At 58.2% G+C, this 57,671-nt stretch carries 49 protein-coding genes (2 of these 49 running past the window's edge); 42 read left to right on the forward strand and 7 right to left on the reverse strand.

Translation table 11 applies throughout. The annotated features are described in order from the left end of the window. Positions 1-201 carry the beginning of a helix-turn-helix transcriptional regulator gene (locus HOP44_RS09415; RefSeq protein WP_172252689.1) on the reverse strand. Its footprint begins 744 nt before the window's first position, so only the first 201 of its 945 coding nucleotides appear in the window; the start codon lies at positions 199-201; the stop codon falls past the left edge of the window. A gap of 250 nt (positions 202-451) precedes the next feature. Between HOP44_RS09415 and yicI the strand changes: the two genes are divergently transcribed. The 3 genes from yicI to HOP44_RS09430 all read left to right on the forward strand — a co-directional run bounded on the left by yicI (position 452) and on the right by HOP44_RS09430 (position 7,001). Further along, a complete protein-coding gene (yicI, locus tag HOP44_RS09420) occupies positions 452-2,767 on the forward strand; it encodes an alpha-xylosidase (protein WP_172252691.1) in 2,316 nt (771 codons plus the stop codon). A gap of 106 nt (positions 2,768-2,873) precedes the next feature. Continuing rightward, entirely contained in the window at positions 2,874-6,095 is a 3,222-nt protein-coding gene (locus tag HOP44_RS09425) for a glycoside hydrolase family 3 C-terminal domain-containing protein (RefSeq protein WP_172252693.1), read from the forward strand. Between the two features lie 177 nt (positions 6,096-6,272). Beyond that, complete coding sequence (locus HOP44_RS09430; protein WP_172252695.1) at positions 6,273-7,001, forward strand: MBL fold metallo-hydrolase; 729 nt, start codon at positions 6,273-6,275, stop codon at positions 6,999-7,001. Between the two features lie 77 nt (positions 7,002-7,078). On the opposite strand, the gene HOP44_RS09435 is transcribed toward HOP44_RS09430, so the two are convergent. From HOP44_RS09435 to HOP44_RS09445, 3 genes are all read right to left on the reverse strand, one after another. Next, complete coding sequence (locus HOP44_RS09435) at positions 7,079-7,552, reverse strand: MarR family winged helix-turn-helix transcriptional regulator (protein ID WP_172252697.1); 474 nt, start codon at positions 7,550-7,552, stop codon at positions 7,079-7,081. Between the two features lie 189 nt (positions 7,553-7,741). After that, positions 7,742-9,556: a sensor histidine kinase gene (locus tag HOP44_RS09440; protein ID WP_172252699.1), complete on the reverse strand. Its 1,815-nt coding sequence runs from the start codon at positions 9,554-9,556 to the stop codon at positions 7,742-7,744. Further along, positions 9,553-10,269: a response regulator transcription factor gene (locus HOP44_RS09445; RefSeq protein WP_172252701.1), complete on the reverse strand. Its 717-nt coding sequence runs from the start codon at positions 10,267-10,269 to the stop codon at positions 9,553-9,555. The genes HOP44_RS09440 and HOP44_RS09445 overlap by 4 nt, the downstream gene beginning before the upstream one ends. A gap of 160 nt (positions 10,270-10,429) precedes the next feature. On the opposite strand from HOP44_RS09445, the gene HOP44_RS09450 reads away from it, so the two are divergent. The 16 genes from HOP44_RS09450 (at position 10,430) to HOP44_RS09525 (ending at position 28,665) form a co-directional block, all read left to right on the forward strand. Then, a complete protein-coding gene (locus HOP44_RS09450; protein WP_343059826.1) occupies positions 10,430-11,659 on the forward strand; it encodes a DUF418 domain-containing protein in 1,230 nt (409 codons plus the stop codon). A gap of 246 nt (positions 11,660-11,905) precedes the next feature. Next, entirely contained in the window at positions 11,906-12,742 is an 837-nt protein-coding gene (locus HOP44_RS09455) for a DsbA family protein (RefSeq protein ID WP_172252705.1), read from the forward strand. 187 nt (positions 12,743-12,929) lie between these two features. Beyond that, positions 12,930-13,493, forward strand: coding sequence for an O-acetyl-ADP-ribose deacetylase (locus tag HOP44_RS09460; protein ID WP_172252707.1), 564 nt, complete (start codon positions 12,930-12,932; stop codon positions 13,491-13,493). 28 nt (positions 13,494-13,521) lie between these two features. Beyond that, positions 13,522-14,493, forward strand: a complete 972-nt coding sequence (locus HOP44_RS09465; RefSeq protein WP_172252709.1) for an acetylxylan esterase — start codon at positions 13,522-13,524, stop codon at positions 14,491-14,493. 209 nt (positions 14,494-14,702) lie between these two features. Then, entirely contained in the window at positions 14,703-15,557 is an 855-nt protein-coding gene (locus HOP44_RS09470; RefSeq protein ID WP_172252711.1) for a VOC family protein, read from the forward strand. A 635-nt stretch (positions 15,558-16,192) separates the two neighbouring features. Beyond that, complete coding sequence (locus HOP44_RS09475) at positions 16,193-16,906, forward strand: uracil-DNA glycosylase (RefSeq protein ID WP_172253037.1); 714 nt, start codon at positions 16,193-16,195, stop codon at positions 16,904-16,906. After that, positions 16,903-17,604 carry a YjjG family noncanonical pyrimidine nucleotidase gene (locus HOP44_RS09480; RefSeq protein ID WP_172252713.1) on the forward strand — a complete coding sequence of 234 codons (702 nt, stop codon included), beginning with the start codon at positions 16,903-16,905 and terminating at the stop codon, positions 17,602-17,604. The genes HOP44_RS09475 and HOP44_RS09480 overlap by 4 nt, the downstream gene beginning before the upstream one ends. Positions 17,605-17,786: 182 nt before the next feature. Further along, positions 17,787-19,166, forward strand: a complete 1,380-nt coding sequence (gene fumC / locus HOP44_RS09485; protein ID WP_172252715.1) for a class II fumarate hydratase — start codon at positions 17,787-17,789, stop codon at positions 19,164-19,166. Positions 19,167-19,180: 14 nt separating this feature from the next. After that, positions 19,181-19,741: a YfiT family bacillithiol transferase gene (locus HOP44_RS09490; protein ID WP_172252717.1), complete on the forward strand. Its 561-nt coding sequence runs from the start codon at positions 19,181-19,183 to the stop codon at positions 19,739-19,741. A gap of 260 nt (positions 19,742-20,001) precedes the next feature. Then, positions 20,002-20,691: a ribose-5-phosphate isomerase RpiA gene (gene rpiA / locus HOP44_RS09495; RefSeq protein ID WP_172253039.1), complete on the forward strand. Its 690-nt coding sequence runs from the start codon at positions 20,002-20,004 to the stop codon at positions 20,689-20,691. 64 nt (positions 20,692-20,755) lie between these two features. Next, on the forward strand, positions 20,756-21,397 hold the full coding sequence (locus HOP44_RS09500) for a GNAT family N-acetyltransferase (protein WP_172252719.1): 642 nt from the start codon (positions 20,756-20,758) through the stop codon (positions 21,395-21,397). Positions 21,398-21,553: 156 nt separating this feature from the next. Continuing rightward, positions 21,554-22,684 (forward strand): cobalamin-dependent protein, encoded by a 1,131-nt coding sequence (locus HOP44_RS09505; protein ID WP_172252721.1) that lies wholly within the window; start codon positions 21,554-21,556, stop codon positions 22,682-22,684. Further along, complete coding sequence (locus tag HOP44_RS09510; RefSeq protein WP_172252723.1) at positions 22,674-24,350, forward strand: ATP-binding protein; 1,677 nt, start codon at positions 22,674-22,676, stop codon at positions 24,348-24,350. The genes HOP44_RS09505 and HOP44_RS09510 overlap by 11 nt, the downstream gene beginning before the upstream one ends. A 73-nt stretch (positions 24,351-24,423) precedes the next feature. Next, positions 24,424-24,852 carry a GNAT family N-acetyltransferase gene (locus tag HOP44_RS09515; RefSeq protein ID WP_172252725.1) on the forward strand — a complete coding sequence of 143 codons (429 nt, stop codon included), beginning with the start codon at positions 24,424-24,426 and terminating at the stop codon, positions 24,850-24,852. 187 nt (positions 24,853-25,039) lie between these two features. Then, positions 25,040-25,528 (forward strand): MarR family winged helix-turn-helix transcriptional regulator, encoded by a 489-nt coding sequence (locus HOP44_RS09520; protein WP_172252727.1) that lies wholly within the window; start codon positions 25,040-25,042, stop codon positions 25,526-25,528. Continuing rightward, positions 25,525-28,665 carry an MMPL family transporter gene (locus tag HOP44_RS09525; protein ID WP_172252729.1) on the forward strand — a complete coding sequence of 1,047 codons (3,141 nt, stop codon included), beginning with the start codon at positions 25,525-25,527 and terminating at the stop codon, positions 28,663-28,665. Before HOP44_RS09520 ends, HOP44_RS09525 begins: the two co-directional genes overlap by 4 nt. A gap of 280 nt (positions 28,666-28,945) precedes the next feature. On the opposite strand, the gene HOP44_RS09530 is transcribed toward HOP44_RS09525, so the two are convergent. Beyond that, positions 28,946-30,955: a GTP-binding protein gene (locus tag HOP44_RS09530; RefSeq protein WP_343059837.1), complete on the reverse strand. Its 2,010-nt coding sequence runs from the start codon at positions 30,953-30,955 to the stop codon at positions 28,946-28,948. Positions 30,956-31,253: 298 nt separating this feature from the next. On the opposite strand from HOP44_RS09530, the gene HOP44_RS09535 reads away from it, so the two are divergent. Both HOP44_RS09535 and HOP44_RS09540 read left to right on the forward strand, forming a co-directional pair. Then, positions 31,254-32,924 carry a glycoside hydrolase family 13 protein gene (locus HOP44_RS09535; RefSeq protein ID WP_172252731.1) on the forward strand — a complete coding sequence of 557 codons (1,671 nt, stop codon included), beginning with the start codon at positions 31,254-31,256 and terminating at the stop codon, positions 32,922-32,924. Between the two features lie 184 nt (positions 32,925-33,108). Then, a complete protein-coding gene (locus tag HOP44_RS09540) occupies positions 33,109-33,444 on the forward strand; it encodes a hypothetical protein (protein WP_172252733.1) in 336 nt (111 codons plus the stop codon). A gap of 74 nt (positions 33,445-33,518) precedes the next feature. On the opposite strand, the gene HOP44_RS09545 is transcribed toward HOP44_RS09540, so the two are convergent. Continuing rightward, positions 33,519-35,546 carry a beta-galactosidase gene (locus tag HOP44_RS09545; protein ID WP_172252735.1) on the reverse strand — a complete coding sequence of 676 codons (2,028 nt, stop codon included), beginning with the start codon at positions 35,544-35,546 and terminating at the stop codon, positions 33,519-33,521. A gap of 123 nt (positions 35,547-35,669) precedes the next feature. On the opposite strand from HOP44_RS09545, the gene HOP44_RS09550 reads away from it, so the two are divergent. The 6 genes from HOP44_RS09550 (at position 35,670) to HOP44_RS09575 (ending at position 40,891) form a co-directional block, all read left to right on the forward strand. Further along, a complete protein-coding gene (locus tag HOP44_RS09550; protein ID WP_172252737.1) occupies positions 35,670-36,515 on the forward strand; it encodes an AraC family transcriptional regulator in 846 nt (281 codons plus the stop codon). Positions 36,516-36,713: 198 nt separating this feature from the next. Then, positions 36,714-37,367, forward strand: a complete 654-nt coding sequence (locus HOP44_RS09555) for an SGNH/GDSL hydrolase family protein (protein ID WP_172252739.1) — start codon at positions 36,714-36,716, stop codon at positions 37,365-37,367. A 131-nt stretch (positions 37,368-37,498) separates the two neighbouring features. Continuing rightward, positions 37,499-38,401: an SMP-30/gluconolactonase/LRE family protein gene (locus HOP44_RS09560; RefSeq protein WP_172252741.1), complete on the forward strand. Its 903-nt coding sequence runs from the start codon at positions 37,499-37,501 to the stop codon at positions 38,399-38,401. Between the two features lie 178 nt (positions 38,402-38,579). Beyond that, positions 38,580-39,182: a 16S rRNA (guanine(966)-N(2))-methyltransferase RsmD gene (rsmD, locus tag HOP44_RS09565; RefSeq protein ID WP_172252743.1), complete on the forward strand. Its 603-nt coding sequence runs from the start codon at positions 38,580-38,582 to the stop codon at positions 39,180-39,182. Then, positions 39,179-39,694 carry a pantetheine-phosphate adenylyltransferase gene (coaD, locus tag HOP44_RS09570; RefSeq protein ID WP_216667512.1) on the forward strand — a complete coding sequence of 172 codons (516 nt, stop codon included), beginning with the start codon at positions 39,179-39,181 and terminating at the stop codon, positions 39,692-39,694. The genes rsmD and coaD overlap by 4 nt, the downstream gene beginning before the upstream one ends. Positions 39,695-39,775: 81 nt before the next feature. Then, positions 39,776-40,891 carry a YlbL family protein gene (locus HOP44_RS09575; protein ID WP_343059827.1) on the forward strand — a complete coding sequence of 372 codons (1,116 nt, stop codon included), beginning with the start codon at positions 39,776-39,778 and terminating at the stop codon, positions 40,889-40,891. Here HOP44_RS09575 and HOP44_RS09580 read toward each other — a convergent pair. Further along, the gene (locus tag HOP44_RS09580) at positions 40,878-42,119 is read right to left on the reverse strand and encodes a tRNA(Met) cytidine acetate ligase (protein ID WP_172252745.1); all 1,242 of its coding nucleotides are present in this window, start codon (positions 42,117-42,119) and stop codon (positions 40,878-40,880) included. The two genes, HOP44_RS09575 and HOP44_RS09580, sit on opposite strands and share 14 nt — an antisense overlap. Positions 42,120-42,424: 305 nt before the next feature. On the opposite strand from HOP44_RS09580, the gene HOP44_RS09585 reads away from it, so the two are divergent. The 15 genes from HOP44_RS09585 to ffh all read left to right on the forward strand — a co-directional run. Continuing rightward, the gene (locus tag HOP44_RS09585) at positions 42,425-42,934 is read left to right on the forward strand and encodes a YceD family protein (RefSeq protein ID WP_172252747.1); all 510 of its coding nucleotides are present in this window, start codon (positions 42,425-42,427) and stop codon (positions 42,932-42,934) included. Positions 42,935-43,002: 68 nt separating this feature from the next. Next, positions 43,003-43,176 (forward strand): 50S ribosomal protein L32, encoded by a 174-nt coding sequence (gene rpmF, locus HOP44_RS09590; protein ID WP_018975076.1) that lies wholly within the window; start codon positions 43,003-43,005, stop codon positions 43,174-43,176. Between the two features lie 362 nt (positions 43,177-43,538). Continuing rightward, positions 43,539-44,111 carry a transcription factor FapR gene (gene fapR, locus HOP44_RS09595; protein WP_172253045.1) on the forward strand — a complete coding sequence of 191 codons (573 nt, stop codon included), beginning with the start codon at positions 43,539-43,541 and terminating at the stop codon, positions 44,109-44,111. 126 nt (positions 44,112-44,237) lie between these two features. Continuing rightward, a complete protein-coding gene (plsX, locus tag HOP44_RS09600; protein WP_172252749.1) occupies positions 44,238-45,263 on the forward strand; it encodes a phosphate acyltransferase PlsX in 1,026 nt (341 codons plus the stop codon). Next, entirely contained in the window at positions 45,263-46,252 is a 990-nt protein-coding gene (locus HOP44_RS09605) for a beta-ketoacyl-ACP synthase III (protein ID WP_172252751.1), read from the forward strand. Before plsX ends, HOP44_RS09605 begins: the two co-directional genes overlap by 1 nt. A 16-nt stretch (positions 46,253-46,268) precedes the next feature. Further along, on the forward strand, positions 46,269-47,204 hold the full coding sequence (gene fabD, locus HOP44_RS09610) for an ACP S-malonyltransferase (protein WP_172252753.1): 936 nt from the start codon (positions 46,269-46,271) through the stop codon (positions 47,202-47,204). A 21-nt stretch (positions 47,205-47,225) separates the two neighbouring features. Continuing rightward, a complete protein-coding gene (fabG, locus tag HOP44_RS09615) occupies positions 47,226-47,975 on the forward strand; it encodes a 3-oxoacyl-[acyl-carrier-protein] reductase (protein WP_172252755.1) in 750 nt (249 codons plus the stop codon). 109 nt (positions 47,976-48,084) lie between these two features. Then, positions 48,085-48,318 carry an acyl carrier protein gene (gene acpP / locus HOP44_RS09620; RefSeq protein WP_037282458.1) on the forward strand — a complete coding sequence of 78 codons (234 nt, stop codon included), beginning with the start codon at positions 48,085-48,087 and terminating at the stop codon, positions 48,316-48,318. A gap of 121 nt (positions 48,319-48,439) precedes the next feature. Then, positions 48,440-49,684 carry a beta-ketoacyl-ACP synthase II gene (gene fabF / locus HOP44_RS09625; protein ID WP_172252757.1) on the forward strand — a complete coding sequence of 415 codons (1,245 nt, stop codon included), beginning with the start codon at positions 48,440-48,442 and terminating at the stop codon, positions 49,682-49,684. 12 nt (positions 49,685-49,696) lie between these two features. Further along, a complete protein-coding gene (gene rnc, locus HOP44_RS09630; RefSeq protein WP_172252759.1) occupies positions 49,697-50,386 on the forward strand; it encodes a ribonuclease III in 690 nt (229 codons plus the stop codon). Positions 50,387-50,545: 159 nt separating this feature from the next. Beyond that, complete coding sequence (gene smc / locus HOP44_RS09635) at positions 50,546-54,115, forward strand: chromosome segregation protein SMC (RefSeq protein WP_172252761.1); 3,570 nt, start codon at positions 50,546-50,548, stop codon at positions 54,113-54,115. Positions 54,116-54,175: 60 nt separating this feature from the next. Further along, entirely contained in the window at positions 54,176-55,189 is a 1,014-nt protein-coding gene (gene ftsY / locus HOP44_RS09640; protein WP_172252763.1) for a signal recognition particle-docking protein FtsY, read from the forward strand. A gap of 189 nt (positions 55,190-55,378) precedes the next feature. Beyond that, complete coding sequence (trhA, locus tag HOP44_RS09645) at positions 55,379-56,020, forward strand: PAQR family membrane homeostasis protein TrhA (RefSeq protein WP_172252765.1); 642 nt, start codon at positions 55,379-55,381, stop codon at positions 56,018-56,020. Between the two features lie 161 nt (positions 56,021-56,181). Next, positions 56,182-56,538 carry a YlxM family DNA-binding protein gene (gene ylxM / locus HOP44_RS09650; RefSeq protein WP_172252767.1) on the forward strand — a complete coding sequence of 119 codons (357 nt, stop codon included), beginning with the start codon at positions 56,182-56,184 and terminating at the stop codon, positions 56,536-56,538. 86 nt (positions 56,539-56,624) lie between these two features. After that, positions 56,625-57,671: the 5' portion of a signal recognition particle protein gene (ffh, locus tag HOP44_RS09655; protein ID WP_172252769.1), read on the forward strand. Its footprint extends 333 nt past the window's final position; only the first 1,047 of its 1,380 coding nucleotides appear in the window; the start codon lies at positions 56,625-56,627; its stop codon lies beyond the right edge, outside the window.

A 57,671-nucleotide genomic window follows, 5' to 3' on the forward strand; every position in this document is an offset into this window, starting at 1 on the left:
CGCTTCGCCCCGCGACACTTCGTAATATTCCGTGCCGATCTGGAACCGGATCGTTCCGCGGGTAACGATCGTAAATTCCATTTCTTCGTGCCAGTGGGAATCCATGATCGTCGTGTAATCCAAATCTTCCATAACGTAAACGCTGACGGGGTACATGGGATTGCCGTGTATGCGTTCTTCTTTTAACAAAGCGCGTTCCATAGAGAAGTCCTCCTTCGATCGAACGGTGCGACGCGCAGCGGAAAACGTATCGAACACCGTCAAATATGAAATCGTTTCCAAATTGTGGTCATTAAGAGAGGGGCGGGATAGAAAATATCAAAATAACGATACTTTAGATCAAAATAACGGAAGAAAATTCACTTAAAGATCAATATCATTATATATGTAGTCACGGCGATCATACAACGGCGCCGAGGGCATTCGACAATTTCAAGGGGGCTTTATACGCATGAAATTTACCGATGGATATTGGATGGTCCGCGACGGATACAACCTGCAGAATCCGGTCGACATCCGCGACGTGGTACAGAAGGACGATTCCTTCACGGTCTATGCGGCAACAAAAAAAGTGGAAAAACGGGGCGACACGCTGAATGCGACGCTGCTCAAAGCGACCTACAGCTCGCCGATGCCGAACGTCATCCGCGTTCGCTTGAACCGTCACGCCGGCGGCGTGAAACAGACTCCCGAATTCGAACTGTACGGATCCGAGACGAACGTGCAGATTACCAATAACGAAGAGCTGCTGGCGCTGCAAAGCGGCGAGCTCAAAGTCAGCATCAACCGCAATACGGGCTTCGCCAGCGAGTTCCATTACGGCAGCCGCCGCCTGACCGGCAGCGCGTTCCGCCGTGCGGCGCATATCGAGAACAAAGCCCAAGGCAAAACCTACTTCCGCGAGCAGCTCGATCTGGGCATGGGCGAATACGTATACGGTCTGGGCGAGCGCTTCACCCCGTTCGTGAAAAACGGCCAAACGGTCGATATCTGGAATGAAGACGGCGGCACGAGCAGCGAGCAGTCCTACAAAAACATTCCGTTCTATATCTCGAACAAAGGCTACGGCGTATTCGTCAACCATCCGGAAAAAGTCTCGTTCGAAGTGGCTTCGGAAAACGTGTCGAAAGTGCAGTTCAGCGTAGAAGGCGAAACGTTGGAATATTTCATCATCGGCGGCGAAAATCCGAAAGACGTCCTCGATAACTTCACGAAGCTGACCGGCAAACCGGCGCTCCCGCCGGCCTGGACGTTCGGTTTGTGGCTGACGACTTCGTTTACCACGAACTACGACGAAGAAACGGTCAACCATTTCGTCGACGGCATGAGCGAGCGCGACCTGCCGCTGTCCGTGTTCCACTTCGACTGCTTCTGGATGAAAGAATACCAGTGGACGGATTTCGAATGGGACAAAGACGTGTTCCCCGACCCTGCGGGACTGCTCAAGCGCCTCAAGGACAAAGGACTGAAAATCTGCGTCTGGATCAACCCGTACATCGCGGAGAAATCCGTCCTGTTCGAAGAAGGCATGGAAAACGGCTACCTGCTCAAACGCAAAGACGGCAGCGTCTGGCAGTGGGACATGTGGCAGGCGGGCATGGGCATCGTGGACTTCACGAACCCGGCCGCGGTGAAATGGTATCAGGGTAAGCTCGAAGAACTGGTCGATCAGGGCGTAGACTGCTTCAAGACCGACTTCGGCGAAAGAATCCCGGTGGAAGACGTCGTATACTTCGACGGTTCCGATCCGGTCAAAATGCACAATTATTACACGTTCCAATACAATAAAGCGGTCTTCGAAGTGTTGGAGAACAAACTCGGCAAAAACGAAGCGGCGCTGTTCGCCCGTTCGGCTACGGTCGGCGGCCAGCAGTTTCCGGTTCACTGGGGCGGCGACTGCTCGTCGACGTACGAGTCGATGGCGGAAAGCCTGCGCGGCGGCTTGTCGCTCGGCGTATCCGGCTTCAGCTTCTGGTCGCACGATATCTCCGGCTTCGAGCAGACGGCTCCGGCCGACGTATACAAACGCTGGGTGCAGTTCGGCCTGCTGTCTTCGCACAGCCGCCTGCACGGCAGCGACTCGTACCGCGTGCCTTGGCTGTTCGACGACGAAGCGGTCGACGTGCTGCGCAAGTTCACGAAGCTCAAAAATTCGCTCATGCCGTACCTGTTCAACCAGGCTGCGGAATCGGCGGAACGCGGCATTCCGATGATGCGTCCGATGTTCCTGGAGTTCCCGGAAGATCCGACCTGCGGACCGCTGGATCTCCAGTACATGTTCGGCGATTCGATTCTCGTGGCTCCGATCTTCAACGAGCAGGGCGACGTGACCTATTATCTGCCTGCGGGCAAATGGACAGGCCTGTTGGACGGCCAGACGAAGCAGGGCGGACGCTGGTACAGCGAAAACTACGACTTCATGAGCCTGCCGGTCTTCGTCAGAGAAGGTACGCTGCTGGCTGTCGGCAGCCAGGACGGCAAACCGGACTACGACTACGCCGACGGCGTGACGCTGCATCTGTTCGATCTGGAAGACGGCAAGACCGCTTCCGTGAACATCATCGGTCTCGACGCGAAGGCGGTCGTCGAAGCCTCGGCCGTACGCAGCGGCAATGAGATCAAGATCAGCGTTTCGGGCGGCAAAAACGTCAAGCTCGTCCTGCGCGGCATTTCCGAAGTGTCCGGCGTGGACGGCGCTTCGCATGAAGCCGGCGAGCAGGGTCTTCTGCTGACGCCTGCCGGCGGCAGCGTAACGGTTAAGCTGTAAGTACCAAGTCAAGTATAGGGGTAAAGCTTCTTTCCGAACCGGGGAGAAGCTTTACCCCGTTTGGCTTATCCAATCCTGAGAACGCTTTATTTGGAGGAGGTAAAAAATGACGCCTTTATATTTGGATCATCGGCAGTCCGTGGAAGAACGGGTGCGCGACCTGGTTGCCCGGTTCACGCTTGAAGAAAAGCTGACGCTCCTGCCGACGCGGCAGGCTGCGGTAGAACGGCTCGGCGTTCGGGCTTACAGCATCGGAGGGGAAGCGGCGCACGGCGTGGCCTGGAAAGGCGCGGCGACGGTATTCCCGCAGCCGATCGGATTGTCTTCGACCTGGAACAAGGAACTGCTGCAAGAGATCGGCTCGGTTATCGGCAACGAAGCTCGCGCTTATCACCGAAGCGACCCGGAAACGCACGGCTTGACGCTGTGGGCGCCGACGGTTGATATGGAGCGGAATCCGCTCTGGGGACGAACGGAAGAAGCTTACGGCGAAGATCCGCATCTCACGGGCAAACTGACGGCATCGCTTGCGCGCGGGATGCAGGGCGATCACCCGTTTTATCTTAAAATGGTCGCGACGCTCAAGCATTTCTTCGCCAACAACAACGAAGTCGGCCGACTGGACGGCTCATCCAGCGTCACGCCGCGCAATATGCGCGAATATTATCTCGAAGCGTTCCGGATTCCGTTCGAGGAAGGCGGTGCGCTGTCGATGATGACCGCCTACAATTCGATCAACGGAACGCCGGCGATCGAAAGTCCTTATGTCCGGCGGTTCGTCAAAGAGGAATGGAAGATGGACGGTTTTGTGGTATGCGACGGAGGGGACCTGTCGCAGACGGTGAATTTCCACAAGTATCATGATTCGCATGCCGAGTCCGCGGCGGGCGCGCTTCTGGCCGGCGTCGACAGTCTGACCGACGAACCGGCGCTTGTGATCGCGGCTGTTCGCGAAGCGCTTGCGCGACGCCTGATCGGCGAAGAAGACCTCGACCGCGCGCTGGTCAATGTCTTCCGGATCCGGTTCCGGCTCGGGCAGTTCGATCCGGAAGACGCCAATCCCTATGCGCGGATTCCGGAATCGATACTGTGCGCACCGGAACACGCCGAGCTCGCGCAGCGTGCGGCGGAGCAGTCCGTCGTGCTGCTGAAGAACGACGGGATTCTGCCGCTGCGGCGCGCGGAGGTATCCGGCGCAGCCGTCGTTGGACCGACGGCCGATGCGGTCTGGACGGATTGGTACAGCGGCACGCTGCCGTACCGCGTGTCGATCCTCGACGGCATCCGGGCGAAGCTGGATGCGGAGATCCCGGCGGAGAGCGAAGCGGAAGCGGATCCGGCGGGTACCGCCGCGGGAGAGGAGCGGTCCGAAAGCGGCCGCACGGCCGGATCCGTCAGGGAGCGTGCGCAGCGTACCGACGCGGCGCGGACGGTTCGGGAAGCGAACGAAGCGCTGAGCGCTTTTGACGAAGCGGAGCGCTGGCTGGGCGTTCGGGCCGCGTCCGGCCAAGTCGGGTCCGGCAGTGTTCAGGCGGCAGAGCGCGGCGAAGCGGGCCGCGTGCGCTATGTCGAAGGCAGCGATACGGTGCGGCTGGTGGATGCGGCAGACGGCAGCGTGCTCGCCGTTCAGCCTGGCGAAGACGGCGTGCTTGCGCTGCGCAGCGGCGAACACGGCGCACAGGCCCAGGCGGGCATCGCTCCCGGCGGCAAGCAGGCCGATCCTGCGGAAGATCGGCAGCCGGGCGGCCGCGACGCTTCGCTGTTTGAATTGACCCGCTGGGGCTGGGGGCAGCATACGCTTCAAGCCCATGCCAACGGCAGATTCGTTCATGCAGAGGAAGACAAGCCAGTGTCGGCTTCGGCGGAGAAGGTCGGAGGATGGTTCGTCAAAGAATTGTTCGATCTGCAGGAAGAACCGGACGGAGGAGCGAAGCTGCGCCAATGGAACGGCCAACCGCTCGGCTGGTCTGAGAAGGATCCGGTCGGCGATACGCCGAGGCATGAAGGAGCGTCTGCGGCATCCGCAGGACGGCGCACGCTGCGCGCTCTTGCCGCGCGGCGCGAAGACGATGCCGCCGTACTGCTTGTGCAGACGGTGCGCAGCGGGACCGAGCAGGCCGCCGAAGCGGCCAGGCAGAGCGATGTCGCGATCGTGTGTGTCGGCAGCAGCCCTTATATCAACGGCAAGGAAGAGATCGACCGTCCGTCGCTCAAGCTCCCGCCGAGCCAGGAACAGCTGATCCGTGCCGTACACGAAGCCAATCCGCGCACGGTCGTCGTGATCGTCGGCAGCTACCCGTTCGCGCTGGGCGAACTTGCCGAGCTTGTGCCGGCGATTCTCTATACGGCGCACGGCGGCCAGGAGATGGGCACGGCAGTCGCCAATATCCTGTTTGGCGAAGCGGCTCCGGCGGGCCGGCTCAGTATGACGTGGTACCGCTCGGAAGACGATCTGGCGCCTATGCTGGATTACGACATTATCAAAAGCGAACAGACCTATCAATACTTCGGCGGCGAAGTGCTCTATCCGTTCGGTTACGGGCTGACTTATACGTCTTTCCGCTATGGGAAACCGAAGCTGAACGGAGGCACTTTCGGACCCGACGATGTCATCAAGCTTGAGATCGATATGGTCAACGAGGGAGCGGCTGACAGCGAAGAAGTGCCGCAGCTGTACGTTCGCGCCCAAGCGTCGAAAGTCAAACGTCCGCTCAAACAGCTCAAAGGCTTCGAACGGGTCCCTGTTCCCGCAGGCAGTTCGGTGAGCGTCTTGTTCGAACTGCCGGTCCGCGAGCTTGCGTTCTGGGACGTGACGCGAAGCAAATTCTGCGTGGAATCCGGCGTGTATACGCTGATGATCGGCGCTTCTTCCGCGGATATCCGGGCGCAGATCAATGTCGTGATCGAAGGCGAGACCGTGCCTGCGCGCAATCTGTACGAAGCGACGCGGGCGGAGAACTTCGACGATTACGACAATGTGCTGCTGGACGAAGGCGAATCGGGCCTGACCGCGGTCCGCAGCGCCGATCCGACTTCTCCGGGCGTACTGCTGTTTCGCGATGTCGATATGTCCCGGGGCGCTGCGGGCTGGAAGCTGCGGGTACGAAACGGCGGAACGGCGGGCCGGATCGAGCTGCACCTTGGAGAATCGGACGGCCCTCGACTCGGCGTAGCCGATATCGCCGGAGCGACCGAAGGGGAGTGGAGCACCCTTACGGGGCAGGTGCGCGCAGATCGTTCTTTTCCGGAGACGCCGGTCGATCTGCGTCTCCTTCTGCACGGATCGATCCGCCTGGGCGAACTGACGCTTCTTCCTGCCGAGGAATAGACGATCGGCATAGGCGAAGAAATAGGTCGGGTACGGTCCGGAAAAAGAGGCTTCGCCGCAGGTAAGCTATTGCCGCCGCTTGACAGCCGGAAAGCCGCCTCTTATGTTCAAGAGGCGGCTTTTGGCTGCGGGAAACGAATCAACCCGGCCTTAAAGGCAGAATGGAGCAATCTCGATATGGGAGTCAAAGCGGTTTCGGAACATATACGAAGCGTAGGCGTCTGGGTAGGCCTGCCGATCCATGTCTGGATCGTGGCGGAACAGGACGGAGTCACACTGGTCGATACGGGCTTGAAATGGATGGCGGGGTCCATCCTGAAAGAGATCGAACGCACGGGGGCGGGCCCGTTGAAACGGATCGTGCTGACGCACGGCCATTCCGATCATGTGGGTTCGCTCCAGACGATCCTGGCGCGGTATCCGGTTCCGGTCTATATGCATGAACGGGAGATTGCCTACGCGGAAGGGGATCTCGCTTATCCGGGCAAGAGCAGGCCGTTCGCCCATGTCCAAAAAGGCCTGCTGCAGCCGCTGGCCGCAGCAGGAAAAAACGGTCTGGCCCCGATCGGCAGCCTTCAGCCGTTCTTCACGCCCGGCCATTCGCCCGGGCATGTCGTGTACTTCCATGCGCAGGATCAGGTACTGCTGGGCGGGGACTTGTTCCATGCGAAGCGCGGCAGGCTGCTGCCGGCCCGGTTCAGCCCGGACCCGGCTCTTGCGCTGCGCAGCGGAAATGTGCTCCGCGCACTCGATCCCGAGCGCCTCGAGGTCTGCCACGGAGGCACGGTGTACCGTCCCGCGGGGCAGTTGGGAGATCTGGAGCAGGAAGCCGAGCGGGCCGAAACGGCGGTAAAAGCCCGGCAGACGCAGATCGAAACGAAAAAATCAAAAAGAAGCCGGCAGTAAATGCCGGCTGGATTCCTGTTCGCGCTCGTTATGTATGTCGGTTTGGGCCCGGGAAAGGAACCCGCTCGAAACCGTTTTTAGGACGGATCCGGCTCGTTGTCCGTTTCAAGCGGCGAGGTGTCGTCGTAGCTTTCCGCATTGCGTTCGATCCTGCGGAACGCTTCGGCCAATGCTTCCAGCTGTTTCGGCGTGAAATCTTCGATCATGGCCGCATTGTGATGACGTTCGATGACCGCGGTCTCTTCCGTCACCCGGCGGCCTTTTTCGGTCGGATAGATCAGGTACGCCCGGCGGTCGGTCCGGTCGCTGCTGCGCATGATCAGGTTTTTGCGGTGCAGCACATTCAGAATACGGGTCACGGTCGGCTGGTCTTTGACCGTACGTTCGGCGATCTCTTTCTGGTTCATGCCTTCCTTGAAGCAGATACAGCACATGACCGACCATTGTTCGGGAGTCAGGTCATAATCTTTAAGCCGGGCGGCCAGACGGTTGCTGACTTTGCGATAGATCACACCCAGTTGAAAACCGATAGAATCCTGCGGCTGGTACAAGGTTAATCCTCCTCACGCGCGGCCGGTCTCCGCCCCCCGCGGGTCCGGCCTGCTTGTTCTCATTGCTGTGTGCTCACGCAAGTATACGAAGTTCGGAAAGCGGTGTCAAATGCCTTTCGTTCGATAAAAATAGAGACAATCAGACGTATTTGCGCGGACTTTTCTTCTTCGATCAATACGTGCCGGGCTTTATCTTCCGCCTTGTCCGGCAGACGCAGGAGAATCCGGGTTTTCGGGCAGCGGCCGGGATACCGGGAAACTCAGGGTAATCGTCGTGCCCCGGCCAAGCTCCGATTCGACCCGGATCGTTCCTTGGTGCGCCGCTGCAATCGCATGGGCGATACTCATGCCGAGGCCCGCGCCGTCCGCTCCTTCATCGGTGTTGGTGCCGCGATAATAACGGTCGAACAGTCGGGCTTGGGTCTCTTTATCCATGCCGGCCCCGTTGTCTTGTACCGTGACGACCGCTTCGCTGCCTTCTTGGCGCAGGCCCAGTACGATTTCGGTTCCCGCAGGGTTATGTTTGATGGCATTGGAGATCAGATTGTCGAGCAGCCGCTGAAACCATTTGGCATTGGCCTGGATTTCGACGGGTCCTGCGCTTTCTTCGAAGCCGAGCGACAAGCCGGGCAGCGTAGCGTCGTTGACATATCGCAGAGCGGCCCTGCGGACGAATTCGTTCAGCTCGAGCGGTTCCAGCTGTTCGCCCGGAATCTGGTTTTTAAGTTCGAAGGTCAGCGAGAAATCCTGCAGAAGCTCCAGCATATAGGCGCTTTTTTCGCGGATCGTTCCGCCCATGTCCCGCAGCTCCCGCCCGCTCCAGCTGAACTGGCCGCTCTCGAGCAGATGGCCGTAGCCCTGCACCGAAGTCAGAGGAGTCCGAAGATCGTGCGAAATTCCCGTCATCCATTCTTCGCGTGATTGCTCCAGCCGAATTCTTTCGTCGCGGGCGCCGGCGAGCTTGCCGGCCATATCGGAGAATCCCGCGATGACTTCGCGGTACAGCTTGTAACGGGCGCGGAAGCGTCCGTTTTTGCGATAAATCTTCCGGCGCTCTTTCTCCGTGAAGACCTGCCCGTACTCGCCCCGGCCCATCCGCTCGAATCCGCGCATGAAGAGCAGCAGAGGCCCGCCGTACCGATAGCCGTGCCAGGCCGCAAGCCCAAGCGTCAGCAGCAGAATGGCGGCTCCCACAAGGCCCGAGACCTTAAGCACAAGGCTGAACATCGGCTGCTGCGGAGATTCCGTATCGGCCTTAGGCCACTCCAGCATCCAGGTATAACCCGATTCCGGATCGTAATAATAAGCGAGTCCGGTATCCGCGGTACCCGGAGCCGAACGGATTTTGACCAGATCCAGCGCGCTTGGCGCCTCGCGGTCCGGATCGGTTTCGAAACGCTGCACTTCGGTTCCGCTGCCGTCGAATATCCGAAGCGCCGCGCCGCGCTGCCTGGCTTCGCCGGCCAGGCGTTCTTCGGCCGATGCCGCGATCCGTCCGTTCTCGGAATACTGCCCGAACCATTCCTCAAGCTTTTCGGCATTCGGATCGCGTTGTCCGAGCAGATACAGATTCCGCTCGCCGAAAAGCTCTTCGTAAAGGGTGGTCGTCTTGTATCTGCCCAATCGGTGCGTATCCGTCACGCGAAGCAGTTCGGCGGCGGAATACTGGTTCGGTACGTCGCCCGGGACATTCGCCGCATAGACCGCTTGGCCGTCTGCGCCTATGATCTGCAGCCAAAAGCCTCTTTTTTGCAGCTGCTGCGGCCAAAGATCCGGCAGTTCGACGCTGCCGTTTTCGATGATCGTCTCAAGCGACAGAGACTCCAGCATCTCGGGAGGAGACGCGCTCTTGAGCTGTTCGTTGCCGGTATAGTAGAGCACGACAAAGAGCGCCACGAAGATCGTGGCCAATACCGACAGCCAGATCATGAAGAATTGGACGGTGAAATGCAGGCCCAGACGTCTGGCGATACGTCCGGGTCTGACCTTCGGCGGCTTCTTCATGCCAAGCTTCCCCGGGTCAGCTTATAGCCGAGCCCGCGAACCGTCAGCAGATAACGGGGAGAGCCGGGGTCCGGTTCGATCCGCTCGCGGATCTTGCGGATATGGACCATCACCGTGTTGTCATCGCTCATATCGAATCCCCAGACCGATTCGTACAGCTGCGATTTGGAAAAGACGATATTCGGATTGCGGCACAGGAACAGCAGAAGCTGATACGCCTGCGCGGGACAGGGAACGGGCACCCCGCGAACCAGCAGTTCGCCGGCTTTCTCGTCGAGTACGAAGCCGCCGAAGTCGTAGCGGCGGCGCGGATCCGCAGGAACGGAAGCGGCGGACGGTTCTTCCGTTTTCCGTCGAAGGCGGGCTTTGATCCGGGCCGCGATTTCCAGCGGATTAAACGGTTTGGTTACATAGTCGTCTCCGCCCACGGCAAATCCGGTCAGCCGATCGAGATCGGTCGTGCGGGCCGTCAGGTAGATCAGATGCGCTTGCGACTGTTCCCGGATCCAGGGACCGAGTTCGAAGCCGCTGCGGTCGGGAAGCATTACGTCGAGCAGAATAACATCCGCGCCGTGTTCCTGCAGCAGCGCCATGCCTTCGGCGGCTGTGCCCGCCGTATAAATATGTTCAAAGCCTTCCTTGCGCAGGACGATTTCGATCATTTGCACGATCGCTTTCTCGTCGTCCACGATCAGGATTCTGGCCGTATTCATAAACATCCTCCTTCTTGCGCGGGTCCGGCATCGCCGGGCCCTGCTGCTTCCGTCATCTTAACACGGCTGCGCGTCTTCGACACCGAGTTAAGCAAACGTTAAGAAAGGCTTTAGCGGCTCTTCAACGCGCCGGGTTACACTGGGTTCAGAGGTGATGGATATGATTCCAAACAAAAGGGTTCAACTGATTGACGGGCTGCGCGGATTCAGCCTGGCCGGTATTATTCTGGCCAACATGCTTATTTTCCAGTACGGATTGTTCGGAGAGAGTCAACCGCAGCTGTTCGGCATTCAAGGGGCGGACCTGGCGTTTCACTCGTTCCTGTTTATTGTCGTCGTCGGCAGCTTTATACCGATCTTCGCGTACATGTTCGGCTTCGGCATGGTGAAGCTCGCGGACAGTCTGAAAGCGCGGGAACTGCGTCCCAAATGCCATCTGGCACGCCGTTTTCTGCTGCTGCTGGGCATTGGAATGCTGCACGCCACGTTTTTGTGGGAAGGCGATATTTTGACGTTCTACGGCATGACCGGCTTTTTTCTGCTGCTGTTCCTGAACCGCAGTCCCAAAACGCTGCTGATCTGGGCGGTTCTGCTGATGACGGTTATGGGCGTACTGGGAGCCTGGCCCGTTGACCCGTCCGAAGCTGCAATCGGTTCGTCGGCGCATACCCAAAGCTATATTTTGCAGAGCCGGGATATTTACGGCGGCGGAACGTATGCGGAGATCAAAGACTTCCGCAACCATGCCGATCCGCTGGGAGAAGAAGACGGATGGTTCCTGCTTCTGGCCGGCGTCTTTGCCCCGCTGCTGATTGCGCCGATGTTTCTTCTGGGCATGCGCGCCGCCCGAATCGGGACGTTCGACGATCCGCAGGCGATGCGAAGTATGTATAAACGCCGGGCGATTCTGTTCATTTCGGTCGGCCTGCTGTCCAAAACGTACGGCGTTCTTGCCCCGCAGCTTGGCGGAGGCGGACTCCCGGGTATCGGAATCGGAGAAACGGTCGGAGGAGCCGTGCTGTCGCTCGGATACATCTATGCGTTTGCGCTTCTGTATACGAAGTCCCGAAAATGGGGCATTCTCCGGAATTTCGAGGCGGTAGGCCGGCTGTCGCTGACGAACTATTTGATGCAGACGGTCCTCTGTACAACGATCTTTTACGGATACGGATTCGGATGGTTCGGCCGTGCCGGCGTATTCGTCGGGACGGTGATCGTGCTGGCGGTCTACGCGGTTCAACTGTGGCTGAGTCCGCTGTATCTGGCCCGATTCCGCACGGGTCCTGTCGAGAAGATCCTGCGGATCTGGACCTATCTGTCCTGGAAAGGGCAGCCGCGGAAAAGCAAACGAAGTCCGGAAGCCGCCCGGGAGACCGCACGGGTGTCCTGAAAATAAAGAAGCACACAAAAGCCCATTCCTCCCGGAACGGGCTTTTGGCGTGCCGGAATACAGCCGATCGGACAAAAAGCTTGCCGGTATAGCCGGATTCGAGGCATTATTTCGCGGGAGATGCCGGGCGAGCTTGAATCGGACCGCCAAAACTCGATATAATCAAATACAGTCGTTCCTGTCGGGCGGCGGCCGTATTCGGCTGCGTGCGACCGGCGGGCAAACTTGAGGATAAGGGGAAAAAGAATGAGCAAAAACAAAAAGCCGGCGCCGAAAAAAGGCAAGCCGCAGGGGGCCCAGAGAAATACGGGAGCCGCTCCGAGACAGACAAACGGAAGACCGCAGCAGGCAAAAACGCAGAACACCAACACGGCCGCTTCGCAGTGGACGTCGGGAACCAAACGCAAGAAAAGCAACCTGGGCGCAATCGCTCTGGGATTTGTCGGCTTGATCGTCGTATTGGCGGTCTTGATCTATGTACTGACCAGAGTCGGAGAAAATCAGACGGCCGCTCCCGCGGAACCGGTCATTCTGACGAGTTACGACGCATCGAAGCAGCCGACGCTGGGCAATCCGGATTCGGATGTCAAAATTGTCGAGTTCGGCGATTACAAATGCCCGGACTGCAAAATCTGGACAGAAACGGTACTGCCCGAACTGAAGACCAAGTATCTCGACACCAAGGAAGCTTCGTTCCAATTCGCGGATTATCCGTTCCTGGCCGACGATTCCATGCTGCTGGCACTGGGCGGGGAAGCTTTGCATGCACAGAACCCGGAATATTTCTGGGCGTATAACAAAGCGGTCTACGCGAATCAGGACGAAAACAAAGTAAAAGAGAGCTGGGTAACGGAAGAGGCGTTGGTCGATCTGGTCAAAGAAAACGTAAAAGGCGCCGATATAGAGAAATTCACGGCCGACCTGAAAAACAAAACGTACCAAGCCGCCGTCGATGCCGATGTCAAAGCCGGCGACGACAGCAAAATCACCGGCACGCCTTCGATTTTCGTAAACGGTACAAGAGTGGATAACCCGACGCTCGAAAATGTGGAAAAAGCGATCGAGACCGCGAAAGCCGACTGATTGCAGCTCCTTAATCGTACATGAAGCCTTTTGGCAGACAACCCGGCGAATACCGGGTCGAAGCCGAAAGGCTTTTTTGCGTAGAGGCTCGAGCCCTTTTGACAGCCGCCCTGCCGGTTGAAGCCGGTTCGTACCTGTCCGAATCGGGGAAAGAAAAAGATGGGACAAACTCCAAGGAGGCAAAAACATGCAGCGAATCATACAGGGAACCCGGATCGCAATCGTTCGGGGCGATATTACGAAATACGAGACCGATGCCATCGTGAATGCGGCGAATTCTTCGCTTCTTGGAGGCGGAGGAGTGGATGGAGCGATTCATCGCGCCGGCGGACCGGCCATTCTGGAGGAGTGCCGCAAAATTCGCAGCCGGCAGGGAGAGTGCGAGACGGGCGATGCCGTTGTCACGACGGCCGGCCGCCTGCCCGCGAATATCGTCGTCCATACGGTGGGACCGGTATACCGGGGCGGGAACGAAGGAGAAGAACGGCTGCTGGCCAGCTGCTATGTCCGAAGTATCGAAGAAGCGCGGGCGGCGGGCGCGAAGCGGATCGCTTTCCCCAATATTTCGACAGGTATCTACGGATATCCCAAAGAAGCGGCGGCCCAAACAGCCTGGACCACGGTCCGCGGCCTGCTGGTCAACCCCTCCGCGGATTCTATCGAAACGTTTCTGGAAGAAGTGGCTTTCATCTGCTACGATGAAGAGAATGAACGACTTTACCGGAGCCTGCTGGAGCGGGAAGACCGATAAAGCGGCAAAAAGGAGAACAGGCAAAGCGATGACCAACGCGATCGAAACGAGAATCCAGGATTTGGAGCGCTATCGTCCGTCCCTCACGGCCAAGCGGGATCTGGACGCTTTCTGGGAATCGACTCTGGCCGAGTATGCGGACAAGCCGCTGAACGGAACGCGTGAGCTTGTAGCGACCCCGATGAGCGGCATGAACGTCTACCGGACCACCTACGAAGGAGCGGACGATACGCCGCTGCATGCTTGGTATCTGACACCGAAGCCGGCCGCGGCCGGCCAATCGAATCCGGCTTTCCCCTGCGTTGTCCATTATCACGGATACGGAGGCAGCAAAGGCATGCCGGAGCATTTTGCCCATTACATCCTGATGGGATTTGCCGTGCTCTCGATCGATGTCCGCGGACAAAGCGGCGATACGGGAAGCCGGTTGGCCCAGCCTTACGGCGCGGTCAAAGGCTGGCTGACGCCGGGTATCCTGGACCGTGAAACGGCTTACTACCGGGCGATCACGATCGACGCGATCCGCGCGGCGGAATGGGCATCGGCACAGCCGGAAACGGATTCGGAGCGGGTCTTCGTAATCGGCGGCAGTCAGGGCGGAGGCCTTGCGCTGATCGTGCCTGCGCTCAGTTCCGTGCCCAAAGCGGCGGTCGCCCATATCCCGAACATGTGCCATATGGACTTCGGCATTCTCAATTCGAACAGCTCCCTGTTGGAAGCGGCAGAATTCGTAAGCAAGCATCCCGAGCATCTGGAAGCCGTGCTGGAGACGCTCAGTTATTTCGATAATCTCAATCTGGCGCATCGGATCGATATTCCGGTAATGGTATCGTGCGGATTGAAAGATCCGTGCTGTATGCCCGAGACGGTCTATGCGGCGTACAACCGGATCGGTTCGGACAAAGAAATGCGCGTCTATCCGTTCGACGGCCATTGGGTATCGGACGGACAGAATCGATTGGCGATGGAATTTTTGACCCGGCATGCGGGTTTGTCCTGAATCGCCAAACAAGCGCAGTCACTGAAGCTTCGGCAAACGCGGAATCGTTCCGCCGGCCCGGGCTTCTTTTTAATACGCGGATTCGCAATTGTAGGTTTATTTAAATCATTTACTTTACTTTTGTAACTTAATGATTTAAGATAGATCTATTAAAAATATTACTCATGCATAATAAAAAATGCTATAAGTAAAATCAGGAGGTTGTCTTTATGAATCGCTATTCGATACATCCGGATGCCCATATGGGGCGCGTACAGCTGAAAGTCAGCCAGATCGAACGTTCCGTTCGCTATTACAGCGAAGTGATCGGTCTCGAATTGACGAGCCGTACCGACACAACGGCCGAGTTCGGCGTGGAAGGCAGCGGCGTGCTGCTTGGCATCGAAGAGGTGGCGGATGCGCAAACTCCGCGGCCGCAAAGCGTCACGGGGTTGTATCATTTCGCCATCCTGCTGCCGAGCCGTCAAGCACTCGGCACAACGCTGCGCCATTTGGCGGAATACGGGCTGAGTATCGGCCAGGGAGACCATCTGGTCAGCGAAGCTTTTTATCTGAACGACCCGGACGGCAACGGCATCGAGATTTACGCGGATCGCCCGCGCTCGCAGTGGCAGACGGACGCCAAAGGGGAGTATGTCATGGCCAGCGATCCGGTTGACGTGGAATCGCTGCTGAAGCTTGCGGGAGCCTGGAACGGGCTGCCGGCCGGAACGTTGATCGGACACGTTCATCTGCATGTCGGCAATCTGCCGGCAGCGCGCGAATTTTACGTGGACGGACTCGGTTTCGATGTGGTGCTGCACTTCGGCGGGGGCGCGCTGTTCGTCTCGGCGGGCGGGTATCATCATCATATGGGCCTCAATACCTGGGCGGGTGTCGGCGCTCCGGCAGCTCCCGCCAATGCGGTCGGCCTGAGCTATTTTACGATCGAATACCCGAACGCGGAAGCCTTGGACAGAGCGGTCGAAGCGCTCCGCGAAGCCGGGATCGAAGTGGCGAATACGCCGGAAGGTCCGTCGGCGCTCGACCCGTTCGGCAATCGTGCCGTACTGCGTTTCGCCTGACCGAAAACATAACGGCGGCTTTCCCTTCGGGGAAAGCCGTTTTCTTTGTTTCCGGGCTGCTGTATAATTTGAACGGACAAGCCGTCGAACAAGTCGGGATCCGGAGGGAAAAGGGGGAAAGCCGCGATGAGAGGGGTCGGGATTCTAATCAATACGCTCAGCGTTTATGGGGTCGCCATGGGGATCTGGTTCGTGCTCGATACGTGGAAGCCGGGCATCGGATCTTCGACCGCAACGACAGCGATCGGGTTTTCTCTGTTTTTGTGCTGCCGGGTGTGCTGTTCCTTCTGCTTGGATCGTGGATCCTGCGCCGGGCCAAGCGCAAGCGCCTGGAGACGGTGAACGGACAGGCTGCAGGCAGCCCCATCGATCTGGCCAAGCCGGTTTCGGCGAATGACGTTTACCGTACGAATGCGCCGCGTCCGAAGGCCGGCGCATCGGGACGGGTCGTCGCCGTCTGCCGTGCCTGCGGAAGCCGCAAAACAATTCGCGCAGGCACGGCAGACGGTATGCGATTACTGCGGAGCCGCGATCGAGCACTTTTGACGAACAAGAGCGCAGCGCCAAGGCCCGAATACCCGGCGGCGAGCTCCGGTTACGCCGATCGACCGCCGCGAGGAAAGGAAAACGAAGACATGAAACCGATTTTTGCGAACGATTGGGCGGAGATCCTGCATCCCGAAATGGAGAAGCCTTATTATCTGGAACTCCGGCGCAGGCTGGCGGACGAATACCGCAGCCAAACCGTATACCCGGACATGTACCGGATCTTCAGCGCTTTTCATTTGACGGCTTTTGCCGATACGCGCGTCGTTATTTTGGGACAGGATCCGTACCACGGACCGAATCAGGCGCACGGACTCAGCTTTTCGGTCCAGCCCGGCAGACCCGTTCCGCCCTCGCTGGACAATATTTATCGCGAACTGCATGACGATCTGGGCTGCAAACCGGTGCGGCACGGATTTCTTGAACCCTGGGCGAAACAGGGCGTTCTGCTGCTCAACCATGTATTGACCGTGCGGCGGGGCCTGGCGGCTTCGCATCAGGGCCTGGGCTGGGAGACGTTCACGGATGCGGCAATCGCGGCGATCAACGAGCGGGAGCAGCCTGTCGTATTCATCTTGTGGGGACGAAGCGCCCAGGAAAAAGGAGCGTTTATCGACGCCGGCCGACATCTTGTGATTAAGTCGGCGCATCCGAGTCCGCGTTCGGCGGAACGGGGATTTTTCGGCAGCCGTCCTTTTTCCCGCACAAATGAGTTTTTGCGTTCCCGCGGGCTGCCCGAGATCGATTGGTGTCTGCCCGAAGTGCCGGAAGAATTGAAGGAAGAAGGGAAAACGACGATATGAAGCCTTACCGATATCTTTTGTTCGATGCGGATGACACGCTGCTCGATTTCCGCCGCTGCGAACGCGAAGCGTTGGCCGGAGCGATGAAGGAAGCCGGTTGGGATACGGACTTCGACGGCTGCCTGGCGTGTTATACGGCGATTAATCGCGCCTTGTGGACCGATTACGAGCAGAACCGAATTACCCAGAATCAGCTGCGCGGCGAACGCTTCCGGCGATTGTTCGAGCAGCTGGGCGTTGACGGCGACTCGGAGGCATTTGCCTCGGCTTATCTGCGGTATTTTGCTGCCGGTTCGTTTGTTACGCCGGATGCCCGGGCGGTATGCGACGCACTGAAGCCGGCATTCGACCTGTCGATTATCACCAACGGGGTCAGCGACGTGCAGTTCTCGCGGATCCAAGGTTCGGAGTTGAAAGCTTATTTCGATCATATCGTCGTATCCGACGATGCGGGTTCCGCCAAGCCGGCACCGGCTATTTTCGATTACGCGTTGAAAAAGATCGGCTGCATGGACAAATCGCAGGCGCTTATTGTCGGGGATTCGCTGTCTTCGGATATCCGGGGAGGATTCGGCTACGGCATCGATACCTGCTGGTACAATCCCGAACGTCTGTCCAACAACAGCGGTATTGTCCCGACCTACGAGATTGCGCAGTTGACCGAACTCATCCCACTGCTGCTGGAAGAAAACGGCTGATCGGCGTAAAGGATCGACGTTCGTGCACACGGTAATGATGGCGCGCCGGAGCGGTTTTTGGCAAAGCGGCCGCCGCCGGCGAAAATTGTTGGAGGATTCCCTTTCTTTTTGACTCTTGAAAACGCTACAATTAAACTTGGAATGTGACCATTTTGTGATAGCGATGAAGGAGGAGACGGATTTTGGATTACCGGATCGAAAAAGACACGCTTGGTGAAATGAAAGTGCCCGTAAGCAAGATGTGGGGGGCACAGACGCAGCGCAGCAAAGAAAACTTTCCGATCGGCCAGGAGAAGATGCCTTCCGAAGTCATCCGCGCCTTCGCCATCTTGAAAAAATCGGCGGCGCTTGCGAACCGCGATCTGGGCAAATTGTCGGAAAACAAAGCCGGAGCGATTGCCCAGGCGGCCGACGAGATCTTGGAAGGCCTGCTGGATGAACATTTCCCGCTGGTGGTCTGGCAGACGGGCAGCGGCACGCAGTCCAATATGAACGTCAACGAAGTGATCGCCTACCGCGGCAACCAGCTGCTCGAAGGCAAAGGCGGTACCGACGAACGCCTGCACCCAAATGACGATGTCAATATGTCGCAGAGTTCCAACGATACGTTCCCGACCGCGCTGCACGTAGCCGGCGTCACGGCTGTCGAGGACAAACTGCTGCCGGCGATCGCGGTACTCAAAGCAACTTTCGACGAGAAGGTGGAAGCTTTCCGGGACGTGATCAAGATCGGACGCACGCATCTGATGGACGCGACTCCGCTGACGCTCGGCCAGGAAATCAGCGGCTGGTCCGCGATGCTGGAGAAAAGCGGCACGATGATCAAGGAAAGCGTGCAGCATATGAAGGAGCTTGCGATCGGCGGCACCGCGGTCGGCACCGGCATCAATGCGCATCCGGAATTCGGCGACCGCGCGGCGGCGTACATTTCGCAGTTTACGCAGGCCAAGTTCACTTCGGCCCGGAACAAATTCCATGCGCTTACGAGCCACGACGAAGCAGTGTATACGCACGGTGCGATTAAGGCGCTGGCGGCCGATCTGATGAAGATCGCCAACGATGTGCGCTGGCTGGCCAGCGGACCGCGCAGCGGTCTCGGCGAGATCCGGATTCCGGAGAACGAGCCGGGCAGTTCGATCATGCCGGGCAAAGTCAATCCGACCCAACCGGAAGCGATCACGATGGTCGTAGCCCAGGTGTTCGGCAACGACACGACAATCGGCTTCGCCGCCAGTCAGGGCAACTTCGAGCTGAACGTGTTCAAGCCGGTTCTGATCTACAATTTCCTGCAGTCCGTCAACCTGCTGGCCGATTCCATCCTTGCGTTCAACGACAAATGCGCAGTGGGCATCGAAGCCAATCTCGACCAGATTCAGCACAACCTCGGCAATTCGCTGATGCTCGTGACGTCGCTTAATCCGCATATCGGGTACGAGAACGCGGCGAAGATTGCGAAGAAGGCCCACGCCGAAGGGACATCGCTGAAAGAAGCGGCTTTGTCGACAGGTCTGCTGACCGAAGAAGAATTCGACCGTTACGTCGATCCGAAAAAAATGATCTGATCGGAGGCATGGAGATGACCGAATATTTCCCGAGTGAAGCCGAACTGGAGCCTATTCGTTATCCGGTCGGAAGGCCCGCAGAGATCGACACGTTCGAACCCGGGCAGCTTGAAGACTGGATCGAAGAAATCCGGCGTCTGCCGGATCGGCTGGAAGCGGCGATCGAAGGCTTGAGCGAGCAGCAGCTCAATATGCCGTACCGCCCTGGCGGCTGGACCGTCAAGCAGGTGGTGCACCATTTGGCGGACAGCCATATGAACGCCTATATGCGGCTCAAGCTTGCGCTAAGCGAAGAAAAGCCGACCGTCAAACCTTACGAAGAACAAATCTGGGCGGAGCAGCCCGATGCCTCCGGCCTCGCCGTCGGCGCGTCCCTGCTGATTCTGCGCGGACTGCATACCCGCTGGACGTTCCTGCTCGAATCGCTGACGCCCGATCAGTGGAACCGGAGCTTCTACCATCCCCAATCGGAGAAATGGACTCCGCTCGGCGTACAGACCGAACATTATGCCTGGCACGGCCGGCACCATACGGCGCAGATCGTTTCGCTCGCCGAACGCTCGGGCTGGCGCTAATCGGTTTGCGACGGTCGGCTCGACCGTCGCAGGTTTCGTAGGCAGCAGGCTCCGAACTTCCGGCGGAAGTTCGGAGCCTGTTTGTGCTGCGGAACATGGGAGATTCGAATCCGCCCCGGACCTGCCTTGAATCCGGTCGTATCGACCGGCGGATTGTTGGGAGCACATAGAAATAAAAGGCTGTTTCGACAAAAACATTTGCTTTACAATGAACGGGGAGACTTTTTTCAAAAATGGCGAATCGGAACGGAGTGGTGGAGATGAATACGAAGAAATTGGCTGCCGAACGGGCGGTAGAAGCGATAGAAGACGGAATGACGGTCGGACTCGGAACGGGGTCGACGGCTTATTACGCGATCGAGAAGCTGGGCGAGCGGGTGCGGAAAGGTCTGACCATCCGCGCGGTAGCGACTTCCAAACGTTCGGAAGAACAGGCGATTGCGCTGGGGATTCCGATTGTGCCGTTTGCGGAGGTCGGAAGAATCGACATCACGATCGACGGAGCGGACGAGGTGGACCGGTCGCTTCAACTGATCAAGGGCGGAGGCGGAGCGCTGCTGCGCGAGAAGATCGTGGCGGCTCGAAGCGACAAAATGTTCGTCATTGTCGGCGAAGACAAGCGGGTCGATACGCTTGGCGTTTTCCCTCTGCCGGTCGAGATCGTGCCTTTTGCCTATGAATGGACGCTGGATGCGCTTCGCTCCCTGGGACTGAAGCCGGAACTGCGGATGGCGGACGGGGAAATTTACGTGACCGACAACGGCAATTACATTGCGGACTGCGGCGGCGTTCCTATTACCGATCCGGCTGCGCTGCACGCGAGCCTCAATGCGATTGCGGGCGTGGTCGAAAACGGATTGTTCGTCGATATGGCGCATACGGTGATCGTAGGCCGAGCAGACGGAAGCATCGACACGATAAGCCGCGCTTCCCTGTCCGTTTCCGAGTAAGCGCAAAAAGGCGGCGGCCGGAAGCGGCGCCGTACTTTCTCAGGAAATGAGGGAACTCTCTATAATGAACAGACCAAACGAAACAACATCCAACACTTCACAGCCGGTACAGGCAAACGGGGAACAAACGATTCTGGAAGGGGAGCGGGTACGCCTGCGCCCGGTGGCCCCTGCGGATTACCGCGAACTGTACGATCTCGAATATGCGGATGTCGACCGGGAATGGGCCGAATGGGATGCGCCCTATTACAAAGCGGAAGAAAGGCAGGAGACTTTTGAAGAATTTGTGCAGGGGTACGAGAAACAGCGCGCGCGAAATCTGCCCTGGGAACGCCGTCTGCTGGTCGAAACCCGGGAAGGCCTGATGCTTGGCGTTATTACTTCCTATTGGGAACATGAACCTTCCAACTGGCTGGAAACGGGGATTCTGCTGTATCGGTCCGGCACCTGGGGTCGGGGCTGCGGAACGGAAGCGCTCCGGCTGTATGTGGCTTATCTGTTCGAACGTCTTGACGTACCGAGGGTCGGCATTACCACCTGGTCGGGCAACGAGCGGATGATGCGCGCTGCGGCAAGAATCGGCATGCGGATCGAAGGAAGAATGCGCCGCTGCCGGATTGTGCGAGGAGAGCTGTACGATTCCATACGGATGGGCGTGCTGCGCGAAGAATGGGAAGCTTTATACGGATCGGCAGCCGATCGCTAATCGTTTGTCAAGTTGCGTATCTTTTCCCGGTATGGGAAGATGGACCCGAGGTTTTAACCGGGGATCGACGGACATACAAACCGGGAGGGATACGCGAATGACGCATCAAGGTCAAAATCTGCCGGCGTTTCCTTCCGCTGAAGCGGGGGGGTTGAAATGACGCTGCGAAAAGAAAAAATGCTGCTGGACGGAATAGACGGGCTTGCGCTTGAAGTCACGGAGCACCAATACAAGATTCAACCGGATCTGATGCAGCGCTACGGGAAGCCGGGATTCGAGAAGTCCCGCCGCGATACGATCTATACGCTGCATTATTTGGCCGAGAGCGTGCGGATGGACAGCCCGTCCCTGTTCGTGCATTATGTCGGGTGGCTCAAGCAGCTGCTGGCGGGTTACGGCTTGACCGAAGCCGATATCCGGACAAAGCTCGAGCTGATTCTTGACCGGGTAAGAGCTTCCGAGAAAGACGAATGGACAGACCGGACGATCCGGATTCTGGAAATGGGCATCGCGCGAACGGTCGAAGCGGGCGAAGTGCCTTCTTTTCTGAACAAAGAGCACCCGCTGGGAGCGGAAAGCCGGATGTATCTGGATGCGCTGCTGAGCGGCGACCGCGTGGGCGCCAATACGCTGATCGACCGACTGATCGAACGGGGAGAAAGTATCCGGGATATTTACCGGTATATTTTTCAGGCGTCCCAATACGAAGTCGGCCGTTTGTGGCAAACCCAACAGATCAGCGTGGCTGATGAGCATTACTGCACGGCCGCTACGCAGGGAACGATGTCGAGGCTGTATGCACGCTGGCTGGGCACCGAACGCGGGAGCCGAAAGGGTACGCTCGTATCGGCCTGCGTGGGCGGAGAAAAGCACGAAATCGGACTTCGGATGCTGACCGATGTGTTCGAGATGGAAAGGTGGGATACCCACTATCTCGGGACAAGTATCGACGAAGACAAGCTGATGGATCTGATCGCGCAGCGAAAAGCGGATATCGTGGCGCTGTCGGCCACCATGACGTTTCATGTGCGTCTAATGAAGAAACTGATCGCGAATCTGCGCGCCGACGAACGGACGGCCGATGCGCTCATTATGGTAGGAGGTCTTCCTTTCAACGTCGACCCTTTGTTATGGCAGCGCGTGGGGGCAGACGGATATGCTCCGGACGCCGAAAGAGCGCTTGCTGAGGCCGAGCGTCTGACCGCAAACCGCAGACGCCGGGAAAGGGTGCGGGGTCAGACGGGCGCGGCTGCGGAGGAAGAAGGAGGACAGGGGCTTGGAAGCTGAAGGACGGCGCGAAATCGAGCGCCTGCAGGCGCTCGTGGAAGGACTCAACGACCGGATCGTCCGCGGGCAGTTGAAGGAAGAACGGATACTGAACGATTTTTCGGAAATGAATAACGAGCTGGTCACGCTTCAGCGCCAGCTTGCCAAGAGCAACTGGGAGCTGCAGGAAGCCGTGCGGGAAGCCGAGAAAGCCAACGAAGCGAAAGACCGTTTCCTGGCCATGATCAGTCACGAATTCCGAACGCCCATGAATGCGATTCTCGGCATCACGGAGCTGCTGCGCGGCAGTGCGCTCGGCAGTCCGCAAAAAGCATGGACCGAGCTGATCGATGAGTCGGCGACCGAACTGCTCGGCATGGTCAACGATCTGCTGGACCTGTCCAAAAGCGAAGCGGGTGCCTTGGCCATCGAAGCCAAACCGTTTGATCCGAGAACGGTTGTCGCCCACGTGGCGGAACTGCTCAAGCCCAAAGTCGATGCCAAGCGCAATCGCCTCGATTACCGGATCGATCCTTCGATCGCCGCGACGCTGTACGGAGATCCGACCCGGCTGCGCCAGATTCTGATCAATCTCGTTCACAACGCGAATGCTTTTACGGAAGAAGGCGATATCCGGATCGACATACGCCGGGGAACGCAGGATGCCGAGAATGTCCGCTTTGAGATTCAAGACAGCGGGATCGGCATCTCGGAGGCGAATCTCTCCAAACTGTTCAAACCCTATTCGCAGACGGAAGCGGGCAAAGCCAAAGCCGGGACCGGACTTGGCCTGATGATCTGCAAATCGCTTGTCGATGCGATGAAAGGCGAGATCGGGGTGTTCAGCCGGGAAAATGCCGGCTCGACCTTCTGGTTCGAAGTGCAGCTTCCGCCGGTCGAAACACCGAATGCGTCGGGAGCTTCGCTGCACGCGCTCCCTTCGCTTGGAATGCCCGCGGCGGATATTCCGATTCTCGTCGCGGAAGACAATCCGATCAACAGCCGGGTGATCGGGATGCAGCTCAAGAAGCTGGGACTTGCGTCCGTGCAGGTCGTAAGCAGCGGTCAGGCCGCCGTCGAAGCGTTTCTCGACCGTTCTTATGCGCTCATTCTGATGGATAAGAGAATGCCGGTGATGGGCGGGATCGAAGCGACGCGGAGGATCCGCGAGCTGGAACGCGAAACCTCGCGCAGACCCGTTCCGATTGTCGCCCTGACGGGGGATTCGGTCGGCAGCGAACGGGAAGCCTGTCTGGAAGCCGGCATGAACGATTTTCTGGGCAAGCCGGTCAATCTGGAAACGCTGGGAGCCATGCTGCAAAAATGGATCCCGAAAGAAGCCGAGCCGATCCTTGATCTTGACGTTGTGCAGGAGCTGGTCGGTCTTGACGAAGGCGAAGAGCCGGAAATTCTCCGCGCGCTGCTGGAAGTATACGAGCAGGAGACGCCGGGGAAACTTGAACGCCTGGAAGAATGGGTATTGGCCGGAGCCTGCGAGCAGGGGATAAGAGCCGCCCACAACCTGAAGTCCGGCAGCCTGAGTCTGGGCGTGAACCATTTCTCCCGTATGCTGGAACGGATCGAACAGGCGCTTCGGCAGGACTGCATACAAGAAGCAAAAGACGTGCTGCCGAAGCTGCAGGGTGCTTACCAAGCCGCCTGCGCGGAACTGCGCCGGTTTGCCTGAACGCCGGGCAGACCGGTTGTTTCGTCTGGGGCGCCGTCCCTACACCGGGAAGTTACAAGAAGAGGAGATCAATATGCTGCAATCGGTAAAAGAACAAGCGCGCGACCCGAGAGTCGCCGCACTGCTGGAACTGTCGGTTTTTCCCGATCCGGAACATGCGGAGCGGGCGATTGCCTTCTATGAACAAGAGAAGGATGCGGAGCTGCTCGCTTATATTGAAAAAGGTGAAATGCTGGGCATCATCGGCTTCAGACCCGGCTCCGACAACGAATTGACGATTACGCATCTGGCTGTCGATCCCGGCAGCCGCGGCCTCGGATACGGACGCGGCATGCTGCTCGAGCTCATGGTGCGCGAACGTCCGGAACGCGTTGTCGTGGAAACCGACGAGGAAGCGGTAGACTTCTACCGCAGTGTCGGATTTTCCGTCATGAGCCTGGGGATAAGCGCATCGGGACTCGAACGGTTTCGCTGCCTATACGAGACGGAAGACGAAGAATAGTTTCCTTATGTTCAATAAAGCCTTTTCCTTAAGGGGAAAAGGCTTTTTGCATACCCGGATCCCGCGCGGCGCCGGGTTGACAGCCATAGTCCAAACCTTTATAGTTTCATTGTCGAACAATTTCATTATCGAACTGTTTTGTATCGTTAATCGGACCCGCTTCGCATACGCAAAGGAGGAGTAAAGGATGGACGAACGGATTCGCAAAAATCCCGAACCGCCGGCCGTGGACGCCAAAAAGCTGATCAACCGGTTTCTGGAATCCTGGCTGACCATCGAACGGGAGATGGGATTGGTCGTGCGCAGACAAATGCAGGAAGACTTGACGAACGATCAGTATTATCTGCTTCAACACATTATGCAGTGCGGTCCCCGAACCTCGTCGGAACTGGCCGAAACGTTCAAAGTGGTCAAAAGCACCATTACCGCGATCGTAACGAGGTTGGTGGACCGAGGCTTGATCGAGCGTACGCGCAGCGAAGAAGACCGCCGGGAAGTGTATTTGTCGTTAACCGAGCACGGACAGCGAATCGCCGAGCAGGTCGAGCGGCGCATCTCGGAATCGGTCGGCGGCTATTTGAGTCATTTTGAACAAAAAGAAATCGAAATGGTCATGTCGGCATTCGAAAAGCTGGCCCGACTGGTCATCGAAGACGGAGGCAGAGAGAAAGAATGAGAACCATACTGAAAGCCAGATGGCTGGTCCTGCTGATATGGATCGCGGCAGCGGTCGGATTGTTCCTGACGGCGCCGTCGATGTCGGATCTGGTTCGGGAAAAAGGCGGAATTTCCGTACCCGAAGGCTACACGTCGACCGAAGCTTCGGCGATTCTCCGCGAGCTGGCCGCCCAGGAAGGCGGGGCGGAAGGAACGACGATCGCGCTTGTGTTCCATAATCCCGACGGTTTGACCGCCGCGGAGAAGAAGCAGGCCGAAGAGGCCGTAAACGCAGTCGAGAAAAACAAAAAAAATCTGCATGTCACGTCGATTCTCAGTCCGTTTGAACAGCCGGAGCTGGAAGAGCAGATGATTTCGGCCAACGGGCAGACCATTCTCGTTTCGCTCACCGCCGAAGTGGCGGAAGGCGAAGCGGCCGAAGTCCAGAGCGGACTGGAAGAAACGCTGGCTCCTTACGAAGTCGCGCATTATCTGACGGGCCAATCGCTGATCAACGAAGATACGGTGCGCAGTTCGGAAGAAGGCTTGAAAAAGTCGGAGTATATTACCGTCGTCTTTATCCTGCTGATTCTGGTGCTGGTGTTCCGGTCGGTCGTGGCGCCGTTTGTACCGCTGCTGACCGTAGGACTCAGCTATATCGTTTCCCAGAGTATCGTTTCGTTCCTCGTAGACCGATTCGATTTCCCTTTGTCGAACTTTACGCAGATCTTTATGGTCGCCGTGATGTTCGGGATCGGAACGGACTACTGTATTCTGCTCATCAGCCGTTTCAAGGAAGAGATGGGACATACCGACAACAAATGGGACGCGATCGTCGAAACGTACCGTACCGCGGGACGCACCGTCATCGTATCGGGACTTGCGGTACTGGTCGGCTTCGCGGCAATCGGTTTGTCGCAGTTCATGCTGTACCGCTCCGCCGTGGCGGTTGCCGTCGGTATCGCGGTCATGCTGCTGGCGATGGTGACGATCGTGCCGTTCTTTATGGCGGTACTCGGACAAAAGCTGTTCTGGCCTTCGCGCAAAGCGATCGGCCACAGCGAAAACCGGCTGTGGGGCTGGGCGGGCCGCTTCTCGATGAAACGGCCGTGGGCGGCGATGCTGATCGTGCTGGCCGTGACGCTGCCTTTCCTGCTGACGTACAGCGGCAAGCTGTCGTTCAACAGTCTGGAAGAAATCCCGGGCAACTACGAATCGGTGCAGGGTTTCAACATTATTGCGGACAGCTTCGGCGCGGGACAGGCGATGCCGGCCAAAATCGTGATCCAAAACGATCAGAAAATGGATAACGCCGAATATGTCGCAATCGCCGAACGGATCAGCCGCGAGGTATCGAAAGTGGACGGCGTGGACAGCGTACGCAGCGCAAGCCGTCCGACCGGCGAAGAAATTTCGGACTTCAGCGTGGCCGATCAGGCCGGGACGCTGAAGGAAGGACTGGGCGAAGCCGGAGACGGGCTGACCAAGATCCAAGACGGATTGTCCGATGCGAGCAAACAGCTGAGCGACAATGCGCCGCAGATCCGGAAAGCCGCAGACGGAGCGAACGAGCTGGTCAGCGGTACGGAAGAGCTGAAGACCGGCGTAACACAGCTCGGCGACGGCTTGGCGCAGATCGAGACGGGTATCCGATCCGGCGCTTCCGGCGCGGGCGACCTGCAGGCGGGACTTGCGCAGATGAAAGCAAGCGCGCAGCAGTTGGCCGACGCGCACGCCCAGCTGCTGAGCGGGTATCAGCAGGTAGGTACGGGCCTCACGGCGCTTGACGGCGGCATGTCCCAAATCGGCAACCAGCTGAACGCTTTGTCCGGCGCGCTTGCGGGTGTTCAGAGCCGCTTCGGCAGCCTGGAACAGAAATTCCCGGCACTGCTGCAGGACGCCGATTATCTGACGATCCGCGGCACGGTTACCCAGACCGGCCAGGGAGCTGCGGCACTGGCCGACGCTTTCGGCCAGGTACAGGGTCAGGTGGCGCAGGTCGCGGCCGGAATCGGGCAGGCCAATCAGGGATACGCGCAGGCGATCGACGGTCAGAACCAATTGACGGGCGGCTTCGATCAGTTGATCGCGGGTATCGAACAGCTGCAAAGCGGCCTGAACCAGGCTGCCGACGGCCAGGGAGAGATCGTCGGACAGGTACCGTCGATTACCGGCGGGCTGGATCAGCTGCAGGGCGGACAAGAGCAGTTGGGGCAGGGCTTCCTCGATTTGTCCGATCAGCTGACGCAGCTGACGGACGGACTCGATCAAAGCATCGACGGTCTCAAAAAAGTCGGAGACGGCCTCGGTTCGGCGGAAGACTATCTGACGCAGCTGCAGGAAAATTCCGACTCCGAGCTGGGCGGTTGGTTTATTCCCCAGGAAGCGCTGGAGAATGAAGATTTCCAGCAGGTTTTCGACAATTACATGTCCAAAGACCGCAAGATCATGACGCTTGACGTGGTGCTGACGGACAATCCGTACAGCACCGAAGCGCTGGCCAAAGTCGACGATATCCGCGCCGCGGTCGACCGCGGCACACAGGACACGGCACTGGAACAGGCCGATGTGGCAATCAGCGGCGTGACGAGTACATTTGCCGATCTGCAGACCGTATCCAATGCGGATTACAGCCGTACCGTATACTTGATGATGGGGGGGATCCTGATCATTCTGATTCTGCTGCTGCGCTCGATCATCATGCCGCTGTACCTGATGCTCTCGCTGTTCGTAACGTATTACGCCGCTCTGGGCGTAACGGAAGCGATCTTCGTGAACATGCTCGGCTATTCGGGGATCACGTGGACGACGCCGTTCTTCGGCTTCGTTATGCTGATTGCACTCGGGGTCGATTACAGCATCTTCCTGATGGACCGTTTCAACGAACACCGCGACCTCGATCCGAAAGAAGCGATTGTGCACGCCATGCGCAATATGGGAACGGTCATCTTGTCGGCCGTCTTGATTCTGAGCGGAACGTTCGCTTCGATGATTCCGTCCGGCGTGCTCTCGATGATGCAGATCGCCACGGTCGTATTGGCGGGACTTGTGATCTATGCCCTGTTCATGCTGCCATTCTTCGTGCCTGTCATGGTCAAGACGTTCGGCAAAGCCAACTGGTGGCCGTTTCGGATGAAGGAAGACGGGGAAAGATAGAAGACTTGGAAACGGGGATTTAAAACCCGGACAAATCAGAGCGTACTTCCCTGTGAAGGATAAGAGTAATAAAGAGCCGCTTCCCCGGCATAGGGGAGCGGCTCTTTTTGATTTACGGAACAGTGGACGAAAACTTCCAGGCAGGTTTTCGCCGCACCAACGGGGAACCGATGCATAGGCATTCGCCGCCCCCGCCTGCAGTCTCTACATCCAGTCTCTACCTCCAATCTCCGCCCGGCTCTCCTGCCAACGCTTTAACAGCCTTTCCTGCCGATTCCATCTACAAAGCTCCTCTCGCGCTCAGGATATACTCCGCTTCATCCAGCGGATTGACGCCGACTCGCCGGCGTGAAGCTTCGGTGCCGGGAGGAGCTTCCCGATAACCGTCGAAAGAAGCGGTCAGTATGCCTTTTCCCGAAGTGAAAGAGCGCAGCTCGACGGCGTAGTCCAGCGAAGTGGCCGCCGGAATCCGCCCTTCGATGAAGAATCGTTCGCCTTCGGCGAAAGGAGGGTCGAATTCCGCGCGCATACGGGACAAATCGCTAAGAACGCGGCCCGCATTGGCTTCGGGCACCGAAACGCGAAAGCGCAGGACAGGCTCAAGCAGCTTGGTGCCGCCGGAGGCCAAGGCATTCATGATGCCCATCGGCGTCGCGACCACGAAGTCGAGCGGGTGCGTATGCCAGACGTGACTCTGGCCGTAAGTCAGCGTAACGATCAGATCGGTGACCTGCCAACCGGACAATCCCTGCTTGAGCGCTTCCGGAACGCGGCGGCGGACCTCGTTTTGATAAGACGGCAGGATATCGTCGGCGCGGGCAAGCGAACGGTAGACCAGCCCGCTGCCGCGTTCGCCCGGCTCGACGGTGAAGTGCAGGATCGCCCAGCACGGTTTGGGGGCGAGATAGGCGACGCGTCCTTCGCAGAGCTGCGCCGGTGTTTCCTGGTAGATTACGGCCGGAGGACCGAAGTCGACGTTCAGGCCGAAGCGCGAGCGCAGGGTGCTTCCGAGCACTTCGAGCTGAATAGCGCCCATCATGCGCACATGGAGTTCGCGCAGTTCGGGCATCCAGGCCAAGCCGAGGAGAGGATCTTCATCCGTCAGTTCGCGCAGCGCTTCGGCGGTGCGCGTATAATCGGTATCGTTTTCGGGAAGGACCCGGGCCGTCAGCAGCGGCACAGCGAGCTGGGGCGTTTTCGGAACAAGCGCCGGATCGCCGATCATATCGCCGATCGCCGCTTCGCTTAGGCCGTACACGGCGGCGACATCGCCGGCCGAGATCTCGCCGGCATCGATTTTTTTCAAGCCGTCGAGGATCCGGATTTGAGTGATCTTCTCTTCGTTCTCCCGGCCGTGTATCCGCACGATATCGCGGTTGCGCAAGCTTCCGCCGTACAGGCGAATCCAGACGGCGCGTCCCATCGCGCGATCCCGCTCGACTTTGAACACGATGCCCGCAAGATCCGGCCTGGGCGCGGGAGCAGGCAGGAAAGCCAGCATCGCATCGAGCAGCTCCTCAATGCCGACTCCGCGCTGCGAGCATCCGCAGCACACCGGGAAGACCCGGCTGGCGGCGGTTCCTTCCGCAATCCTGCTCGCTGTCTCGCCGGCATCCGGAATATCGCCTTCGACGTAGCGAAGCAGCAGCTCCTCGTCGAACTCGGCCAGTTTTTCGGCCGCGGCGGTGCGGAACGCCAAATCTTCGTTTTGCGCAGGAGCAGCAGAGCCGGCATCGTGTGCCCATAACGTCTCGGTTCCGGTAAAAGCCCCGTCTTCGCCATACAACGGCCGCTGCACCGGCAGTGCCGACGGAGACAGCAGACGGGCGATTTCGCCAAGCGTCCGCTCGAATGAAGCTCCGATCCGGTCAAGCTTGTTGATGTAGATCAAAGTCGGCACGTCCAGCAGGCGAAGCGCCTGCCACAGCACTTCCGTCTGGGCTTGTACGCCCTCGGCGGCGGATACGATCAGTACGGCGCCGTCCATCACGCCAAGCGTGCGCTCCACCTCGGCCAGGAAATCGGCGTGACCGGGCGTATCGATCAAGTTGAACCGCGTTCCTTTCCAGGTCAGCGACACGGAAGCCGCTTTTACGGAGATCCCGCGTTCTCGCTCTACATCAAGCGAGTCGGTAGAGGCGGTGCCTTCGTCGACGCTGCCGGCCGTGCGGATACTTCCGCTGCGCTGCAGCATGTATTCGGTTGTCGTCGTCTTGCCCGCATCGATATGGGCAAAGACTCCGATATTTCGGACTTCGGAATAAACGCTTGAGATAGGAAACCCCTCGATTCTGTCAAAGTTGGATGCCGGATAACCGCTGTGGTTCGGAGTCTTTATTGTACCACGGCGGCGGCCTGTGGCGTCGGTTCGCCGCCCGGAAGCTTGGATACAACCGGCAGTCGCGTCATAAGCGTTTTCGGTTCGTGCGAAGATTAAGAGGAAGATCTGCCCGTTTAGGCACCGAATGTTTAAAGTCTGCCATTGGGCCGCTCAATCTTCCGCTTTCTGGGTAAATGGGTAAAGACGAAGGTTGTCCGCCCGAAAACGGGCAGCCGGCGATAGCGAATACCGGGAGGAATGAACGCGCATGGAACGTACATTTTGGAAAGAAGCCGTTGTGTATCAGATCTACCCGCGCAGCTTCATGGACAGCGACGGAGACGGGGTAGGCGACCTGCGGGGCATTATCTTGAAGCTCGATTATCTCAAGGAGCTTGGCGTGGATGTCATCTGGCTGTCGCCGGTATACAAATCGCCCAACGACGACAACGGGTACGATATCAGCGACTACGAAGACATCATGGACGAATTCGGCACGATGGCGGACTGGGAAGAGCTGCTTGCGGGTCTGCACGAGCGCGGAATCAAACTGATGATGGACCTGGTCGTCAACCATACGTCGGACGAGCATGCGTGGTTCGTGGAATCGCGGAAGAACGCCGACGGCGAATACAGCGACTACTATATTTGGCGCGACGCGGCTCCGGACGGCGGCATTCCGAACAACTGGGAGTCTTTTTTCAGCGGCCCGGTATGGGAATACGACGAGCAGCGCGGACAATATTACCTGCACCTTTTTTCCAAAAAACAGCCGGACCTCAACTGGGAGAACGAGCGGGTGCGCACGGCCGTGTACGACATGATGAAATTCTGGCTCGACAAAGGCGTGGACGGCTTCCGGATGGACGTCATCAATCTGATCTCCAAAGTGGAAGGCCTGCCTTCGAACGGAACCGCTCCGATCGCGGACGGCAGTATGTACTACGTGGACGGACCGCGCATCCATGAGTTTTTGCAGGAAATGAACCGGGAAGTGCTGTCGAAGTACGACGTCATGACGGTCGGCGAGATGCCGGGCGTAACGGTCGAAGAAGCCAAAAAATACACGGCGGAAGAACGCGGCGAGCTGCAGATGGTGTTCCAGTTCGAGCATATGCGTCTGGACGGCGGACCGGGCGGCAAATGGGACATCGTGCCTTGGAAGCTGCCGCAGTTCAAAGCCGTCATGGACAAATGGCAGGTCGGACTGGCGGAAAAAGGCTGGAACAGCCTGTACCTCAACAACCACGATCAGCCGCGCATGGTGTCGAGGTTCGGCAATGACGGCGAATACCGCGTTCAATCGTCCAAACTGCTCGCCACGCTGCTGCATACGCTGCGGGGAACGCCTTACGTCTATCAGGGCGAAGAACTCGGTATGACCAACGTCAAGTTCCCGATGATCGACGACTACAAAGACATCGAGAGCCTGAACATGTATAACGAGCACGTCACGCACGGCGGAGCCGATCCCGGCACGGTGATGGAGGCGATCCAGACGAGAGGACGCGACAATGCCCGTACGCCGGTGCAGTGGGACGACAGCGATTATGCGGGCTTTACGACCGGCACGCCGTGGATCGGGGTCAACCCGAATTACAAGACGATCAATGCCAAGCAGCAGCTGGACGATCCCGATTCCGTGTTCCATTATTACAAGAAGCTGATCGCGCTGCGAAAAGAACACCAAATCATGACGTACGGCGATTACGAGCTGTTGCTGCCGGATCACGAGACGCTGTATGTGTATACGCGTACGCTCGGCGAAGAAACCTGGCTGATCGCGCTTAACTTCTCTACGGAATCCACTCCGTTCGAATGGCCGGCCGGATTGGCGGACCGTGAAGCTTCGCTGATTGTCGGAAACTACGGCGATGACGAAGCGGGTCTTGGAACATGGCGTCCTTACGAAGCGAGAGTCTATACACTCCAACCCTAAGGGACGAACCAAGCCCGATCGGCGAAAACAGAACGTTTGAATAACGAAATCGGATCAAGAAGCGGTGGGGCTGGCAGATGGACGGAAGAGACGGAAACGACGGGAATGGCAGCAGGGAAATCGAAGACGGTTTGCCGAAAAGCCGGAAAAGCTTGTTTCGGCGGGAGAAGGGCGGGACGATCGGGTGCTCGATCCGCGTGGCCGCTACCCGGAAAGCCGCAGTCCGGGAGAGCGCGGCGGGCAGGCGGACAGCCGGCATACGCCAAGCGGATTGCCGCCGTGGTTCGGCGTGTGGATTCATCCGCGCCTTGTGGCGCGGGACTTCATCTATTCATCCAAACCGCTGCGCGGCGCGCTGCTTCTGGCACTGCTCGCCGGCAGGGAGAACTTTACGTCTCTGACGCCGAATTTGGAAGGCAGCGCCGTACGCAGTCTGCTGTATCTGGGCGTGCTGCTGCTGATCATGATCGCTGTCGTGACCGCTGTGGCGCTGGTATCGGGCACTGCACTTGGGGCCTGATCCTGCTCTTTTCGCTGACATCAAAAACGTCCGCGCATCCTTGGTGGATGAGCGGACGTTTTATGATAGAGGTCTTACTTAATCGGACTCAAAATCTGTACGTCGCGTCCCGCGATGACGGTCGAACCGCTCAGCGCGTCGCCGTTTAACAGATTGGTACAGCTGCCGCCGAGCTCGTATGTGGAGGCTTCGGCATTGTGATTCATGACGAAGAGGAATTCCTCGCCGTCCTTGACCCGCTTGGTCACTTCGACGCCTTCCGGCGTATCCAGCAGCGGCTCAACGCCTTTGTCTACGCAGAGCTGCGCCAGCAGTCCGTCCAGGAAAGACTGCTCGGGATCCGAAGCGACATAATAGGCTTGTCCTTCGCCGTAAGCGTTGCGCGTGAGGACCGGCATGCCTTGGTAGAAATCTTCGCCGTATTCGGCCAGCGTCTCCGCGCCTTCCGTATGCAGCAGATCGCACAGCATCCCGCATTCGTATTGTCCGTTCAGTCCGCCGAATTCGCCGTTTACGACAATCTTGTTGCGCATATCCGGGAACAGCGCGTCGGTTTCTTCCACCCAGATTCCGAGCAGCTTGCGCAGCTCGCCCGGGTAGCCGCCGGTTGTGACCAGATCCGACTCGTTGACGATCCCGCTGAAGAACGTCGTCAGGAAGGTGCCGCCGTTTTTGACGAAAGTCTCCAGCTGATCGGCCGTGCCCGGTTTGACCATGTACAGCACCGGAGCGACGAGAACGTCATATTTGCCGAAATCGGAGTCGACGCCGACGATATCTACCTGCACGTTGCGGTCGTAGAACGATTTGTAATATTTGTGGATCTGATCGACGTAATTCAGCGCAACCGTCGGTCCGCTGGATTTCTCGACGGCCCACCAGTTTTCCCAATCGAACAAGATGGCGACTTTGGCCGGGAGGCGCGAATCGAGCAGGCGGTCGCCCAGATCGCCCAGTTCGCGTCCGAGTTCGGACACTTCGCGGAAGACGCGGGTATTCTCGTGGCCGACATGTTCGATCACGGCGCCGTGGTATTTCTCGCATGCGCCGACAGAGCGTCGCAGCTGGAAGAACATGACCGTGTCCGCGCCGTGCGCCACCGCTTGGTAGCTCCACAGACGCATGACGCCCGGACGCTTCAGCGAATTGTACGGCTGCCAGTTCTGTTGGCTCGGCGTCTGTTCCATCAGCATGAACGGATCGCCGCCCTTAAGGCCGCGCATCAGGTCGTGAGCCATGGCCGTGTAGCTGACCGGTGTCTGCAGCCCCGGATAGTTGTCCCAGGAGACGATATCCAATTCTTTGGCCCATTTGAAGTAATCAAGCTGCTTGAAAAAGCCCATAAGGTTGGTGGTGATGACCGAATCGGGAATATTTTTCTTGATGACGGCATGCTCCAGCTTATAGCATTCCAGCATGCTGTCGGAGTTAAAGCGCGAGTAATCCAGCGAGATTCCCTGAAACGTGGAGTTGTTCTCGCCCCAATGTTCGCTCAGATTGTTCGGCAGCACGATCTCGTCCCAGTCGTAGAAGGTGTGGCCCCAGAAGTTGGTGTTCCAGGCACGGTTCAGCTTGTCCAGCGTGCCGTAGCGCTCCCGCAGCCAGACGCGGAACGCTTTCTCGCAGTTGTCGCAGTAGCAGTCGCCGCCGAATTCGTTCGAGACATGCCAGACGATGACCGCCGGGTGGTCTTTGTAGCGCTGGGCAAGCTTTTCCGCGATCCGGACCGCATACTTGCGATAGGTCGGGCTGTTCGGGCAGGAGTTGTGGCGTCCGCCGAATTTGCGTTTGCGGCCGTCCGCGTCGGTACGCAGTACATCCGGGTAACGTTTGGCCATCCAGGCCGGATGCGCGGCCGTGCTCGTGGCCAGGCATACATAAGTGCCGTTTGCGTGCAGGCTGTCGATCAGTTCGTCGAGCCAGGCAAAGTTGTAAGTGGCTTCGTCGGGCTGGCTCAGTGCCCAGGCAAATACGTTGACCGTCGCGATATCGATCCCGGCCAATTTGAACATGCGCAGGTCTTCGCGATGCGTGGCTTCGTCCCATTGTTCCGGGTTGTAATCGCCGCCGTAAAAGATTTTGGGAAGTTTGCTGCTGATCATTAAAAATCACCTCAACATATAAGAATAATTCTATATTAATCTACGTAAATATATTATAAAATATAATAAAAAGGGATTATCGTATAAGAAAAAAGAAATATTCGGTTTAAAGGGGATACGGGGATGGATAGCGCTTACAGACGATATTTGACGGAACGACGTTATTTTACGGAAATCAAGGATCTGCCTTTGCCCGTGTACATGGAAAGCATCGGTTACAATCCGTATCAGGAAGCCATTTCCCGCCCCGACGGTTATCCCTGTTACCACTGGCTGCAGACGGCGGGCGGAAAAGGCGAAATCTCGATGGGCGGAGCGAAGTACGTGCTGGAAGCGGACTCTGGAATCCTGCTGCTCTCCGGCGAAAGTCATTCCTACCGGCCGATTGAAGGCACATGGGATACGTTCTACATGACGTTTGGAGGTCCTCAGGCGGGTGCCATACTCGGTACGTTGGGTCTGCCGGTTTCTTCCTATTACGGATGGGACAAAGGCGCCGAGCTCGGCGGATTTCTTCCGTCCCTGCTGGGTACGATCGACAGCGAACGGGATTTGTCGGGTTTGAACTTTTCGGTGGAAGTTTACCGGTTTCTCACGCTGCTCAAAAAGGACGGGAGAGTCAACCGTCTTCCTTCGCTGTCGAATTCCGTTCGGCGCCTCGCTCCGGTGCTCGAATTTCTCGACCGGCACTACGCGGATTCGGATATCGGCCTGGAAGATATGGCGCGGCGGGCGGATATCACTCCGCGGCATCTCAATACGCTGTTCAAGCAGGCTTTTGGTATGACGGCGTACGCCTATCTGATTCTGCTGCGGCTGCGCAAGTCCAAAGAAATGATGACGCTGCACCCCCGCATGACGGTCAAGGAAGTCTCGGGACTGGTCGGCTTCCGGGACGCCAGCCACTTTGTGGCCACTTTCCGCAAACAGGAAGGCGTAACGCCGGAGCAGTTCCGGACGCTGCATTGACCTTCGCAAAGAAAATAGATCGGCCGATTCGGCGGCAAACAGGAATTTACGGAAACGATCGCGAATGTTTGAGGGAAAGAAGCGGGCAGCCTGCAAGGCGAATAAGGTTTCCGTTTACCCCGCTTTACGGCTTCAGACAGCTTCGCGCTGAACGAATACGCGGCAGAGCCGCGTCTACTTAAGGAGATGGAACCTGGTATGAAATTGAATCGAAACGACAAACTGCTCCTGATCGGAGACTCGGTCACCGACGCCGGCCGGTCTCATCCGGTCGGTTACGGAAACGGTCTCGGAAACGGATATCCCGCTTTGGTCGACGCCCTGCTGCGCACCGGATACCCGGAGCTGAATACGCTTGTGCTGAACACGGGCATCGGAGGAGATACGGTCCGCCATCTCAAGAAACGCTGGCAGCGCGACGTGCTCGATCTGAAGCCCGACTGGCTGTCGATCATGATCGGCATCAACGACGTTTGGCGGCAGTTCGACACGCCGGAAGAAATCGAGCCTTTTGTCACGCTGGAAGAATATGAAGCGACGCTGCGCGAACTGCTGGATGCCGTGCAGCCCGGACTCAAAGGGTTGATCCTCATGACTCCGTACTATATGAGCGGCCAGGAAGACCCGATGCGTTCCCGGATGGACCGCTACGGGGCGGTAGTCAAACGTCTGGCCGGCGATTACGGCGCCGAACTGGTCGATACCCAGGCGGCGTTCGACCGGATGGGACATTACCGGATCCAGTCTTCGCTGTCGAACGGCTGGGACCATGTGCATCCGAATACGGCCGGTCATATGCTGATCGCCCGCGGCCTGCTGAATGCGCTCGATTTCGAGTGGGATAACAAATAGGAAGACGGGCGGCCCGCCAAGAAGACCGGGAAAAGTCACAACCCGTACAAAATGGGTAATGATACGGCGGAAGCCGCGAATGCCGCGGCCGAGTCACGAACAGCAATCCGCGAGGCGGAAGGAGCAGCGATATGAGCGAACTGAAAGGCATCAAACCCGAACCGGTTTCCGATTACCGGGCGGTGTTGGGAGAAGGTCCGAACTGGATGGAGAACAAACAGACCCTGATGTGGATCGATATCGAGGGCAAACAGCTGCGTTTCTACAACCCGGAAGACGGGAGCGAAGAAGTCTACGAACTGCCGGAAAGAGCCGGCGCCGCTGTCGGACACTCGGACGACAGAGTCGTATTGGCTTCGGAAAGCGGTTTTGCTTTTTATGATCTCAATACCCGCCAGTTGAACCGGATCCACGATCCCGAGCATCGGGAAGACAACCGCTTTAACGACGGCAAGTGCGATGCGGCAGGCCGGTTCTGGGCCGGTACGATGAGTTTGGTCGGCAAGGAAGAGCAGGGCGCTTTCTACCGGATGGACGGCGATCTGACCGTGCATCGGCTGTTCGGGAACGTATCCACGTCGAACGGATTGGGGTGGAGCCCCGACGGAACGGTACTGTATTACATCGATACGGGTACGCGTCAGGTACAGGCCTTCGGATTCGACGTCGAAAAAGGCGAAATCGGTTCGGCGCGCAGCGTCGTTTCTTTCGAACACGAAGAAGGTTGGCCGGACGGGATGGCGGTGGATGCCGACGGCGATCTGTGGATCGCGCATTACGGCGGCGGCCGGGTCAGCAAATGGGATCCGGTAGCGGGAATCAAACTCGGCGAGATCCTTCTGCCCGTCGACAACGTCACCTGCTGCGCTTTTGGAGGAGCCGATTACGGCGATCTGTATATTACGACCGCTGCCGACGGATTGTCCGACGAGCAGAAAGCGCAGCAGCCGCTGGCCGGCGCGCTCTTTGTCTGCCGTCCGGGTCCGAAAGGCCAGCCGGCGCATCGGTTCCGTCAAACGGAAGACGCGCAGTAAACCATCCAGACCGCGATCCGTACCCCAAGGGGAACGAAGCGGTCTTTTTGGCTTGCTCCGGTCGATGTCCGGCGAAGAGCTGCCGGCCGGATTCCGCCGTTTTACTCGCCGCCGGGTTGTGTTACGATAAAGGCAGCCGACAGACGGCACAGCATGCAGATACGGGAGGACACACAGCGTGAGAGTCGTAGCGGGGGAAGCCAAGGGGAGACCCCTTAAAGCGGTGCCGGGCACAGGAACACGCCCGACCACCGATAAAGTGAAAGAAGCGTTATTCAGTATGATCGGTCCCTTTTTCGAAGGGGGAACCGCGCTTGACCTGTTCGCCGGAACCGGCGGTCTTGCGATCGAAGCGATAAGCCGGGGTATGGACCGGGCGATTCTGGTCGATGCCGATGCCAAAAGTATAGAAGTCGTACGTGCCAATCTAAAAGCGACAGGGTTCGAAAGCCGGGCCGAAGTGTACCGGAACGATGCGCAGCGTGCGCTCAAAGCGCTGTCCAAGCGGGAAACGAAATTCGACTTGGTGTTTCTGGATCCGCCTTACCGGATGAAGAACGGGGCGGAACTGATGGCGACGATCGAAGAATACGGTCTGCTGGAGCCGGAAGCGACCGTTGTGCTGGAGTACGACTCGTCGTACGAATACCCGGAAACGGCAGGCGCTTTCGAGCTTCAGCGCAAAGCCGTGTACGGCGAAATCGCCGTCTCCATTTACCGCTGGAGACCGGAAACGGGCGGAGACTCGCAGCCCCACGAAGAGGAGGACTCGAACGGATGACGGATCAGGCAGAGAAGATCGAACGCATCGCCGTATACCCGGGAAGCTTCGACCCGGTGACGCTTGGGCATATGGACATTATTCACCGCGCCGCCAAGCAGTACGACCGCCTGATTGTGGCCGTGCTCAACAACCTGAGCAAGAAACCGCTGTTTACGGTCGAAGAGCGGGCAGAGCTGCTGCGGCAGGCGACGAGCGATATGCCGAACGTGGAAGTGGATGTGTTCCGGGATCTGCTCGTCAACTATGTGGAGCAGAAGCGGGCTCAGGTTGTGGTCCGGGGGATACGGTCGGTTACCGATTTCGAATACGAGCTGCAGATCGCGACCACGAACCGCAAACTGAACGAGAATGTGGAAACGATCTTTATGATGACCAATCCGCTGTATTCGTATCTCAGTTCAAGCGTGGTCAAAGAGATTGCGCAGTTTGCCGGAGATGTAAGCGAGCTGGTGACACCGGAAGTGCGCATCGCGCTTCAGGAAAAGCTGCACGGCAAACCTGCAGATTAAGCGAGTTTCGCGAGACCGACAGGCCGCGAAGAAGCACGGCGGCCTGTCGGCCGGATTGAAGGAAACGGGAAACCGACCCGCGTGCCGATCAATAAAAAGCAAACAGGCTGCCTGGCGCTTAGCGGCGGCGGCCTGTTTGCGTATAAGCCGAAAAGGGGAACGATCATTATGCTGCGTTTCAGACTGCCGCGCTTTCGGACGCTGGCTTATTTGCTGTGTGTCGCCCTGCTCGTCTATGTGTCGGTGTATATGCCGACGCCTTATACGATCGAGCGGCCGGGCAGCGCGGACGAGATTAAACCGATGGTTCGCGTAAGCGGGGCCGACCCGGAAGAAAACGGCTCGTTCATGATGACCACCGTCTCCGTGACGTACGCCAATCTGGCGCTGCTCGGATTGTCCCTGCTCGACCACGACGCCGATATCGGCAAAAGAAACACCGATCAGGACGACGACGAATACCGGATCACGCAGGAGTATTACATGAATTCTTCGCAATCTTCGGCGGTTGCCGCGGCTTACCGGGAAGCGGGCGTTCCGTTCGACGTGGAAACGGAATACGTGTTTATCACGACGGTTCCCGACCGGGATCCGCAGCAGAAGGAATTTGTGGCCGGCGACAAGATCGTCCGGGTGGACGGCAAGAAAGTGTCCACCCTCGACGGACTCCGCGGTTTGCTGGAAACGTATTCGGCCGGCGATACGGTCAACGTAACGCTGGAACGCGGAGGCATCGCTGTGGAGCAGGCGGTCAAACTTGTCGGCATTCCGGGCGAAGACGGCACGGTGCGTCCCGGTTTCGGCGTCTCGACAGGCGAAGTGATGCGGATCGATCCGGACGATCCGGCGGACGAGGTGGAATTTACGCAGACCCGTGTCGGCGGTCCGTCGGCGGGACTGATGTTCACGCTCGAGATCTACAACCAGCTGACCCCCGGCGATCTGACGCGCGGTCACCGGATAGCGGGAACGGGGACGATCAAATCGGACGGCACCGTAGGCGAGATCGGCGGCGTGCAGCACAAAATCGTGGCGGCGGAGCGCAAAGGCGCCGACCTGTTCTTCGTTCCCGCCGGAAATTACGAAGCCGCCGAAAAAAAAGTGCAGGAGACGGACTCGGCCATGACGCTGGTCTCGGTCGACACCCTGCAGGATGCGCTGGATTATATCGACGATATGCCGGTCAGAATACCGTGACCGGCGGCGCATAATAATCGGCGTACATCTCCCGTATGTCGGGAGATGGGAAAGCGGAAGCCTGAACGGCGGAAGCCCGGATATCGAGTTCAAGCTGCGGATGCGGAAAGTCCGCAGGGCGAACGACGACCGGAAGCTTCGCCGTTTTTTTCATGGTTTTGAGCAGCTGGCGGCCTTTCGGCGAGAAGCCGAGCACGCGGATATACTGCGGTCCGCGGGCGAGGCTGTCGCGGCCGAACAGGGGGCCGCGGTGGTTGAGCAGCGCGTGCGCCAGCAGCCGCTGCAGGCGGGTGCGCGTATAGCGCTTGGTCTTGATCGCGGCGAGCAGCGCCTCGACGCCCGGAACGGGCAGGCGCGGCAGCGCGGCGGCGATGCGGTGCTCCAGGCCCTCGACCATCCCCGGGACGAGGGCAAGTTCTTCCGGCGCGCGCGTGATCAGCGCGGCCAGTAGAGGCTGCGCCAGCGCCTCCCAGCCGGAAGCCAGCATCCTTCCGGCTGCGGCTTCGCGCCGGAGCACGCGCAGCGAGGAGGCGGGCAGGTAGGGAGCGGCATCTTCGATGCCGCTTGCGCCCCGTGCAAGCGACGCCCGCACCGCGGTGGCGCTTGCGATCGATCCGCCCGCGGGCAGGCCGGCATCGTGGTAGCCGGCCTGTTCGCGCCGCACGGCCAGCGGCGCAATGCCGCTTGCGAGCCGGCGCAGCGCAAGCACGTACTGCAATCCGAGCGTATCGTTCGGATTGCCCGGCAGGGCGGCCGCGGCGGAATCGCCGCCGCCCTGCGCCAAGGCCGCCCTGGCGTAGGCGGCCGGGTAGCTCAGGCCCTCGCCGAGGGCCTGATGCAGCGCTTCGCGCAGGGCCGGGGATTCGCCGGCCTGCATGCGCGAAGCCAGATCCTGCAGCGGCGCGATCTCGCCGCTTTCGCTGCCGAAGCAGAGGCTGTCGACGACGCCCGAGGCCTCCAGCAGCGAAACGGCACCGAAAGCGAACCATTCCGCGTGCTGCAGCGCGTACACAACCGGCAGTTCCAGCACCAGGTCGATTCCGGCGGCCAACGCCGTTTCGGTCCGGGCGCGCTTGGACAGCAGCGCCGGTTCGCCGCGCTGCATGAACGCGCCGCTCATGACGGCTACGGAAGCTTCCGCGCCCGAAACCTCCAGGGATCGCTGCAGATGCAGCCGGTGCCCGTTATGAAACGGGTTGTATTCGACGACCATTCCGACTGTTTTCATATAAAGATCGCGTCTCCTCTCTTAACAAGACAGAAAATATATGGTAGAATAAAACTTCGTCCGGTATCGACCGGCGTGCTTTTTTTACGCTGCGAACGGGAAGACGTTCGATAACGCCCGGATTCAGGGGGCATCGGGCAAGACTTCTCCTAGCTTACACGCGCAAAAGCTCCGGCGAAAGAGCGAAATGTCTCTCCAAGCCGCGCCGCGTACCGAAAAGGGCGTAAATGAAAAATACTTGACTGACAGTTGACAAAACCGAAGTGAAGTCGATATAATAACTTTGTTTGTTTGGAGTGATGAATATGCGTCTGCATTTGCGCAGAACGATTCAAAACGGTGAACCGGTTCGTTTGGAAGGCAGTGTGCCGATCGAACAATCGATCCAGGGGCGTACGGATGTGCTCTCCGCTTCTCCCGTTCAAGCCGATTTGACGGCAGTGCCGTCGCTCGACGGAACAGTGGGCGTAAGCGGGACGCTGAAGGGGCAGTTGGACATGGTTTGCTCGCGGTGTCTGGAACCCGCCCATATCGGATTGAATCTTCAATTCGAAGAGCGGTTCAAGAAGCGGGCGGAAGATGAAGCGGACCTTGAAGACGACGAGGATATGATCCTCGCGGACGACGACGTTTTCGAGCTGACGCCGTATCTGGAAGAGTATGTGACGCTGGGCGTGCCCAACACGCCGCTCTGCAAAGAGGACTGCAAAGGACTCTGCCAGACCTGCGGAACGAATCTGAACGAAACGGCCTGCGGCTGCGACAATACGGTAATCGACCCCCGGCTTGCCGGGCTCAAAGATTTCTTTAAGTAAGCGCACAGGCTGTCACACAGAAACATCCGGCCTTCGGGCCGGTTGACTTGAATAAGGAGGTGTTAAACATGGCAGTACCTCAACGGAGAACGTCCAAGACGCGCCGCGACAAGCGTCGCACGCATTTCAAGCTGGCGGTGCCGGGCATGGTGAAGTGCGAACAATGCGGAGAGCTGAAATTGGCTCACCACGTGTGCAAAGTTTGCGGAACTTACAAGTCCAGAGAAGTTATTTCTCAATAAGCATCAGCAGGAAAGTCCCGCCGCCCGGCGGGACTTTTTTTGTGCGGACGGGCGATTCTGCGCGGGCGGGAAGTCATCGTTGAACGGTCCCCCTTTCCTTTTCGGGCAGAATGATTTATACTAGCGGTTAGTACCAGGTTCTAAAAAAACTTTGGCGGCGGACCTACATAAGAAGCGCACCCGATTGCGCGGCCTTCGCGAAAGAGGTTTCAAAGGGGAAGCGGCCCGGAAGCGGGCGCTCATTATTCGGATCAGACCCAACTGCCGGAAGCGCAGCGCGCTGCGGCGGTCGGGCCCAAGCCTTACAAGGCGGCTTACGGAATGCGCGGCGCAGCGGGCGCCGGCACAAGGGGGAGAGCGGCATCGAACGTTTACCGAAACGTCAGCGCCAGCAGAAACTCGTCGAGCTGATCGACGAGAATCCGTTCGTAACCGACCGCGAACTGACCCGACGTCTCAAAGTCAGCATTCAGACGATCCGTCTCGACCGGATGGAGCTCGGGATTCCCGAACTCCGCGAGCGGATGAAGCTGATGGCGGAACGGTCTTACGATCAGGTGCGGTCGCTGGCTGCGGAAGAAGTCATCGGAGATATTATCGACCTTCAACTCGACAAGAGCGGTATTTCGATCTTCGAAATCCGTGACGAACACGTATTCAGCCGCACGCAGATCGCGCGCGGTCATCATATTTTTGCCCAGGCCAACTCGCTCGCCGTCGCCGTCATCAACGACGAAATCGCTTTGACCGCCTCGGCGGATCTGCGTTTCGTCCGGCCTATTCATCTCGGCGAGAAATGCATCGCCAAAGCCTATGTCCGGAGCAGTCCGGGCAAAGCGGGCAGGGCCAAGGTCGAAGTCCTGTCCTATGTCGGCGAAGAAATGGTCTTTCAAGGGAATTTTATCGTTTACCGGTCCGACGACAAGAACCGGTAAACGGTCCAAGAAGGCGTTATCCGGGTGCGGCCTGCCGTGTGGACGCGCGGTTTTTCTTCAATAGGAAAATAGGGATAGCGGTCAATGCAGCACGGTATGCAGAAGATGCACGGGGAGGACGCTTAAATGATTATAGCAATAGACGCCATGGGCGGCGATCACGCGCCGGCAAGTACGGCGGCGGGAGCGCTTGCCGCCGCGGCGGAGTGGAGCGACATTACGATCAAGCTTGTCGGGGACGAAGTGAAACTTGCGCCGCTGATCGGACAAGGTCTGCCCAATCTTCAAATCGTCCATGCGGAAGAAGTCATCTCGGGCGACGACGAACCGGTCAAGGCCGTTCGCCGCAAGAAAGACGCTTCGATGGTCGTGGCCGGCCGCATGGTCAAGGAAGGCATCGCCGACGCGATGATCTCCGCAGGCAATACGGGAGCGCTCATGACGACGGGACTTCTTGTCGTGGGACGCATGAACGGCGTGGAACGTCCGGCGCTCGCGCCGATGATTCCGACACTCGATACGAGCGGCCGCGGCACGCTTGCCCTTGATCTTGGCGCCAATATGGATGCCAAGCCCGAACATTTGGCGCAGTACGCGCTGATGGGCAGCTTGTACCGCGAGAAAGTGCACGGCATCGAACGTCCGCGGGTAGGCCTGCTGAACGTGGGAACGGAACCCGGCAAAGGCAACGAACTCACCAAAGCGGCATTCCCGCTTCTGTCGGACCTGCCGATCCATTTTGTGGGCAATGTCGAAGCTCGGGATATTCTGGACGGCGTTTGCGATGTGCTCGTCTGCGACGGGTTCGCGGGCAACATTTTGCTCAAATCGCTCGAAGGTACGGCGGGAGCCGTGTTCAAGCTGCTGAAGCAGGAACTGACTTCTTCGTTCAAAGCGAAGATCGGCGCGGCACTCGTCATGCCCCAACTGCGCGGCCTTAAATCGAAAATGGATTACAAAGAGCACGGCGGCGCTCCGCTGCTCGGCTTGAACGGGCTTGTCATCAAAGCGCACGGTTCTTCGGATGCCGAAGCGATCAAGAACGCGGTAAGACAGGCGAGAACGGCTATCGAGCATCGCCTGGTATCAAGCATCTCGGAAAGTATGGAACAGGCAAATCAGCAAATCAGCGGGAAGAGAGTGACGGATTAATGAAGAACTTACGACCGGTCGGCGTAATCGGAACGGGCAAATACGTACCGGAGCGAATTCTGGGCAACGCGGAGCTCGAACAAATGGTAGACACGAACGACGAATGGATCGTCAGCCGCACGGGAATCCGCGAGCGCCATATCGCGGCTCCCGAGCAGGCGACATCCGATCTGGCTTACGAAGCGGCAGTCCGTGCGCTGGAGTCGGCCGGCATGACGGCCGATCAGTTGGACCTGATCGTCGTGGCGACGGTAACGCCGGACACGTCTTTCCCTTCGACGGCCTGCATTCTGCAGGACAAGCTGGGTGCCAAAAAAGCGGCCGCTTTCGACTTGGGCGCGGCCTGCTCGGGCTTTGTCTACAGTTTGGCCGCGGCAACCGGGTTTATCCAGAACGGGATGTACGATAATGCGCTCGTCATCGGCGCCGATACGCTGTCGCGCATTACCGATTACACCGACCGCAACACCTGCGTGCTGTTCGGCGACGGCGCGGGCGCCGTTATTCTGGGCGAAGTTCCGGAAGGCCGGGGCTTCCAATCGTTCGATCTGGGTGCCGAAGGCGCGGGCGGAGGTCTGCTCAAGCAGGCTGCGGGCGGTTCCCGTCTGCCGGCTTCGCAGGAGACGATCGACCAGCGCCAGCATTTCATTCAAATGAACGGACGCGACGTGTTCAAATTCGCGGTGCGCGTTATGGGTTCGGCAACCGAGGAAGTGCTGCGCAAAGCGGACATGACCAAAGACGATATCGATCTGTTTATTCCGCACCAGGCGAACATCCGGATTATCCAGTCCGCGATGCAGAGACTCGATCTGTCGGAAGACCGCGTGATGATCAACGTGGACAAGTACGCCAATACGTCGGCGGCTTCGATTCCGCTGGCGCTGGTCGAAGCTTACGAACAAGGCCGGATCAAGGAAGGCGACCGGGTCGTGATGGTCGGCTTCGGCGGCGGTCTGACCTGGGGCGGAGCGGCCCTGGTCTGGTAAGAGAGGAGCATGTACAATGGGTAAAATCGCATTCGTATTTCCCGGACAGGGCGCGCAAAGCGTAGGAATGGCAAAAGACGTCTACGACGCCCTTCCCGAAGCCCGCGGACTGTTCGAGGCCGCGGACCGTACGCTCGGTTTCGAACTGACGAAGCTGGTCTTCGACGGACCGGCCGAAGAACTCAAACAGACGGCGAACACGCAGCCGGCTCTGCTGACGGCAAGTCTCGCTTTGCTTGAAGCGGTCAAAGCTAAAGGCATCCGGGCCGATTATGCGGCCGGCCACAGCCTGGGCGAATACAGCGCACTGGCTGCGGCGGGCGTTCTGTCGTTCGAAGACGCGGTATCGATCGTTCGCGCCCGCGGACAGTTCATGGAAGCCGCGGTCCCGGGCGGACAAGGCGCCATGGCAGCCGTGCTCGGCGCGGATCGCGACAAGCTTTCCGAACTGTGCGCGGAAATCTCGGCGGCGGGCACGGTTGTCGAACCGGCAAACCTGAACTGCCCGGGGCAGATCGTGGTTTCCGGATCGGCCGAAGGCGTCGAAGCGTTGAGCGCCCGGGTCAAAGAAGCCGGCGCGAAACGCGCGATCGCTCTCGAAGTCAGCGGACCGTTCCATTCGTCGCTGATGAAGGAAGCGGCCGGACGGCTCGGCGGCAAGCTTGCGGACGTTGTTTTCCATGAAGGAACGCTTCCTGTCGTCGCCAACGTCAGCGCCCGTCCGGTCGACGGTGCGGAGGCGCTGCGGCAGTCGCTTGTCAGCCAGGTGTATTCTCCCGTATTGTGGGAAGACAGCGTGCAGTGGCTGATCGGCGAAGGCGTCGATACCTTTGTCGAGATCGGACCGGGCAGCGTTCTGGCCGGCCTGATCAAAAAAATCGATAAATCCGTGCGCATCTTCAGCGTGAACAGCCTCGAAAACGCGGATGCGCTGGCCGAAGCTCTGGCATAAACGACGAAGCAGGAGGTTAACATGCAGCAGCCAATCAAAGGACAAAACGCTCTCGTAACGGGCGCTTCGCGCGGCATCGGCCGGGCAATTGCGCTCGAACTGGGCCGCCGCGGCGCCAACGTCGCGGTCAATTACGCCGGCAACGAAGCTTCGGCGCTCGAAGTGGTCCGCGAACTGGAAGCGCTCGGCGTCAAAGCCGCCGCTTTCCAAGCGAACGTGGGCAAAAGCGCCGAAGCGGAAGAACTGGTCAAAGCGGTATCCGCCGAATTCGGCAGTGTCGACATTTTGATCAACAATGCGGGAATCACCCGGGACAACCTGGTGATGCGCATGAAAGAAGAAGAATTCGACGACGTGATCGAAACGAATCTCAAAGGCGTGTTCAACTGCATCAAAGCCGTAACCCGGCCGATGATGAAGCAGCGTTCGGGCAGAATCGTCAATATCTCGTCCGTGGTCGGCGCGATCGGCAATGCCGGCCAGGTCAACTACACGGCCGCCAAAGCGGGCGTAATCGGGATGACCAAATCCTGCGCACGCGAATTCAGCAGCCGGGGAATCACCGTAAACTGTGTGGCTCCCGGCTTTATCGACACGGATATGACCGATGTATTGCCTGACGAGATCAAACAGGGACTGCTCGCGGGAATCCCGCTGAACCGTCTCGGCCGTCCGGAGGAAGTCGCGACGGCCGTCGCTTTTCTTGTTTCGCCCGACGCCTCGTACATGACGGGACAAGTTCTCCATGTCGACGGCGGCATGTATATGTAAACCATCGCTGGCAGGGGCTGTAAACGTCTTGTTTTGGGTCCCCTGCCGCAAACAGTGGCATTTTGGCGGAGCTTCTCGTATAATACCTTTTGAAGAGGAGGTGAATCGGATGTCTGATGTAATGGAGCGCGTAACGCGCATCGTCGTGGACCGCCTTGGCGCCGACGAAGCGGAAGTTACGCCAACGGCTTCTTTCAAGGAAGATCTCGGAGCGGACTCGCTCGACGTGGTTGAATTGGTAATGGAGCTGGAAGACGAGTTCGACCTGGAAATCTCTGACGAAGACGCAGAGAAAATCACGACCGTAGGTGACGTTGTAAGCTACATACAATCGCATACCTAAGGGCGTTTAAGAGTCCCGCTCCGCGCTTTTTCACAAAGCCGGCTCGGGACTTCTCCTTCATTATGGAACAATAAATCAGATGATCCCGGAAACGGGTTTCGCAAATATAGAGGTGACCCCTATGGAACAGCAGCACAGAGTCGTCGTTACCGGTATGGGAGTCGTGACTTCCCTCGGCAAGGACGTGGAAACGTTTTGGAACAGTTTGCTCGCGGGCAAATCGGGTATCTCGAAAATCGAGAGCTTCGACGTCAGCGAGTATCCGACGCAGATTGCCGCGGAGATTCACGACTTCAATCCCGAAGATTATGTAGAACGCAAGGAAGCGCGCAAAATGGACCGCTACGTGCAGTTCGCTTATGCGGCTTCTACGCAGGCGCTGGAGAACAGCGGCCTGAAGATCGGCGACACCGTCGAAGCGGAACGGATCGGCGTTATCGTCGGTTCCGGTATTGGCGGTCTCGGTACGTGGGAAGACCAGTTTACGACGCTGCTGCAAAAAGGACCTAAACGGGTGAGTCCGTTCTTCATCCCGATGATGATCGCGAACATGGGTTCCGGCGACGTATCGATCAAGCTGGGTGCCAAAGGACCGAACACTTCGGTCGTTACGGCCTGTGCGACCGGTACGCATTCGATCGGCGATTCGTTCAAGCTGATCGCGCGCGGCGATGCCGATGCGATGATCTGCGGCGGTGCGGAAGCGACGATCCGTCCGACCGGACTTGCCGGATTCTGCGCGATGCGCGCCATGTCGACCCGCAACGAAGATCCGTCCAAAGCGAGCCGTCCGTTCGACAAAGACCGCGACGGATTCATCATGGGCGAAGGCGCCGGCGTTTTCGTATTGGAATCGCTGGAACATGCCCAGGCACGCGGCGCGCATATCTACGCGGAAGTGGTTGGCTACGGACTGAGCGCGGATGCGCACCATATGACCGACCCGGATCCGGACGGCGCGGCACGCTGCATGAAGATGGCGCTCAAGAGCGCGAATCTGCAGCCGGAAGATCTGGATTACATCAACGCGCACGGCACTTCGACGCCGGCAGGCGATCTGTCGGAGACGAAGGCCGTCAAGATGGCGCTCGGCGATCACGCTTACAAAGTGGCGGTCAGCTCGACCAAATCGATGACCGGGCATCTGCTCGGCGCGGCAGGCGGCGTGGAAGCGGTGATCTGCGCGCTGTCCTTGGACAACCAGATCATGGCGCCAACCATCAATATTGAAAACCAGGACGAAGCATGCGACCTCGATTACGTGCCGAACACGGCGCGCAAAGCGGATTTAAAGGTTGTCATGTCCAATTCGTTCGGGTTCGGAGGCCACAACGCTTCCGTTATTCTCAAAAAATTCGAAGCGTAAGGAGCCGGGACGTTGAGCGGAGATCTGAAACAACTGCAGCAGAAACTAGGAGTCCAGTTTGCGGATAAGCCTCTGCTTAAACAAGCTTTCACGCATGCGTCGTATGTGAACGAACACCGGTTCAGTCAGCATCATGACAATGAGCGGCTCGAATTTTTGGGCGACGCGGTACTCGAGCTGACGGTATCGGAATTTCTCTACAATCGTTTCCCTGGCCGGCCCGAAGGCGAACTGACCAAGCTGCGCGCGGCGATCGTATGTGAACCTTCGCTGGTCAAGTTCGCGGAAGCACTGAATTTCGGCGCTTATGTACTGCTTGGCAAGGGAGAAGAATTGACGGGCGGCCGCAGCCGTCCGGCGCTGCTCGCGGACGTGTTCGAATCGTTCGTGGGCGCGCTTTACCTCGATCAGGGCCTGGAGGAGGTTCGGGGGTTCCTCGACCGTTACGTATTCCCGCAGGTGGCCTGGGACGGCAAGCTGCAGATGAGCGATTTCAAAACAGAGCTTCAGGAACTGACCCAGCATCACAATCTCGGCGTGCTTGAATACCGGATTGTCGAAGAGCGCGGTCCGGCACACGAACGCGAGTTTGTGTCGGAAGTGTATATGGGCGAACGCAGTTTGGGTCGCGGAAACGGACGTTCCAAAAAGGAAGCCGAGCAGCAGGCCGCGGCTGCGGCGCTGGAAACGCTGAAACTGTAGCTACAAAAAAAGAGCAAAGAGCGGCCGCAAGCTTCACAACGGGATGTCCGAATCTGCCCGTGCCGCTTTTTGCTCTTTTTCGTTGTAAAAGGAAAAAGCGTTTCCCGCCGATAACAATAGACAGACAGGATCAACAGGAAGGGGAGGTGAGCGACGGTCATGTATCTGAAACGGATCGAACTCGCCGGATTCAAATCGTTCGCCGACAAAACGGAAATGGAATTCGTCCGCGGCATTACCGCGGTCGTCGGTCCGAACGGAAGCGGAAAAAGCAATATTTCCGATGGTATCCGCTGGGTATTGGGGGAGCAAAGCGCCAAAAGCCTGCGCGGCGGAAAGATGGAAGATATCATCTTCGCCGGCAGCGATTCGCGCAAAGCGGTGAATTACGGCGAAGTTTCGCTGACGCTGGACAACGAAGATCAGGTGCTGCCGCTGGATTTTGCCGAGGTAACGGTCACGCGGCGCGTTCACCGCAGCGGAGACAGCGAGTATTTGATCAACCGGCAGCCGTGCCGACTGAAAGACATTACGGAACTGTTTATGGATACCGGCATCGGCAAAGAAGCCTATTCGATCATCGGGCAAGGGCGAATCGAAGAGATTCTCAGTACGCGTTCCGAAGATCGTCGGGGGATTTTTGAAGAAGCGTCGGGTATCGTCAAATATAAATCGCGCAAGAAAGAAGCCAACCGCAAGCTTGCCGATACCGAGCAGAACCTGCTGCGTATCCACGACCTGGTTACCGAGCTGGAAGACCAGATCGGACCGCTCAAAGCACAAGCGGAAAAAGCGCGGCGCTACAAAGAGCTCAAGGAAGAACTCCAAGACAAGGAGATCGCTCTTTTCGTTTATCAGATCGGTGAAATCCACGAAGCCTGGACAGCCGCCTCGGAAAAGCTGGCGGCTTTCGAACGTCAGCGCGAACGGCTGGCGGGAGTGGTTGACGAGCACGACCGTACACTCGACAGCGACCGTCAGGTCCTGCGCGCGGTGGAAGACGAGATTGAAGAACTTCAGAACCGCCTTCTGCGCTACAGCGAGCTTTTCGAGAAGTCGGAAGGTTATGCGCAGCTGCTCGAAGAACGGCGCCGCAATTTGGAACAATCCCGGGAGCAGCTGGCCGAGGCGATCGAGAATGAAGGCGAACGTTTCGACCAGCGCAAGCAGGAGAGCTTGTTTGTGCAGAACAAACTTAACGCGGCCCGTTTGGAGCTTGAACATCTCCAGACCGAACTGTCGGCCGAACAAGCCAAACTGACAGGCGTTACCGAAGGCATCAGCCACGAGCAGGAAGAATCGCTCAAAGGCGATCTGCTCGAGCTCATGAACAAGATGGCGCAGACCCGCAACGAAATCCGTTATGCCGACCAGCAGAAGGAAGGCGTCATGCGCCGGATGAACCGGGTGAACGAAGAATCCGGCCGCTGGGAGACGGAGAAGAAGCGCCTGGATCAAGAACATGCCGAGCGCAAAGCCGCCCTGGACCGGGCAGCGGCCGAAATCGCGGAACTGCGCCGCTCGTACATCGAAGAAAGCGAGAAACTGCATACGCTGCAAAAAAACGCGGCGGACAGTTCTTCGTCGGCCCGCAAATGGGAGCAGAAACGCGAAGCGCTGGTGTCCCGGCGGGATACCATGCAGGAGATGCAGGAAGATTTCGAAGGCTTCATGGTCGGGGTCAAAGAAGTGCTGAAAGCTTCGCGCGGCCGTCAGCTCGAAGGCGTGCACGGAGCGGTAGCGGAACTGATTCGCGTGCCGCAGCAGGTGGAAACGGCGATCGAAACGGCGCTTGGCGCTTCGCTGCAGCATATCGTGATGGAGAACGAAGCGCTGTCGCGCAAAGCGATCGGGTATCTGAAACAGCGTCAGCTTGGCCGTGCGACTTTCCTGCCGCTGGACGTTATCCGGCCGCGGCATATGTCGGACAGCGACAAACGCGCCGCTGCCGGTGCGCAGGGTTTTGTCGGGATCGGAGCGGAGCTGGTCGAAGCCGACGAACGGTATGCCGGTATTGTCGGCAGCCTGCTCGGCGGTCTTGTCGTGGCTCAGACGCTTGAAGATGCCAACGGCATCGCTTCGCGTCTGAATTACCGCTACCGCGTCGTGACGCTCGACGGCGATGTAGTCAATGCCGGCGGCTCCATGACCGGGGGCAGTCAGAACCGGCGCGGCAGCAGCCTGCTGGGACGCAAACGCGCCTTGGAACAGCTGGAGCGCGAAATTGCGGAAAGCGAACGCGAGATTGCGCGCTTTGTGCGCGAGGAGCGGGAGAACGGCGCGCTGGCCGTGCAGAGCGAAGAACGCTTGTCGGCACTGCGCGAAAGCGGCGACGCTCTGCGCGCCGACCAGCAGCGTCTGGACGGCGAGCTGAAACAGACCGAACACGGCCTGCGCCACGTGAACGAACAGTTTGCGCTGCACGGGGAAGAACGCTCGGGGTACCACGAAGAGCTGGAGAACGCCGGGCAGAGCCGTCAAAAAGCGGAAGAAAAGCTCAAGGAGCTGGAAGCCGAAGAAGCTGCGGTGCGCCAGTCGATCGCAGCCGCGGAGTTTGCGCGCAAAGCCGGCGAGTCGGCCAAGGAAGAGCTTCAGGGCAAACTGACCGAACTGCGCGTCCGGGAAAGCCGGCTGATCCAGGAAACGGCTTCGCTCGAAGAACGGCAGAGCCGACTTGGCGAAGAAACGGGCACCTTCTCGAACCAACTGGCCGACCGCCGCAAAATGCTGCGCGCCGCGGAAGCGGAGCTGGCCGCAAACCGCCGGGACGCCGAAGAGCATGTCCGCGAGCTTCGGGAAGCCAAAGAGCTGAAGAGCAGCACGCAGGAACGTCTCGAAGAAAAACGGCTGGACCGCGTGGAACGCCAGCGGAAGCTGGAAGAGCGGGAGAACGAGACGCATAAACAGCGCAGCGAGCTCAAAGCCGTTGAAGAACAGATCCGGCATACCGAGATTCAGGCGGCGCGTCTGGACGTGGAGCTGGAAAATACGCTGCAGAAACTGACCGAAGACTATGCGATCGGATACGAATTGGCCAAGCAGCGCTACGAACTGCCGGAAGATCCGGAAGCGGCACGGCTCGATGTGCGCGAGATCAAACGCAAGATTACGCTGCTCGGCGAAGTCAGCCTGGGTTCGATCGAAGAATATGAGCGGGTCAGCGAACGCTACGAATTCCTGAGCGAGCAGAAAAACGATCTGATGGAAGCCAAAGCGCAGCTGTATCTGGTGATCCGCGAGATGGACGAAGAAATGTCCAAACGCTTCAAAACGACGTTCGATGCGATCCGTCGTCAGTTCGGGACGGTATTCTCCAAGCTGTTCGGCGGAGGCCGGGCCGATCTGGTGCTGCTTGATCCGGAACACCTGCTGGAAACAGGCATCGATATCGTCGCCCAGCCGCCGGGCAAAAAGCTGCAAAATCTGCAGCTGCTGTCCGGGGGAGAACGGGCGCTGACGGCGATGGCGCTGCTATTTGCCATTTTGCATGTCAAACCGGTGCCGTTTTGTGTGCTGGACGAAGTGGAAGCGGCGCTCGACGAAGCGAACGTGACGCGGTTTGCCCAGTATTTGCGCGAGTTTGCGGAGCAGACGCAGTTTATCGTCGTCACCCATCGCAAAGGTACCATGGAGGAAGCGGACGTGCTGTACGGCGTCACGATGGAAGAAGGCGGCGTATCCAAGCTGGTCTCGGTCCGTTTGGAAGACGAAGAAGTCGGCATCGCTTAGAGCGGTGCCGTTTGCGGCAAAGACGATAAGGGGATATCCCGCGACTGGAGGCAATCAAGCATGAGTTTTTTTCGTAAACTGAAAGAAAGCATTGCAGGCAAGACCGATTCGGTGACCAAGCAGTTCAAGGACGGTCTGGAGAAAACGCGCAAAGGGTTTGTCGAACGCGTCTCCAGTCTGATGGTCCGTCGGCGCAAGATCGACGAAGAGTTCTACGAAGAACTGGAAGAAATTCTGATCGGCGCGGACGTCGGCGTGAATACGGTGATGGAACTGATCGACGATCTTCGCGTCGAAGTCAAAAAGCGCCGCCTGAACGATGCCAGCGAACTGCGTCCCGTGCTGTCGGAGAAACTGGTCGAGCTGCTCCGCGGCGAAGAAGACAACTCTCTTAACATGAGCGCGGAGGGTCCTACGGTCATTTTGTTTGTCGGCGTCAACGGCGTAGGCAAGACGACAACGATCGGCAAACTCGCGCACAAATTCAAAAACGAAGGCAAAAAGGTGCTTCTCGCGGCAGGCGATACGTTCCGTGCCGGCGCGATCGAGCAGCTTGAAGTTTGGGGAACCCGCACGGGCGTCGAAGTCATCAAGCAGAACCCGGGCTCCGATCCGGCTGCGGTCATGTACGACGCCGTTCAGGCCGCCAAGCAGCGCCGCGCCGACGTGCTGATCTGCGATACGGCCGGCCGCCTGCAGAACAAAAGCAACCTGATGGACGAGTTGAACAAGATTTTCCGCGTGATCCAGCGCGAGATTCCGGGCGCTCCGCATGAAGTGCTTATGGTACTCGACGCGACAACCGGACAGAATGCACTCAGTCAGGCCAAGCTGTTCGGCGAGAAAAGCGGCGTAACAGGGCTTGTATTGACCAAACTCGACGGCACGGCCAAAGGCGGCATCGTCGTGGCGATCCGTCAGGAATTGAATATTCCCGTCAAACTGGTCGGTCTCGGCGAGAAAGTAGACGATCTGCAGGAGTTCGATTCGGAGCAGTTTGTCCACGCGCTGTTTGCCGGCCTGATCGAAGAAGAACTGGTAGACGAAAACGGAGAGCCGCAGCAGCCGGAATAAAGCGGGCATGCCGGGATCAAACCGTGACAAGCCGCCGACAATATCGGATTTTCCGCAGTTTTCAGGCGCGGCATGCAGAAGCCGAAGTGGAAAACCGCGGCTGGAGCCGTTATAATCGGAATATGATGTTTCTGAAAACAACGCAGCTGCGGTGAAAAAATTCATTTTTAAAAAAGGAGGAATGTCTACATGGCCAATACGCATACGTATTCCCGCCGGGAAGAAGTCGCCAACGCCGTTACGCACGGGATCGGAGCCGCGCTCAGTATTGCCGCCCTGGTTCTGCTGATTGCTTTTGCAGTCGCAAAAGGCAATGCCTGGCACGTGGTAAGCTTTACCATTTATGGGGCTACTATGCTGCTGCTCTACACAAGCTCGACTCTCGTGCACAGTTTCCGTGAAGGGAAGGCGAAAGACTTCTTCGAGTTCATGGACCATTCCTCCATTTATCTCTATATCGCGGGAACGTATACGCCGTTTATGCTGATCGCCGTTCGCGGCACGCTCGGCTGGACAATCTTCGGTCTCGTATGGGGCATCGCAATCGGCGGCGTGGTGTTCAAAGCCTTTTTCGTGAAAAAGTTCCTGTTCATGTCCACGCTGTTCTATCTGCTGATGGGCTGGCTGATCGTGCTGGCATGGGGAGCGCTGACCCAGGCGATTCCCGCGGGAGGTATTCATCTGCTCGTCGCAGGCGGCCTGATGTACACCGTGGGTACCGTTTTCTATGTATGGCGCGCTTTTCCGTTCCATCATGCGATCTGGCATCTGTTCGTATTGACGGGAAGTATCCTGCATTTCTTCTGCATTTTGATGTATCTGCTGCCTTAATTCCTTATTCGGATAAACGGATCATCGAGGTAGAAAATCGAATTTAAATAATCCTTGAAGATGTTAAGCGCAAGCGCTTGACATCTTCTTTTGTTTTCGGTATGATAGGGAACGTTGATCAATGTGTAAAGTGTTTCGCCTTGACGAGAGGAGCATTCCGGATGAGCCAAGACAATCGTCTGGAAAAGACGAATCGAATCAATCTGCTGTTCGCTTTCTACGAGCGATTGCTGACGGAGAAACAGCAGACCTTTCTCAAGTATTATTTCCATGACGACTTCTCGCTCGGCGAGATCGCTGCGGAATTCGAAATCAGCCGCCAGGCGGTGTACGAGCATATCAAGCGGGCGGAACAGACGCTTGAGAATTACGAAGCGAAGCTGGAACTGCTGCAGCGGCACGAGAGCCGAATGCAGTCGATTCGGGAACTGGAAGCTTTGTCTTTCGACGACAAGCTGCCGGAAGAAACGCGCCGGACGCTCGGAGTCCTTTCCGAGAAGCTGCAGGCTCTGGAGTAGCGGAGCAAGCACAATCCCGCGAATTCGATAAATGAATGCCTTTCGATATATAATAGTAGAGAAGTGATCGAAACGGGGGTGAACCTATGGCATTTGAAGGATTGACAACAAGGCTGCAGAACGTTTTCGGCAAACTTCGGGGCAAAGGCAAAGTATCCGAAGAAGACGTCAACGATGCGATGCGCGAAGTGCGTCTGGCTCTGCTGGAGGCGGACGTCAACTTCAAGGTCGTCAAGGACTTCATCGGCAAAGTAAAAGAAAAAGCACTCGGCAAGGAAGTCACCGAGAGCTTTACGCCGGGCATGGTCATCATCGATATCGTCAACAAAGAACTGACGGATCTGATGGGCGGCACACAGTCCAAACTGAACAAAAATACCCGGCCGCCAACTGTTATCATGATGGCCGGTTTGCAGGGCGCCGGTAAAACGACGACGACCGGCAAGCTTGCGAAAATGCTGCAGAAGCAGGGAAGCCGGCCGTTGATGGTCGCAGGCGATATTTACCGCCCTGCGGCGATCAAACAGCTTCAGGTGCTCGGCGAGCAGCTGAACGTTCCGGTCTTCTCGCTGGGCGACCAGGTCAGTCCGGTCGAGATCGCCCGCAAGGGCCTGCAGGAAGCCAAAGACAAAGGCCATGACTACGTGATCATCGATACGGCAGGCCGCCTGCATATCGATGAAGACCTCATGAACGAGCTGAAGCAGATCCATACGGAGACGAAGCCGGACGAAGTGCTGCTGGTCGTGGATGCCATGACCGGTCAGGATGCCGTCAACGTCGCCCAGAGCTTCAACGAACAGCTGTCATTGACCGGAGTCGTGCTGACCAAGCTCGACGGCGATACACGCGGCGGTGCCGCATTGTCCGTCAAAGCGGTGACCGGCTGTCCGATCAAGTTTATCTCGCTCGGCGAGAAACTGGACGCGCTCGAGCCGTTCCATCCGGAGCGGATGGCTTCGCGGATTCTCGGGATGGGCGACATGCTGTCGCTGATCGAGAAAGCGCAGGCCGGAATCGACGAGAACAAGGCGAAGGAAATGGAGCGCAAAATGCGCAACGCGGAATTCACCTTCGACGATTTCCTCGAGCAGATGGAGCAGGTCAAGCAGCTTGGCCCGCTGGATCAGATC

The organism is Saccharibacillus deserti (assembly GCF_013618475.1).
Taxonomy (GTDB): domain Bacteria; phylum Bacillota; class Bacilli; order Paenibacillales; family Paenibacillaceae; genus Saccharibacillus; species Saccharibacillus deserti.

Bases quoted from the DNA above. Each gene is read 5' to 3' on its own strand.
- yicI (WP_172252691.1), top strand. From the start codon at position 452: ATGAAATTTACCGATGGATATTGGATGGTCCGCGACGGATACAACCTG.
- HOP44_RS09425 (WP_172252693.1), top strand. From the start codon at position 2,874: ATGACGCCTTTATATTTGGATCATCGGCAGTCCGTGGAAGAACGGGTG.
- HOP44_RS09430 (WP_172252695.1), top strand. From the start codon at position 6,273: ATGGGAGTCAAAGCGGTTTCGGAACATATACGAAGCGTAGGCGTCTGG.
- HOP44_RS09440 (WP_172252699.1), bottom strand. From the start codon at position 9,556: ATGAAGAAGCCGCCGAAGGTCAGACCCGGACGTATCGCCAGACGTCTG.
- HOP44_RS09445 (WP_172252701.1), bottom strand. From the start codon at position 10,269: ATGAATACGGCCAGAATCCTGATCGTGGACGACGAGAAAGCGATCGTG.
- HOP44_RS09450 (WP_343059826.1), top strand. From the start codon at position 10,430: ATGATTCCAAACAAAAGGGTTCAACTGATTGACGGGCTGCGCGGATTC.
- HOP44_RS09455 (WP_172252705.1), top strand. From the start codon at position 11,906: ATGAGCAAAAACAAAAAGCCGGCGCCGAAAAAAGGCAAGCCGCAGGGG.
- HOP44_RS09460 (WP_172252707.1), top strand. From the start codon at position 12,930: ATGCAGCGAATCATACAGGGAACCCGGATCGCAATCGTTCGGGGCGAT.
- HOP44_RS09465 (WP_172252709.1), top strand. From the start codon at position 13,522: ATGACCAACGCGATCGAAACGAGAATCCAGGATTTGGAGCGCTATCGT.
- HOP44_RS09470 (WP_172252711.1), top strand. From the start codon at position 14,703: ATGAATCGCTATTCGATACATCCGGATGCCCATATGGGGCGCGTACAG.
- HOP44_RS09475 (WP_172253037.1), top strand. From the start codon at position 16,193: ATGAAACCGATTTTTGCGAACGATTGGGCGGAGATCCTGCATCCCGAA.
- HOP44_RS09480 (WP_172252713.1), top strand. From the start codon at position 16,903: ATGAAGCCTTACCGATATCTTTTGTTCGATGCGGATGACACGCTGCTC.
- HOP44_RS09490 (WP_172252717.1), top strand. From the start codon at position 19,181: ATGACCGAATATTTCCCGAGTGAAGCCGAACTGGAGCCTATTCGTTAT.
- rpiA (WP_172253039.1), top strand. From the start codon at position 20,002: ATGAATACGAAGAAATTGGCTGCCGAACGGGCGGTAGAAGCGATAGAA.
- HOP44_RS09500 (WP_172252719.1), top strand. From the start codon at position 20,756: ATGAACAGACCAAACGAAACAACATCCAACACTTCACAGCCGGTACAG.
- HOP44_RS09505 (WP_172252721.1), top strand. From the start codon at position 21,554: ATGACGCTGCGAAAAGAAAAAATGCTGCTGGACGGAATAGACGGGCTT.
- HOP44_RS09515 (WP_172252725.1), top strand. From the start codon at position 24,424: ATGCTGCAATCGGTAAAAGAACAAGCGCGCGACCCGAGAGTCGCCGCA.
- HOP44_RS09520 (WP_172252727.1), top strand. From the start codon at position 25,040: ATGGACGAACGGATTCGCAAAAATCCCGAACCGCCGGCCGTGGACGCC.
- HOP44_RS09525 (WP_172252729.1), top strand. From the start codon at position 25,525: ATGAGAACCATACTGAAAGCCAGATGGCTGGTCCTGCTGATATGGATC.
- HOP44_RS09535 (WP_172252731.1), top strand. From the start codon at position 31,254: ATGGAACGTACATTTTGGAAAGAAGCCGTTGTGTATCAGATCTACCCG.
- HOP44_RS09545 (WP_172252735.1), bottom strand. From the start codon at position 35,546: ATGATCAGCAGCAAACTTCCCAAAATCTTTTACGGCGGCGATTACAAC.
- HOP44_RS09550 (WP_172252737.1), top strand. From the start codon at position 35,670: ATGGATAGCGCTTACAGACGATATTTGACGGAACGACGTTATTTTACG.
- HOP44_RS09555 (WP_172252739.1), top strand. From the start codon at position 36,714: ATGAAATTGAATCGAAACGACAAACTGCTCCTGATCGGAGACTCGGTC.
- HOP44_RS09560 (WP_172252741.1), top strand. From the start codon at position 37,499: ATGAGCGAACTGAAAGGCATCAAACCCGAACCGGTTTCCGATTACCGG.
- coaD (WP_216667512.1), top strand. From the start codon at position 39,179: ATGACGGATCAGGCAGAGAAGATCGAACGCATCGCCGTATACCCGGGA.
- HOP44_RS09580 (WP_172252745.1), bottom strand. From the start codon at position 42,119: ATGAAAACAGTCGGAATGGTCGTCGAATACAACCCGTTTCATAACGGG.
- HOP44_RS09585 (WP_172252747.1), top strand. From the start codon at position 42,425: ATGCGTCTGCATTTGCGCAGAACGATTCAAAACGGTGAACCGGTTCGT.
- rpmF (WP_018975076.1), top strand. From the start codon at position 43,003: ATGGCAGTACCTCAACGGAGAACGTCCAAGACGCGCCGCGACAAGCGT.
- plsX (WP_172252749.1), top strand. From the start codon at position 44,238: ATGATTATAGCAATAGACGCCATGGGCGGCGATCACGCGCCGGCAAGT.
- HOP44_RS09605 (WP_172252751.1), top strand. From the start codon at position 45,263: ATGAAGAACTTACGACCGGTCGGCGTAATCGGAACGGGCAAATACGTA.
- fabD (WP_172252753.1), top strand. From the start codon at position 46,269: ATGGGTAAAATCGCATTCGTATTTCCCGGACAGGGCGCGCAAAGCGTA.
- fabG (WP_172252755.1), top strand. From the start codon at position 47,226: ATGCAGCAGCCAATCAAAGGACAAAACGCTCTCGTAACGGGCGCTTCG.
- acpP (WP_037282458.1), top strand. From the start codon at position 48,085: ATGTCTGATGTAATGGAGCGCGTAACGCGCATCGTCGTGGACCGCCTT.
- fabF (WP_172252757.1), top strand. From the start codon at position 48,440: ATGGAACAGCAGCACAGAGTCGTCGTTACCGGTATGGGAGTCGTGACT.
- smc (WP_172252761.1), top strand. From the start codon at position 50,546: ATGTATCTGAAACGGATCGAACTCGCCGGATTCAAATCGTTCGCCGAC.
- ftsY (WP_172252763.1), top strand. From the start codon at position 54,176: ATGAGTTTTTTTCGTAAACTGAAAGAAAGCATTGCAGGCAAGACCGAT.
- trhA (WP_172252765.1), top strand. From the start codon at position 55,379: ATGGCCAATACGCATACGTATTCCCGCCGGGAAGAAGTCGCCAACGCC.
- ylxM (WP_172252767.1), top strand. From the start codon at position 56,182: ATGAGCCAAGACAATCGTCTGGAAAAGACGAATCGAATCAATCTGCTG.